The organism is Lonsdalea britannica (genome assembly GCF_002111595.1).
GTDB lineage: Bacteria > Pseudomonadota > Gammaproteobacteria > Enterobacterales > Enterobacteriaceae > Lonsdalea > Lonsdalea britannica.
The window spans coordinates 1-57,671 of sequence record NZ_LUTN01000020.1 but is presented as its reverse complement, the minus strand read 5'-3'; the positions used below and the strand labels follow the sequence as shown (position 1 = coordinate 57,671).

The following is a 57,671-nucleotide window of genomic DNA, read 5'->3' as shown; positions in this document are numbered from 1 at the left end:
AAAAGCTCGGTGTATGTCTGCGCCAGCGTAAATTCTACCTTTTTGCAAGCAATTCAAACGGCAAAAGAAACGGCAAAAGGAGTAAATGCTTGCCTTATCAGCCTTATTTTCGCCCATAACAAGGGTAGCCCGTAACGCACCGTAATGAAATGGAGAAGCGCGATCCCCCGTCAGACCGACAGCTCGCTTTAGGTAAAAAAGATCACCACCGGCGACGCAAAAGCCGCGAATGAACGAAAAGAGTGCGCGGCTGCCTTGGCTTCGCACCATGGGGCGTCTTTCATGACGTTAAGCCAAAACAGAATAATGAAGGACGTGACCGCCGCATCAAGAAATCCTCCAGCCTCGTAAGGCAAATCATTTCTTATTGAGTCAACACGTTACCGGTTGGCTGACGGGTTTTCCTGCCTGGCTGGACAACAGGTGGCATAGATAGTGCTTATCACCCTCTGGGGTCAGCATGAGTCATCATCATCACAAAGAGACCGGCTTCCCGTCGCAGTTTTTTTCGACGCATCCTGACGATGCGCGATGACATTGATACGCAGGGGGAAATGAATAGTGACAACGCTCAGCATGCCGATTCAGGTATCGGCCCGCACCAAGTGGATTCAAATGCTCCTGGGATTGATTTGTATGGCCTCGATATCCAGTCCGCAGTACGTCTGGACCTTAATGACTAAACCCTTCACAGAGAAAATCGGCGTCAGTCTGCCTGAATTGCAAGTCACGTTTTCGCTGCTGATTATCCTGCAAACCTTCTTCTCGCCGTTTCAGGGCAAGCTGATTGACCGCTTCGGGCCACGTCTGCTGATCTCGCTGGGGACCGTCTTATCCGGCCTCAGCTGGGTGCTCTCCGCACAGGTTCAGAATCTGGCGATGCTTTATCTGGTCTATGGCTGTCTTGGCGGTCTGGGAACCGGGATTGTGTATGTCGGCGTTGTGGGACTGATGGTGCGCTGGTTTCCGCGTCATCGCGGATTCGCCGCAGGCATGGTGGCTGCGGGCTATGGTATGGGGGCGATTCTCACCACATTTCCAATATCTATCAGTTTGGGTCAGCAGGGACTGGAGTGGACGTTACTGGTCTTTGGCAGCGTATTCGCGCTGGTGGGGCTGCTGGCGAGTCAGGGGTTAAGAGTGCCGGTCGAAGAGGATACCGCGTCACAACCTGTCAGCCGGTTGGAGCAAAGTCGGCGGCAGTTTGCTTCCAAAGAGATGTTGCGTCAGCCATTGTTCTGGCTGATGTTTCTGATGATGGCGATGATGTCGACGTCCGGTCTGATGGTCACCTCGCAAATGGCGATCTTCGCCCATGACTTCGGCATTACCAGCGCGGTTGTCTTCGGTATGGCGGCACTGCCGCTGGCGCTGACTATCGATCGGTTCACCAACGGATTGACCCGACCGCTGTTCGGCTTCATATCCGACCGCTTCGGACGCGAAAATACCATGTTCATCGCCTTTGCCTTGGAAGGGTGCGCGATGACGCTTTGGCTGATGTCGCGGGATAACGCGTTGCTGTTTGTGCTGCTGTCCGGCGTCGTGTTCTTTGGCTGGGGAGAGATTTTCTCGCTATTTCCTTCGACGCTGACCGATACCTTCGGGACTCAAAACGCAACCGCTAACTACGGCTGGCTGTATATGTCGCAAGGTGTTGGTTCAATTCTGGGCGGACCGCTGGCGGCATTGCTGTATCAACACACGCAGGATGGCACATCGTCTTCGGCTGCGCAATTACGCTGGACTTTGTCACGGCGGCGCTGGCGATTTGGGTACTTAAACCTTGGCGTTCACGGTTTATCCGCAGTCATAGCTAATGAGGCCTGCGGGGCCTACAGCTGCCTGCCCGTATGCTTTCTCAACATGGTGGCTTTTGTGCCGTAACCCGCGGTGCTCGTGTTGATATTCTGTTTATAGGAACTCGATCGCAGTATAGTTAGAATTAACTTTATTTTACTTTTGATTGGGTATCATGAAAAAGACCGTTGTTATGACGTTAATCCTAATAAGCTTGACGGGTTGTGTTCAGTATCAGTGGGTTAAGCCCGGCACCGACAAGCAGCAGGCAGTTATTGCTGAAACGCAATGTAAAGCGCAGGCGCTCAGGGATTTGCCACCTGACAATCAAATCTCAGGCAAGTACACATCTAGAGATGAAAAACATAAAACGGTTAGTACAAGCTACTCAACGAGTGATGAAAATGAGAGTCATCGAGACATTCTGGTGAAAGACTGCATGTATCGCAAAGGCTGGACACAGATTGAGATCCAGCATTGAGAAATAGTTGAAATTTCCTGCTGAAGATAGCCCCACATATATATGTGGGGCTTTATTAAAAATATTCATCTTTTAATCATATCGGTGATCTGACCACGGTTGATTTCATGTTTGAAACCACCCGCATCCTTATGGGTTACCCGTCCCGTAAATCAGTTGGCGCCTGAAGCATTGCAGTGGGTGGACGATATCCAGGGGCAAACAAGCATGATGTGATATTTGTTAAGTCTGAGTGATAACCGCTGTCTCACAGGCGTACGGGCAGTGACCGAAGACGTTGCCCCGGTCACTGCCATCGCTTACCCGAATAACCCCCTCAGATAATGCGGCTCACAGCGCAGATATTGTGGCGAAACCGTGATGGTATCACCCAGTTTGGCGGCGGCATGCCACGGCCAGCGGGGGTCGAACAACACGGCGCGGGCGAGGGCGATAAAATCCGCCTGTCCGGTAGCAATGATGGCTTCCGCCTGTTCTGCTTCGGTAATCAGCCTACGGCAATCGTTGAAATACCGACCGACTCGTGGATCTGTGATGCCAGCGGCACCTGATAGTTAGGGCCAACGGGGATGTTCTGTTCAGGCGACAGGCCGCCACTGGAGACATGGATATAATCGCAACCTAATGCTTCCAGCTGTTTCGACAATACTACCGAGTCGGCTTCGCTCCAGCCGCCGTCGGCCCAATCCGTGGCGGAGATTCTGACGCCCACAGCGATAGAAACCGCCTCACGGACATCCGCGAAGATCTCTAACACCAAACGCATCCGGTTTTCCAGCGTACCGCCATAATCGTCACTGCGTTGGTTGGACAGGGGGGAGAGAAATTGATGCAGCAGATAGCCATGGGCGGCATGCAGCTCGATCAGATCAAATCCCGCCTTTTCTGCCCGTTCCGCGGCGGAAATAAAATCCGCTCTGAGCTGGTGGATCTGCTCTATGGTCAGGGCTTGTGGCTGGCGGCTATCCGCATAGGCCAATGCCGAAGGCGCCACCGTTTGCCATCCTCCATCGGCGATAGCGACATCTTTTCCGCCTTTCCAGGGTTCTGCGGTGGAAGCCTTGCGCCCCGCATGTGCAAGCTGAATACCGAGTTTGATTGGGGAATAGCGGCGAATACTCGCTACTTGTTTCGTCAGTTCGGTCGCCTGTTCATCGCTCCAGATCCCTAAATCTTTAGGCTGATGCGGCCCTCCGGCTGGACAGCGGTCGCTTCCACAATCAACAGACCGGCCCCGGATTGCGCCAGATTGCCGAGGTGCATGGTGTGCCAATCGCTGGGAAACCCTTGTTCGGCGGAGTATTGGCACATCGGGGCGATGACAATGCGATTATCGAGTGTCAGCGCTCCCAGTTTGGATGGGGTGAAAAGTTGGCTCATACGTTTGCCTTACCGGTGAGAGAAAAATGACGGAAATAGCATCGAACGGTGAATACTGAGTGTATGCCAGAAATACCGAGGCGTCAGGCATCAATCGAAGTGGCCAATGAAATCAATAGGGCATTCATCATTAGCGAAACCAGGCAAGATCGGCATGACTTCCTATACTTACTGTTCAGTCTCATCAACAGGAGAGAAAGCATGACCATTCATAAGAAAGGGCAAGCCCACTGGGAAGGCGACATCAAGCAGGGTAAAGGTACGGTATCAACGGAAAGCGGGGCGCTGAGTCAGCAACCCTACGGCTTCAACACCCGTTTCGAAGGCAAACCTGGCACCAACCCCGAAGAGCTGATTGGCGCCGCACATGCTGCCTGTTTTTCCATGGCGCTGTCGCTGATGTTAGGCGACGAAGGCTATAAGCCGGACAGTATTGATACGACGGCCGTGGTATCGCTGGATAAAGCCAACGGCGGGTTCGCCATCACAAAAATTGAGCTGGAAAGCGCGGTGAAAGTGCCCGGTATTGAAGAAGCGGCGTTCGAAAAAATCATCAACAAAGCCAAAGCCGGCTGCCCGGTTTCACAGGTGCTGAACGCCGAGATCACACTGCAGTACAAACTCAACTAATAACTCGCCCGCCGTTGTCTCCGGGACACCTCCCGGGGACAGTGAATCACGGAAATTCTTTCTCCGGCGTTATCGCCACCGCGTCGGAGTAAACCCATCAAATGCTGATAGCCATCAAAACGACGCAATACACACCCTCTCTGCCGTTGAATAACACATCAGGGGAATCGTTATGGGCATTTATATCGTCAGAATGGACCATCCAGACGGGACAGGATGGAATACACACGTTGCAGAGCATGTTCGCTATCTTCAGGGATTAATCAAAGCCGGCCGTTTGATAGCGTCAGGACTGCTCAAAGAGACGCCATTAAGGGCAGGGTTTCTGATTTTCAGCGCGGCGACCCTTGATGAAGTGAAAGCAATGATTCACGGCGATCCGTTCACACGTGAGAATTTGATTGTACGTTTGGACATACAGCTGTGGGATCCACTCTTTGGCCAGTTAGCGGATCTGTCGAGCCAGAATATTCCAGCTGAATTGCAATAACGGTAAAAGTGATTCCATGCGATGGATTTTTACAGGGCAACGGGCACCGCGACTGAGACAGTTAAACCGAAAATCTGGCTCATTTTAAATTCTGTGACGAAGCAACGTTGCGTTGTATGGGAAACGGAACCACGTGAAAGACGTAAGATGTCGAGTGACGGCTGATGCCTGTATCGGATCAACAGCGCCAGTTATCCAGTGACAAAAATTCACCCAGCATGATCAAAAATTGGGTGCTGCGGCGTTGAAGAATGAATGGCTGTCATTATCGAGGATTGGTTTGTAGATGATGGCAGAGTTATCAATGTCGAAAATCTCATCCAACATGGTGAAGTGAAGAGTGGGGTTGCATGGCGAGTGAAGCGCTCAGGAATGGCTGCGGCGTCTCGGCATATAAATCAAATTTAACATAATATACATTATGCGAACCAAGATAAGGGAGCGTGGAAACTGGCGTTCCCGGCGCTGTCATTGGTCATTGGTCATTGGTCGTGTTGATGCACAGGGTCAAAAATAACTCTGCTATGTGAATCAGTCATACAGCCAACGGCCTGCTTTAGCGGATTCAATTAGCATTCCTATCGTGAAATCCGGCACCTGAGGAATATCACGTTTACGAAATGGATTAAGCAAATCCTTTAGTGGTGGTTCTGGCGGATAGTATGTAGTGATCGAAAACTTCCCCCTATCTACATCAAACTTTGTGAAAAAAACATCCATCAAAGCCAGTGCTTCATCATCTTCCAGCCGTAGATCTGAATCTAAATCCGTTGTAGGTGTCAGTTCTTTTTTCTTGAAAAGGTAGATTCCATCATAGCTTTTTACCAGTTCATAAATCCGGTGTTCAATCGTATCACTTACCATATTTTATCACTTCCTCTGACAATACGGTTGTAATCCCTGCCTGTACAATATGCAATCTGCGATATATCAGAGGCCAGAATAACCCATCCAACAACAGGTATAGCACGACCGGTAAATGCGCTAATTTTTGCAACCATTTTTATTTTTAATGTTGATGGCGGATATCCACCTATCACAGATGGCAACTGTATTCCCCAGGGAAATTTAGCAGTACCAAATACTTTACGAGAACTACGGGAAGCTAACGAAGTACCTTCAATGGCACCACGCGGTTTTGTCCGTGTAGGCAAAATATTCAATCCGGCCACAATGGACACTATCGCCCCAAAATCCTGCACACCAAGCTGATTAGCTGTATTTTCGCAAAAAATCATAAACATCAATTGGCTTGCAGTCAGATTTGAGCGGCCAGCTTAAAAGTAGGTGTTATTAAGTTCTTCAACCGTATCCATACCCTAACCTCATGATTAAAAATAACTTTATGCATTGAAAATGCGACCATGCAGCAAGATTGTTATAACACTTTTTTACACATCGTACATTAAATGCACACCAAGGTGAGAATGTGCAGAATTTCGCGTTTATGGGGGTCAGTTTGGATATCAAAAATTATGATCTGCTGACAGATGAAAACGCTTAGCCAATTTCTTTTGCAGAATGATAACGATAATGGGAAATACGGATGCGGATATGGCGCATATCACCAGCAACCTTTTTACATTTTGTGGTGCCATGCCATGATCGGGTAATAAAAAAGCAGACAGGAAAAATGCGACCGTTGTCATCACATACATTATTGATGTCTGTAATGAAGAAAATCCCGCTCGTTGCCTATCATCAGGAAACTGAATCGTAATCGCTGAAGATGAAACCAGACGGCTGTAAGATGCACCGAGAAATAAAGTCATGAATAACGCCGCATGCTGATAACCCAAGATGGGTATTAGCAAACTCAATATAAAGACGGCGGTGGAACCAGTCGCCAGAACCAACGCAGAAAAACGGGAAGTTAACACGCCAGTGATTTTTGTAGACAGGTAACCTATCACTCCACCGCCGAAAAACAGCCAAGGCAATAGATCTTCCGAAGCGCCCAACTGCTGCGTCATTAGTGGTACCAAAATAGGAATGACCAGCATTGGACTAAACTGTACAAGCGCATTACCGGAGGCGAACAGTAAAGTATCGACATCGAGAGCCTGCGTCTCGCGCGTGCTGAGAGAGTCCGAGTTTTGTGGGATGGCGGAGACAATCAGAGGCAAGGCCAACAAGCAAAGTGTAGTGATTAGCCACAACGCAACATGCCAACCATAGTTGGTACACAAAAATAATAGGCTGGGCATTCCTACAATGCTGACCATCGAAAATGACGCAATCACCGTCGCCAACATTTTTCCGCGCAAATTAGCTGGCGCATTGTTTATCAATAAACTTGTCCCTACCCCCATTGTCGTTCCTCCCACCAACCCTGCGCAGAATCGAAGTGTAAGCAAAAGACTAAAACTGGAGATGAATGTAGTTAAAAGTGTCAGCAGGCCTAATAGCGCCATATTGGCGATTAAAAAACGTTTTTTATTGAAACCACCAATCCAGTAAAAGGCGATAACACCCGAAAGGACGGCACCCAATGTGTACATACCTGACACATAGCCCGAGAATGATACGGGCACTGAAAAATCCTCTGCCATAAAAGCAAATACAGGGTTAAACACCATATATTCCAGCGCATTAGTGAACTGGACAAAAGCCATGACAATGGCGATTCGCATAAGGGATTTATGATTAAATATCTGTATGATCAGTGGCATAGCTAACTACCTAAGGATGAAAGATATCCCAGCTTAACTGCTATCAATGATGTTCACTATATGGTAAAAGTGGCACTTATTGTTATCATATATGGGATAGTTAATGCGTTCGGCTCTTGATTTTAATACCCTGAAAGTGTTCATGGCTGTGGTTGAAAGAGAAAGTTTTGTCGGGGCATCTAAAGTCCTCGAAATGCCGAGATCCAATGTCAGTCGTTGTATTTCTCAGTTAGAAGAAAAACTGAATCTTCAGCTGATTGAACGCAGCACCCGCCATATGAAACTCACCCAGGCAGGACACCTACTTTATACCCGCGCAAAACCACTGCTAGAGGCGCTTGAGCAAACAGAGACAGAATTAACGTTGCGGCAAATGCAGCTCAAGGGTCCATTACGTCTCTGTATTCCCAATGAAATAGGTCCTGCATTGCTGGGATCTGTTATTGCTGATTTCGCCTGTCAGTACCCGGATCTAGAGATCAGTTGCATCACCAACTTGTCAGGTTTTGAATCCCTGCGAGATGATCTGGATTTAGCCATCATTGTGACCCGTGGTCAGATGGATGACAGTGATTACATAGCCCGTCATCTGGTGACTATCCCTTGCACCATTGTTGCGGCCCCCTCCGTCATTGAGCGTTATGGCACCCCTTCTCATATCCAGCAATTTAAAGAATTACCCTGCATTACAACGGTGAGTGCACTCAAAGGTGCGCCCTGGCAGTTCGTCAATATGAAAGGGGGATTCGAGACAATTAAGGTTAAAGAGCATTATCGGGTCAACAGTGGAGAAATGGCAGGACGAGCTGCGCTAGCGGGTGTAGGTTTTGCCATTCTATCGAAACAAGCCTGCCAGCCCTTCATCAGCGATGGCCGGTTAATAGAAGTGGAGTTTGAACAATCGGCAGCCCCATTGCAATTGTTCGCCGTTTATTCCAATCGTCGTTACTTGCCCGCTAAAACCAGAGCGCTCATTGATTTCATCCATCAGGAATTGAGTCAGAGACATTCAATGGATCAAGGTTAAAAATGGGCTTGGCATAGAATGGTTCTTGATATTCAAAACCCGCTTAAATATCAAAGCCAAGCCGAGATCTGCCCGTCGACAGTTTAAATTTCAACCGGATGAAACTGTCGAATAGTTCTTGCGTTTTAGTCCCATCGCCTAGTTTTATAATCTTTCAGTCAACTCCGACTGCCGAGATTTCGATCACTGTTCTCGCCATAAATCATTCGTGTCAGCTCCTGGCAACTGACAATCTTGTCTGACGACAAACGATAGTGGGCTAATACTTCAAATAGACTGTCCCTGCCCTCGCCTTTTTCTACCTTGACCTCATGATGCGTAAAAACAGTTTCGCCCTCGGCAACAATAGACAGCACTGAAAGAGTCATACGTCTGGTTTTCGTTTTGAGTAAGCCCATATGTTTGACAAACTCATCATAGCCAAGATGTTTACCATCAACCTGTTGCTGATAATCGGGAGAAAAATAAACGGCGATCCTCTCTTCATTGTGCTCGGGATTATTGATGATTTCTTGCAAAGCATTCATCACGATCTGACTCATGTCTTCATTGAATTCTCCTGACTGTGAACAAACCCAGTCTACATAACATCCCAGATCGCTTATTATCGTTATTTGGACATGATATACGGTTAATCAGCCATTCCGATGCAAGCAAAAACATTCGAATATAAGCAGCCGCATTCAACGCCTTGGCATGAGCATGAGTCAGGCCAACTTTATTGGCTCAGCGATGGCGTTATTGTGATTGAAACATCAAGAGCGCAGTGGACCGTCACCCCCGGTTCCGTCGGATGGTTTCCTGCAGGCCTGAAACATAAAGCCTGGGTTCCAGCCACGGCCAAAGGGAGAAGTCTTTACCTCGCTGCCGCGTCGTCCATCGAATTGCCCTCTCAGCCGGGTATTTACGGCGCAGATAGCTTTGTTTTGGGGCTTTTAGAACGCGTTTTCAGAGAAACTCATGCCACGTCCTCTGACGACTACCGGAATAATCTTCTGACGTTACTGGGCCACGAAATAGCCCGAAGCGACGAACTGCCTCTGCACTTAACGTTTCCCGTCGATCGCCGTGCTCGCAACGTCGCTAATGCGTTATTGAACAATCCCGGGGGCGCCTGGGATCAGACTCAGTTAGCTCAGCAGTGGGGACTCAGCGTACGCAGCTTAAGCCGGCTATTTCGTCAACAGACCGGCCTGAGCTTTAGCCAATGGCGGCAACAGGCGAAAATCATTGTGTCTTTGCGATGGGTTCTTGCGGGATTATCAATCAGCGACGTTGCGCTGATGAGCGGTTATAGCAATGTAAGTGCTTATATCGAGGCATTTCGTCAGCGTTTTGGCCAGACACCGGGTCAGCTTCAAGCCAGCAAAATCGGTCGTTAAAAGCTAACGTGCTTGCTCTGCAAGGGTAAAAAAAAGCCAGCGATGACTTCAATCGCTGGCTTGAAATAAAGACCCATACTCAGTGAAAAATCAGTTCAACGTAAATCGCGCGACGCCTGATTCAAACGTTCAGCCTGCTGTTCCAGCGACATGGCCGACGCAGACGCGTCCAGCACCAACGCGGCGTTTTGCTGAGTAACGTGATCCATCTCGGAAACCGCCAGGGACACCTGGTTGATACCGCTGCTTTGCTCATCGGAGGCCAGTGCAATTTCACTCATGATGCTGGTGACATTGTTGATCTCAGAGACAACCTGCTTCATCGCATTGCCCGCGCTGTTAGCCAGATCCGCCCCTTCTTTCACACCAGTTTCAGAATCTTTGATCAGGCGAGTGATGTCCGTGGCAGCATTGGCGCTGCGCTGAGCCAAACTACGCACTTCGGCAGCCACAACGGCAAAACCTTTACCCTGCTCACCCGCACGCGCGGCTTCCACCGCGGCATTGAGCGCCAGAATGTTGGTTTGGAAAGCAATACTGTTAATCAGCGCGATAATCTCGGAAATCTTGTCTGAGCTGCGAGTGATTTTCACCATCGACTCAACAACTCGATCCACAATTTCACCCCCTTCCGTCGCTTTCTTAGAGGTATTGCTGACGACCGTCCGGGCATGATGGGCATTATCGGTATTCTGTTTCACCGTTGCCGTCAACTGTTCCATGCTTGCCGCCGTTTCCGCCAGAGCCGCGGCCTGCTGCTCGGTACGTGCAGACAAGTCGGTATTCCCCGCGGCAATCTTGCTGGAGCTGCTGTAAATAGACGCGGCGCTGTCACGAACAGAAAAAACAGTGTCATAAAGCGACTGCTGCATCTGCTGAATATTACTGCCCAAGACACCGATTTCATTTTGACCCGTGGGAATGCTGGGCTGTGTTAAATCACCGTGGGCAATAGCCTGAATACGGGAGACCCAATAACGAGTTGGATTGATAATGACGCGATGAATAATGATAAAGGTCATAAAGACCAGCACGAGCGTTAATACAAACGATGCGCCCATCAAAATATAACTCAGCCGAGAATTGCTTTGAGCATTTTCGTTGATTGCCTTCTCTCTTTCAACACGATACAAATAAGAGGCTTTCAGCGGTACATCATATTTAACGTCTAAATCGTCAACAACATCAGACTCAAAATTATTGATTTCCTGAGCCGTTCCTGTTTTAGCCAGATTAAACATCGGGGTAATACCGGTGTTTATGTAATCGTTATATCGGCTTTCCAATTCACGATCGCGAGCGAGCTCGGATTCAGCACGATTGCTGCGTTTGATGTAGCCAGTGAACATTTGCTGCGACATCGCGAGACGCATTTCCGCCGCGCTCATGCTGGCGTTGTAACGATCCATCTGTCCGTTGTTTCTGCTGTTCGCGGCATGCATAAGGTTCATTCGCGCCGCACGCATATGGTTGGCACTGTCAACCAACTCCATACGCACGTTCAGTTCCCGATTGGAGTCATCGAGGGATAGCTTGCCTTGCCACAAGAAGTAAGATGCCGTGCCGATCGCCGCGGCGAACAACACTAAAACGACGGAGAAGACAAGAATAAAGAGCGGAGTCAACCGTAGGTTTTGACCACCACGCTGCGCAACGTTTTCCCTTCCGGTCGAATTTCCTTCGACTGGTACCAATGCATTAAGGTCATGACTCATATTATTTTCTCACAATTTTAAATATTTCGGCTCGGTTCAAGACGTGGAATATTTCCTGAATCAGTATCGGCATTTAGTGGAGGAAATTGATTTTTTTTCGATCAACGCGATGAAAAATCGCATTTTCTATCAGTCGTTGTTGTTCCCTCTCCTAGTCGCGCCAATCCGACATTTCTTTGTCATGGAAAAATGCTTGTCGGTTAAGATTTATGGCGAAATAGCACGCCGATATTTGTGAATACCTCGATTTTTTCCACTATAATGACGGTCCAATCCCCACGCGGAATGAGAGCTATGCCCAGATTAACGCAGAAAGACATGACGGAAAGCGAACAACGTCAACTCAAAACCCTCCTCGACCAGGAACGAAAGAAGCACGGCCGACCGCTAACCAACTCAGAAAATAATCACATCAAGGACGAGTTCATCGATAAGCTGATGCGAGAAAGGGAAACTGTTGCCAAACAAGCCCGCGCAGAGAAAAAGAAAAACAAATTCAAACCCGACACCTCCGCGACTTATCAATGGTCTGCCAATACGCATCTTCGCGGCAACCGATAAATAATTATTGAGTTATTTATCGGTAAATAATACCGAACTTAGTAAATAAAAATAATGTTCTTCCTTATCACAGGAGGAGCGTTATTTTCAGACGCCTCATACTAAGATAAATGCGATTGATTTAGGTATCTTCTCTGTTCTATAAACATAGCAGCCAAAATTAACACACAATAGAAAGGGATGATTCAAATGGAAGCGTGATCATTGAATTATTCGTCTTCTACGTTTCACCTTGTGTTTCTATTATTTTCTCAATGACTTCATATTGGACGTGAACATGAAAAATAAAACATCGTTATTACTTTCCTTATTCATATCTCTTTCGTCTGCGGCATTCAATAATGCGCAGGCATCCAGGGACATTAACGACGTCTGCCGGGGCTCGGCGACAGCGACTGGCTCCGGATATTCCGGTGGCGCATTGCTGCTGGATCCGATATCCAGCGACATGGAAATCACGGCATTAAACAGCAATCAGCTGAACTATAACGGCATCAACGCCGCGATGGCGGGTGCTTATCTGAAGGTCACCGGTCCTAAAGGCAGCACGACGGTGTATGTCACCGATATTTATCCTGAAGGCGGCGACTGTGCGCTGGATCTATCTTATAACGCCTTTAAAAAAATAGGCGACCTGCAAGACGGCATTATCAATATCGAGTGGCAACTGGTGGAAGCGCCGGTGTCAGGTAATGTCATCTATCGAATCAAAGAGGGTTCCAACCCTTATTGGGCTGCTGTCCAGGTACGCAATGCTAAATATCCTATCATCGCGATGCAGTATATGAAGGATAACAATTGGGTTACCGCGCCTAAAATGAGCTACAACCATTTTATTCTTGAGAATTTAGGAAACCAGGTCACGCAAATCAAGTTCACCGATATCAAAGGCCGTCAGTTGAAAGACGTGTTGCCGCAAATACCGGAAAGCACGTCTCAGGCCTATATGGTCGTTGGTAACGTGCAATTGCCGTGATAACCGCAGATGACCAATAAGCGCGGTTATCGCTTAATCGTACGCCAAACTTATCCCTGCAATGGCCCGGTAGACTCCCTACCCGGCCATCCTGAATCGCCTCCACTTAGCGCCTCTCCCTCGCCTGCTCTGTAACAGAACATCTGACATTCATGCCCGCGAGTTTTGCGTCAGACCTGAAGTCTGTGAAAAAATAGGCATCATCTTGTTCTCTCATCCATTTTGAAGCGCGTTATTACGTCGGAGATTCACATTGGCTGAACTCAGCAATGGTTTACTGGAAGCAATACTGGAAGACGTCCGTCCGTTAATTGGGCAAGGCCACGTTGCGGATTACATCCCCGCCCTGGCCGGCGTCGCGCCGGACCATCTGGGGATCGCGGTCTGCGGCGTTGACGGGGCGTATTATCAAGCAGGCGATGCCGACACGCGTTTTTCCATCCAGTCGATATCGAAGGTACTCTCTTTGTCTCTGGCATTAACACGCTATCAGGAAAGCGAGATCTGGCGGCGCGTCGGCAAAGATCCGTCAGGACAACCTTTCAACTCGCTGGTTCAGCTAGAACTGGAGCATGGTAAACCTCGCAACCCGTTTATCAATCCCGGCGCACTTGTCGTGTGCGACATGTTGGAAACCCGCCTTGCCGCCCCGCGATTGCGGATGCTGGAACTGGTGCGTTCGCTGACCAACCAGCCCGATATCGACTACGACCGCACGGTGGCGCAGTCTGAATTCGAGCATTCCGCCCGCAATGCGGCGATAGCCTGGCTGATGAAGTCATTCGGCAATTTTGATAACGACGTCCCCAAAGTGCTGCAAACCTATTTCCACTACTGCTCGCTGTCGATGAGCTGTGCGGAACTCGCTCGTGGCTTCCGGTTCCTCGCCAGTCATGGACGCACGCTCGGCAACGCCCCCGCCTTGCTCTCCTCGCGTCAGACGCGTCAGGTCAATGCGCTGCTCATGACCAGCGGGATGTACGACGGCGCCGGTGAGTTCGCCTGGCGAGTGGGAATGCCAGCCAAGTCCGGCGTCGGCGGCGGCATTGTCGCCATCGTGCCGGGAGAAATGAGTATTGCCGTATGGTCGCCGGAGCTGGATGCGTCCGGGAACTCGCTGGCAGGCATCGCCGCGCTGGAGCGACTGTCCGAACGCCTCGAGTGGTCCATCTTCTAGCATCACACCTACTCAGGCCAATGACGTCGTCTTCTGACGCCCTGGGCCACCATGTTTAACTTAAATTCAGGGAGTCTTAATGAAAAGCCAGTCATACGTCACCTACAGCCGCGAAGAAACCGCAAAATTGCTGAGTTTTTCCGCATTGGTTGATGCCATTGCTCATGCCGCAGAGGAGTACGCCACAAGGGGCATTCTTAGCCCTGAGCGTTTGGTGGTTCCCATGTCGGAAAGCGCGGTGATGTTAAGTATGCCCGCCGTCAGCCATGACGTGGCGATCCATAAACTGGTGAACGTCGTCCCGGAGAACAAAAGCCGCCAGATCCCCACCATTCACGGGTTAGTTACGGTATTCGACGCGCAAACCGGCGTCCCGCTTTTTGTGCTCGACGGGCCGGAAGTCACCGGACGTCGCACCGCCGCCGTCTCCATGCTGGGGATCCGTACCTTTATGCAGGAACCCCCTACGGAAATACTGCTGATCGGCACCGGCACGCAGGCGCTTTACCACCTTCAGGCCATCGCCGAGCTGTATCCCAACAGCAAAGTATGGGTCCGCGGCTCTCGTCCTGGACGCGCCGAAGCCTTCTGCGAACAGCACGCTTCTTTGCATCCCGCACTGACCCCTTGCGAACCAGACGCTGTTCCGGAGAGCGCGAACGTGGTCATCACCCTCACAACCAGCACCGCCGCGTTTTACCATGCGGATGCGCGCCCGGAGGTTTTAGTCATCGGCGTCGGCGCCTTCAAACCGAATATGGCGGAAATCGGCCCCCATACGCTCGCGGGAAGCGATATCTTTGTTGACGATCCCGAAGGGGCGAAACAAGAAGCGGGCGATTTGCTTCAGGCCGGCGTCGACTGGGCATCCGTTCATTCGCTGATTGGCGCATTACGTCAAGCACCGACGACCGGTCGCCCCATCGTGTACAAAACGGTCGGGACCGGCGCGTGGGATTTAGCCGCGGGTCGTGTCGCCCGCGCTGCGTTGGGGATCTAAATCCGCACTTCCCTCATCCTGGCTACCGACAGGAAAACTCGGCCGCGCTCATGAGTTGCACAAATGGAAATACGTGCATACGCTTAGTGAAGCATGAAATGCAGCGGCCGGGTTCATCATTCTGATTTTACGGTAATTTTCTACGATTACCGCTGCGTCCTCATACCTGCCTACGCTAACCTGTTAAGTCCCCCTAGCGATCGTCAACGGAGGTCAAATGTCAGAATGTGCAGCCGAATGGGTGATATTTACCGATCTGGATGGCTCGCTGCTGGACCATGACACCTACGACTGGCAACCGGCCAAACCGTGGCTGGCGCGGCTACAGGCCGCACAGGTGCCGGTGATTATCACCACCAGTAAAACGGCCGCCGAAGTGGCGCCTCTGCAGCGCGCCCTGGGTCTGATCAACGTCCCGTTCATCGCCGAAAACGGCGCGTTGGTCACGCTTCCCGCGACCTGGGAAAATCATCCTGATTATCCCCACAAAATCTTTGGCGCGGACTACCCTCAGCTTTGCCAACGCCTGAACCGTTTACGGGCGGAACAGGCATTTCATTTCAGGGGGTTTTCGGATATGACCGACGCCGAAGTGGCCGATATCACCGGGCTTGCTCTGGGTGACGCGACGCTCGCGCGACGTCGGGAAGGTTCAGAGCCGTTAATCTGGTTGGGCACTAACACTGAACTGGAACGCTTTGCCGCTTGTCTTAAAGAGTATCAGCTCGCATTAACGCAGGGCGGCCGTTTCTATCATGTGATGGATGAATCCGTCAGCAAAGGTCATGCGGTGGGATGGCTGGTAGATCAATATCAACAGCGGACCGGTTCTGCGATGGCCACACTAGGGCTCGGCGACGGGCCAAATGATCGTTCCCTGCTGGAAGCGACACAGCATGCCGTCATCATCAAGGGGGCCGTCAGCGACAAAGTGACGTTGTCACCACAATATCGTGGTGAAGTTTACCGTACGGAATTTACCGGGCCTCGAGGCTGGAGCGAAGGTCTTAGCCATTACCTCAGTCAAATCATAACTTATTAATTTAATGATGTATTATTAAGGGAGAGTGAAGGCATGAGCGATTTTTATCAGGATGGCATCATCACCAACTTTCATAACCTGACCCAGCGCAGCGTGGAAGAGTTGGAATACGACCTTCAGGTTTTTTCGGGCCAAAACAGCATGGGCCTGATTCTGCCCTCTCTGTTTTCCGAGCTGGAAGGCCCGGCTCTCGGCAACATTGTGGATATGTTGGCGCAGGTCCCCTATCTGGGTGAAATCGTCATTGGACTGGACAGGGCCGATCGCGATCAGTTTCAGTTTGCTCATTCGTTCTTCTCGCGTCTGCCTCAACGTCACCGAATTTTATGGAATGATGGCCCGCGTCTGACCAAACTGAGTCAGGAGCTGGCTGAAAAAGGTCTGGCGCCGATGGAGCCGGGCAAAGGCCGTAACGTGTGGTTTTGCGTAGGTTACATTCTGGCGTCTCGCCGTTCATCCTGCATCGCCCTGCATGATTGTGACATTGTCACGTATGATCGCAGTATGCTGGCACGTCTGCTCTATCCTATCGCCAACCCTCATTTCCACTACGACTTCTGTAAGGGCTACTACGCTCGTGTGGCGGAAGGAAAGCTCAATGGTCGCGTCGGCCGGCTGTTGGTCTTCCCTCTGCTCAAATCACTGCAAAACGTCTACGGCAACTCGGATTTTCTGGAGTACATGCGCAGCTTCCGTTATCCGCTGTCCGGCGAATTCGCCATGCGCAGCCACGTCTTGCGTAATCTGAGGATCCCGAGCGACTGGGGGCTGGAAATCGGCGTTCTGTCAGAGATCCATCGCGGAACGGCGACCAGCCGTATCTGTCAGGTGGATATCGCGGACAATTACGACCATAAGCATCAGCCCATGTCGGAAAACGATCCTAACGCCGGACTCCAGCGGATGGCGATGGACATCACCAAAGCGCTCTACCGTAAACTGGCGATTCAGGGTGTGAATATCACCACCGATTCCTTCCGCGTGCTACGCGCGACGTACTACCGTACCGCGCTGGACATGATCGACTCGTTCGAGCACGACGCGCGTATGAATGGTTTGCATTTTGACCGTCATACGGAAGAGTCCGCGGTTGAACTGTTTGCCGATGTCATCACGCAGTCGGGACAGGTGTTTAGCGAAAGCCCGGGAGACAAGCCGTTCGTCCCTAGCTGGAACCGCGTGCAGTCCGCGTTTCCGGATGTCTTGGAACGCCTTTACGAAGCGGTGGAAGCCGACCGACAGGAAATTGCATCTCAGGGGTGAAATAAGTCTGTTTAGGTCTGCGGCGGCAGGTCAGACAGTTTGGCCGCCGCTTGCTTCGTCGCATCCTGTCTTCGAACGATAAACGCCGCCTGATCTCGACGAACACCCGCCAATAGCTCAGGCGGCGCAGCCTCAGGAGAACCGCAGGCAAACGGCGGCATCGGATCGTATTCCAGTTGAAGCTGAATACGTTGAGCTACGGCAACCCCATAAAGCTCCGCCACGACCGTCAACGCGAAATCAATGCCCGACGTCACCCCCGCGCCACTAATACGATTGCGATCGCGGACAACGCGCTCTGGGACCGGAATTGCCCCCAACAGCGCCAGTTGATCTAGCGATCCCCAGTGTGTCGTCGCCCGATAGCCTTGCAGCAACCCCGCCGCCCCCAAAATTAATGCGCCGGTGCAGACCGACGTCACCCACGTCACTTCCTGCGCCTTCTGGCGTAAAAACGCCAGCGTTTCGCAATCGTCCATCAAATCAATCTGACCCGGTCCGCCGGGAACGCAGAGGATATCCAGTTCGGGGCATTCCGCAAAAGTGGTTGAGGGAAGCAGCTGTAGGCCGCGGTCCGCCGTCACCGGTGCGCGATCTTTCCAGATAAGGTGCACGCTGGCCCCCGGCGCGCGCGCGAACACTTCATGCGGCCCCGTCAGGTCAAGCTGGGTCAATCCGGGGAAAAGCAGGAGTCCTATAGACAGCGAAGCAGGCGTCGACACGATGAAGTCCTCCACCGGCATGAATAGCACCGGGCGTTAAGTGTGAGTTCGTCCCGCAGAAAAGCGCTTAAGCGGGACGGATAACCGACAGGACGGTAACAAGCAACTTAACACCTCACGATCAGCGTTGCCATATCGCTGGAGAAAGAGCCGTCGTCTTCAATGGCGAAATGGCGCTTCACTTCCGCCGAAGCGTCGCGTTGCAACTCGCGGATAGCGGTCACGAAATATTCCGGCGTCCGCATCCGCGTGATCCAGCTTGAAAACTCGAGATGCAGACGAGAACAGCTCACCGACACAACTTTGAACCCAGCTTCAGTGAAAAAAGTCAGCCATTCGCCCGGCGTGTAGTCGCGAACGTGCGAGGTATCCCGCAATATTTCCACCGTTTGCAAATACACATCCAGAACGGGATGTCCGGGTGAGACCACATCGATAAAAATCGCCTCGCCGCCCGGTTTCAGTACGCGCTTCACTTCACGCAACGCCTGACCGACGTCCTGCCAATGATGTGCGGAATAGCGGCTGATGACCACATCCATACTGGCGTCGTCGAACGGTAAGGATTCCGCCACGCCCTGTCGGGTCGAGATATTATCCAGTCCTTTATCTTTGGCGGCCGATGACACGGTCTCCAACATTCGCGGGGAGAGATCGTAGGCGACGACATGGGCTACATTGGGCGCGACGGTGAAACTGACGTGTCCGGCGCCACACCCCAGATCAAGCACATTTGCCGTGGATTTGCCCTGAAGTCTCTGCGCCAAGGCCTGCAGGTCTGCGCCCTGTGCATGCACAGCGCTGTTTAAGTAGGTCTGAGCCTGCTCCCCAAACTGCTTATCGACCGACTGCAAATGATTGTCGCTGTTTTTCATATATCTCCCGCTGTTACGGACCACAAAAGCATAACGTCTTGTGACTGTTACATATTTACGCGAACAGAAAATACCGTTGCTCAAGAAGACACAGGATTTAATAGTCCTTGATAGGATCGTAAAGGAGTGTAAAGCTATCGCTGACACGAAATACGCAGCCCCTGTTTTCGGAGCGTCTGACGTGATTAACACCGATAAATCCGAATTCGCCCGTCTTTGCCCTCAGTTTTTAGCCCTGAGTTGAAATATCGCCCCTATCGACCATGATTGGAATGACCATCGCGCAGTAAAGAGGAACTGACATGATTATTTTTGTTACTGGAGCCACCGCTGGATTTGGTGAAGCAATAACCCGTCGTTTCATCAAGGAAGGCCATCGGGTTATCGCCTGCGGCCGCCGTCAAGAACGTCTGGATGTGTTGAAAGAAGAGTTTGGCGATTCGCTGCATACGCTGCGTCTGGACGTACGCCACCAGAAGTCGATCGATCAGGCTATTACCTCCCTGCCCGCTGCGTGGCGCAAGATTGACGTGCTGGTGAACAACGCCGGGCTGGCGCTTGGGTTGGAACCTGCGCATCAAGCCTACGTCAACGACTGGGAAACCATGATCGATACCAATAACAAAGGCTTGGTCTTCGTAACCCGCGCCCTGTTGCCGGAAATGGTGAATAAGAACGCCGGTCACATTATCAATATCGGTTCCACCGCCGGGAATTGGCCCTATGCTGGCGGCAACGTCTACGGCGCGACGAAAGCATTCGTCCGTCAGTTCAGTCTGGGACTGCGCGCAGACCTGTACGGCAGCCGAGTGCGCGTGACCAATCTGGAGCCCGGGCTGGTGGGCGGCACGGAATTCTCCGGCATTCGCTTTAAAGGCAACGAAGACAAGGTGCAGCAGACCTACGACAAAACCAATCCGCTGCTGCCGGAAGATATCGCTGAGGCGGTCTTCTGGGTGGCGACGCTGCCGGAACACGTCAATATCAATACGATGGAAATGATGCCGGTGAGCCAGACCTACGCGGGGCTGAAGGTCTATCGCGACGAGTAACCGACGTTGTCGTGAACCTCGGGTTCGCATAAAAAGGGAAGGCGATCGTCACGATCCCTTCCCTTTTTCACATGACCGACGCGCGGCGCCCCCAAAGAACTCAAGAAAATCAGCCTGACGACAGGCTGACGCCTCCGGCCGGACATCGTTCATCTGAGGGGTTGTCAAGCGCCGACGTCACCTGAACCACCATGACCTTGGCCGGTTCTTTACCCACCGCTCCCGAAATATGCCCCACTCTTTTGCCAAACGTCCCGGCATTTTTGTCATAGCCAAAAGACATTTCCCCCGGCCCCATTTCTATCCGATTGCCATCCATCGTCTCGACAAACCAACGCCCTGATAGCGGAATAATCCACTGCGGCGACGGGTTTTTATGCCAAGGGCCCACCCAACCGACCGGCATGATGTTGAAGACGTAGCGCGACGTGGGCAGATCATGCTGAGACACCCATTCGGGATCGCCCTTCGCGCTGAATTGCTCTAGTTTGAGCGTATCCAACTCGCACTTCGCCTGATGGGAAATCCCCGCCTTATCAACCCATACACTCCAATAACGAATCGTACTGTTTTTATCCGCGCTCTGCGCCTGACACAAGCCGGAACCAAGTAACAGGGGCAACAGAACCCCACGACGATACGACCAACGTTTTAACATATTTCCCCCTTCATGACGTAGAAGCTGCCATCCATCATCGTGTAAAACGCGCGCGAGGTTTTTTTCACAAAATTATCGCAATGAACGACCGTCGACTTGTCTTCCTCCTGCCAGGCGATCAGAAAATAATCGTCCGGCAATGACTCCCATTGGAACGGGATCGTCATGATTGTTCCCGCCATATCTCCCGTCATGAATTCGGCGGTCACCTTATCGCCCTCTGTTGAATAGGTGTTTTTAATGACGAGCTGCGGATTGAACGTGATCACGAAAGACGAACCTGCGTAGGGAAATATTTCTTTAGTACTCATCAACCCTCCTGAAACCAAGAAATGGCAGCGCAAGTCGCTGTCGACAATATCAGTATAGTTTGCATGGGTATTAACGCAGTCTAACCATGTGCGATTGACGTGAATGGCGGGTCGGTTATAGTTTCGTTGTCATTTACAACGTTAATGTTTTGGCATCACGGCGAGAATCGCGTTGGCACATACCGAATTCAGGGTGAAAAATGAATACGACGTCATATCAATCAGCACTGCGTTTTGTTATTCCACTGTCACTGTTGCTGGCCGCGGCGAGTTGGCAGACGGCTCAGGCGCAGACGGATCACATCATTGTGGATAACGGCAACAGCGCATTATCCAAGGAAGCGGCTCGCCAGAGCCAGGAACAGTGGAATGAAACCCAGCGACTCCGCAAGAAAGTAAATCAGCGGGTTGAAAAAGAGTTCGATAAAACGGCAAACGCGATTGACGGCAGAGAGCGATGCACGACCAGCGCCAACGTCAACGCCTATTGGGAGCCGAATACGTCCCGCTGCCTTGACCGTCGTACCGGGCGCACTGTCATGCCGTAACTTTTCGTCTACGCTTGTAGAGAGTCCCGACCCTTGTCCCGGCATCCAGCCGGGCAGTCGTTAGGTTTCTTTGAACAAAGGTGATGAAATGAAAAAAACGATAATGTTAACTGCCGCGCTTTTCGTGATTGCCCCCCTGGCCGCACAGGCATCTTGTGAAAGCGTTCGTGATGCTATCTCACACAAAATCGTCCAAAACGGCGTACCGGAATCCGGCTTCAAGCTGGATATCGTTCCTAACGATCAGGTAGGTCAGGCGGGTGGACAAGTGGTGGGTCATTGCGAAAACGATTCGCAAAAGATCGTCTATACCCGCTTTGCCGAAGGTGAAGCCCCTGCGGAAAGCGCGCCTGCGGCGCACGCCCCGCAATAACACAGGTTGTGCTTCCACCGCGTCCCGCGAGTTTGACTCTCGCGGGACGCGCTTTTAACGCCACGCTTATTGTCCGACTGACGCCTCCCCGCCAACCCAAACCTCGACCTGATGTAATCCACCGTCATCCCGTAACGGAATCAGACCACCCGGGATACCCTGTCCATCCACCGTCACACGCTCTTCGCGCTCACCGCGTTTTACGGTAATCACGTATTGGCTACGGCCTTCCTGATAGCGAATCTCCAACTGCGGCCAGTCGGCCGGGAGATGCGGCGCCACGGACAAACTGTCGCCATGACGGGTGATCCCCAGCAGTGATTCGGTGATCAGTCGATATGACCAGCCCGCAGAACCGGTATACCAGCTCCAGCCACCGCGTCCGTTATGGGGGCTGACCGCATAGATGTCTGCGCAAATGACATAAGGCTCCACCTTGTAGCGCTGCATCGATGCGGGTTCCAGACTGTGATTAATCGGGTTAATCATCGACATGAGTTCCCAGGCCCGTTCGGTATTGCCCATTTCTGCAAAGGCCATCACCGCCCAAATCGCACCGTGCGTATACTGTCCTCCGTTTTCGCGCACGCCCGGTAGATAGCCGCGAATGTAGCCGGGGTTAGGTCCATGACCATCGAACGGAGGCATCAGCAGTTTGATGATACCGTTCGTATCATCGATTAGCTGTTCGTCCAGCGCCTTCATGGCTTTCTGTCGATACGCCTCATCGCCCGCGCCGGACAAGACCGACCAGCTTTGCGCAATCGCATCGATTTTGCACTCTTCGGCGGTATGGGAACCCAGCATTTCGCCGGTATCAAAATAGCCGCGACGATACCAATCGCCATCCCAGGCGTGGGTATTCAGATTCTCTTTCAGCGTCGCGGCGTTATCCCGATAGATATCGGCTTTATCCGCCAGGCCGCGGGTATCGGCCAGCGTTGCGTAGCGCTGCAATACGGTATATAGGAAGAAGCCAAGCCAGACGCTTTCACCCCGGCCTTGCAGGCCCACCAGATTCATACCGTCGTTCCAGTCGCCGCAGCCTATTAGCGGCAGACCATGCTGTCCCATGCGCAGACCGTTCGCGACCGCCCGTTCGCCGTGCTGCCACAGCGTTTCGACCGTAGCGCTGATCCCCGGCTGTTCATAGCTCGACTCTTCGCCGGGGTTAAGCAAGCGACCTTCAAGGTACGGCACCGGCTGATCCAGGACACCAACATCGCCGGTCACTTCCACATAATGACAAATCGCCAGCGGCAGCCAGAGGTAATCATCCGAGCAGCGCGTGCGCACGCCGTTACCCTGCGGCGGATGCCACCAGTGCTGAACATCCCCTTCAATAAACTGACGAGAGGCGCACAGGAGGATCTGCTCGCGCATCCGTTCCGGCGCGATATGGGTCAGCGCCAGCGAATCCTGTAGCTGGTCGCGGAAACCGAATGCCCCGCCGGACTGGTAATACCCGCTGCGGGCGTTGATACGGCAGGCGAGCGTCTGATAAAGCAGCCAGCCATTCGCCAGCAGGTTGGTGGCCGGGTCCGGCGTGGCAATCTGCATTTTCCCCACGATACCGCGCCAGTATTGCTGCACCCGTTCCAGCTCGCTCCGTGCACTGGTTTCGCCAAGGTATTGCCGCATCAGCGCTTCCGCCTGCCCTGTATCCTGTCCGACGCCCAATGCAAAAATCAGCGTACGCTGGTCGCCGTCGATCAACGCGAGGGCCGATTGCACCGCGCCGCACGGATCAAGACCCGCGCCGCTTCTGTCGGAGAGACGGCGTAGTTTGAGCGCCGCAGGCGCCGCGCGTGAACCGTTGCGTCCTAAAAACTCGCGTCGGTCGCCGCAGATAGAGCAATGCGCGCCGGTCACGGCGAAGAAGGCGGTTCGCTCTGAACCATTGCCGCTGTAGTAGTTCTTGGCGAGAATTGAGCACCCACGCTCAACCGGCGTTCCCTGCGTCACGATGTGCATCGCCGATTTAGACCGCAAATCGCCCAGCACCCACTCGGCATACCCGGTGGCGGACAGCTTACGGGTTCGCCCGGATTTATTGGTCAGCGTCAGAATAAACAGTTTGACCGGCGCTTCTTCTGCGACAAACACGGTCAATTCGCTGTCGATGCCCGATTCCCGATGCTCAAACACGCTGTAGCCAAACCCATGCCGTGTCCGATACGCGCCACGTCCCCTGACCGGCAGCGCCATCGGCGACCACACCTGTCCGCTCTCTTCATCGCGCAGATAGAAGGCTTCGCCGGACGCGTCGCTGACAGGATCGTTCTCCCACGGAGTCAGACGATATTCGTGGGCGTTTTCGTACCAGGTGTAGGCCTGACCGCTTTCTGAAATCACCGTGCCGAATTCCCGGTTGGCGATCACGTTGGACCACGGCGCAGGCGTATTTTCGCCCTCACTCAGCACGATGTGATACTCGCGTCCATCTGGAGAAAAGCCGCCGAGGCCGTTAAAGAACTGCAACTGGCTGACTTCCGGGGCGAACGGCGTATGACGATCCGGCAGTGCGGGGCTAAGCGGAACCAGCGGTTTTTGCAGGGACAGCGTATTTTGCATCCGCTGATTAAGCTGCTCAATCACGCTGTCGCCACGGTCGTCCAGCACGATGGCGGCCGCGCTCATCAGCAGCGTGCGATCTTCAGTGGACATGTGGATATCGCCGCGCACGAAGATGCCGCCGGGTTTATCCAGCTGGCTGGATGCATCGCCCGCCGAAATCAGGCCCAAGATCTGGTTTTGCAGATCCTGCTGATAGCCGCCGAGGTCGGCGTTGATGATAACCAGATCGACCGACAGCCCTTTCAGACGCCAGTAGCTGTGTGCCCGAACCAACGTGGCGACCATCCCGATATTGACGTTGCTACTGACGGACAGTAGGACGATGGGTAAATCGCCGGAAATGGCATTCCCCCACAGGCCCGACTGCCCGCGACGGTTCGCCATAATGGTATGCGCATCGGCCCGCAGCTCCTGCGTCGGGAACAGCACGCCGCCCGCCAGACGGTTGAACAGGCTGGCATCGTCCTCGTTGGCATTAAGCTGACGCAGAACAATTTGACTGTGGGAACGCGCCAGCTCAAAGACACGGTCCGCGATATTGCGGTCACGGTATTTTTCGAGCAGCGCGATGGTCGGGTCACGTGCTTCGGTGATGCCATAGACCAGATCGACCACGACGGGAATGCCCGGCTCCAGCTGGATGCGCTGGCGGATCGCCATCACAGGGTCCAGCACCCCGCCCGCGCTATTGGCGAGCGAGCCGCCCCGTTCCAACGCCAACGGCGTCGCACCGTTACGACCCCGGCCGATAAAGGCGGCGCGGTCGGTTTCGAAAGACGTTTCCCCGCTGTTATGACCGTGTACGACCATCGTATGGAATAACCACGGACAGGCTTCTTCCGGCTCGCGCGGACGGCGATGACAAAGAATCGCATCCTGTTCCGGCAACAGTTCCGTCTGTACGAACAGATTACTGAACGCCGGGTGCGCGAGATCGTTCGCCGCCGGCGCCAGAACGACTTCGGCGTAAGAGGTGATTTCAATGCTGCGGGGCTGACGACCGCGATGAACCAGCGTCATACGACGCAGTTCAATATCATCTTCCGGCGACACCACCACATGGGTATGTACGGTCAGCGAGCCATTGAGGCGGACGAACTCGGCGCCTGCGTCCGTAAACACAATCCGATGTTGTCCTTCCTGCCCGGCCACAGGCTGCCAGGTGTTGCTCCACACTTCGCCAGTCGCCGTATCCTTCAGATAGCAGAACGAACCCCGGTTATCGCAGGTACTGTCCTGACGCCAACGAGTCAGCGCCAAATCGCGCCAGCGGCTGTAACCGCCGCCGCCCTGCGTCAGCATCAAATGGTAATCGGCGTTCGACAGCAGTTGGACTTCCGGTATCGGACTGTCGACATCTTTGAACTCCCGAATGTCGTATTTCGCCGGTTTCAACACTCCTTCATGGGACTCGAAGTGGCGGCGCGGGCGGTACAGCTCTACCACCTCAGACATCCGCTCCTGCAACAGCAGACGCGCAGACTGGAACATCGGGGTACTGGCGAAACGCTCCACCATCGGCGCATCCAGCAGCACGTGAGACAGCGCCAGCAGCCCCATCCCCTGATGGTGCGCCATATAAGAGCGAATGATGGCGTAAAACTGGCCTTGCGCCAGACGTGACGTGGTGTAGTCCAGCGCCTCATAAAAACCGTATTCACCGCGTGCGCCGTTATTCTCCAGCGTCACCAGGTTCTCGCAGGCTTTGGCAGGGTTAATCATCAAGGCCAGTAACGTGGCATAGGGCGCGACGACCGTATCGTCGCCCAGACCACGCCGCAGCCCCAGACCGGGTACGCCGAACGCGTGATATTGGTAATTGCGGTTGACGTCGAAGGCGTAATAACTCGACTCGGAAATACCCCACGGCACGCCGCGAATTTTTCCCCACGCGATCTGGCGATTCACGGCAGACTGACTCATCAGCTCCAGCAACGTGCCGGGATAATCCGGCATAACCAGCTGCGGCATCAGGTATTCGAACATCGAACCGCTCCACGACATCAGTGCCGGTTCGTTATCAATCACCGTAAACAGTCGACCCAACGCATACCAGCTTTTGGTCGGCAGTTGGTTGGCGGAGACAGCGACGAAGTTGGTCAGTCGCACCTCTGACGGCAGCAGATCATAACTGCTGCTGTCCATGACGTTGGCGTCGCAGTTGTAGCCCACGCTGAGCAGATGCGTTACCGGGTTGTAGAGGAAGCGGAAATCCATGTTGGCATGGTCGCTCAGACGCTGTTCCAGCTCGGCCAGAATCGACAGTCGCTGACGTGCCAATTCGATGGCGGGAGACATGGAGATAGCGTGTGCCGTCGTCACCGACGATGAGTATTGCGCCAGCCAGACCAGCGACGGCAGCGTCGAGACACCGCGATCCTCTTCCGTCATCCAACCCAATAGCTGTGACCACTCCTGACTTATCCCGCTAATCTGCGCATCCAGGCTCTCGGCCCAGCGTCGAATCACATGGCTTTCTGCCGCGGCCAGGTCTGCCAAGGTATGACTTATCCCCTGCATCGCCTGTAGCTCGGCATCGAAACGGAATGGCGGCGCGTCGTGCGCGGATGCCCATTTTTTACGGAGCTGATTCAAAGCGCCCGGCGCGCGCGTCCAAACGCGTTCCAGCAGCGACAGCGTGTCGTCCAGCCCGGCCAGAATCTGAGTCATGTCCATGACCGGCTGCGTACGCATGGCAACCAATCCTGAACGAAGCGTCAGCAGATGCCCCGCCAGATTGCCGCTGTCGACGCTGGAGATATAGCGTGGCGCCAACGGCGTCAGGGTGTCAGTGCTGTACCAGTTGAAGAGGTGGCCCCGGAAGTGCGTCATCTTGTCGAGCGTATCCAGCGTCAGCGATGTCCGGTTGAGCACGCTGGCCTGACTGATATAGCCGAAGTCCCATGCCGTTAGGTTCGCCAACAGCGACAGGCCGATATTGGTCGGCGAAGTACGACGCGCCACAATCGGTCCCGGCTCCTCCTGAAAGTTATCCGGCGGCAGCCAGTTTTCTTCAGCCGTGACGAAGGTTTCAAAGAACAGCCAAATTTCACGGCTATGCTCACGCAGCCGCCGACGCTGATCTTCCGTTAGCCCCTGTTTCTTTCGCTGCGGCTCCCGACTTAGCCAGCACAGCAGACGCGGCGCTGACAGCCACAACACGCCCAACGGGACGGAAACCACTTGCAGCAGCGGATTGAAGTAGGCCGTCAGCAGCATCAGTAGCACCGCCGCGACCGGATTAGCCCACATCACCAGATAGTATTGTTGCGGCGCGTTGACGCGGCGCAGAAGATGCTGGCCAAGACCGGCATCCAGACTCACCCAATCTTGCAGGTGGCGCTTGCTGATCACCAGACGCCACAACGTGACGCCGATTGCCCGCAGCGTATTGACGCTTTCATACGGCAATAGCGATAGGTTCATTCCCACGCGCAGTAAACGCTGTAACGCGGCGTTGAGCACAGTGCGCAAATGCTGCGAAAACGTGCGCCGCCGGTTTTTTCTGATGATCTGATAAATCAACGTCAGCGCGGTCGGCAACAGTAGAACCATCGCGACGGCGGTCAGCCAGTTCACCGGATTGGGCGCCCACGTCAGCGCACAAAACAGGACGACCAGCAGGCTCGGTGAATACAGACTCCGTCGGAGATTATCCAGCAGTTTCCAGCGGGACAAGCCGCTCAGCAGGTTAGCGACACGCCGACGGTCTTCCCGCCGCACATAAATGCCCAGCCAGTTTAACAACTGCCAGTCACCGCGCACCCAGCGAGTACGCCGCGCCATATCGGCCAGATAACAGGTGGGGTACTGTTCGTACAGCAGCACATCGCTCAGCAGTCCGGATCGGGCATAGCATCCTTCCAGCAGATCGTGACTCAGTACCAGATTTTCCGGACAAGTCCCCTCGTTAGCGCGGGTAAATGTGTCAACGTCATAAATCCCCTTACCGACGAAGGAACCTTCGCTAAACAGATCCTGATAAATATCAGACGCCATATAGGAATAGGGATCGTTGCCCGGAATGGCGCTGGACAACGCCGCGTACCGACTCTGTCCGTAACGGGGGATCTCCTCTGCCAGACGCGGCTGCAGGATGCCGTATCCATCCACTACGCGCCCTTTATCCACATCGAAAACAGGCTGGTTAAGCGGATGGGCCATCGCGCCCACCATCTTGTGTGCGGCATCGCGCGGCAGCACGGTGTCGCTATCCAGCGTGATGACATATTTGATGTCGTCCAGCGTTTGGCTCTGATTGCCGACGATGGTATCGAATTCGTTGCTCTGCTGGCGCAGCCAGCGGTTCACGGCCTGAAGCTTGCCGCGCTTGCGCTCGTAGCCCATCCAAACGCCCTGCTTTTCATTCCACTGCGGATTGCGATGCAGCAGGAAGAACAACGCGTCCACCGGATTGGAATAGCGCTGATTCAATCGCTTGATATGCTGGGTCGCGTAGGACAGCAATTCATCATGCCACGGCTGAGTTTGGGTGGCTGAATCGGGAAAATCGGTCAGGAGCGCGAAATAGAGATGGGGAGAAACGTTGCTGAGATAACACACTTCCAGGCTATTGATCAGCTTATCGACGCTTGCCCGACTACTCAGCAGACACGGCACCACGACCAGCGTCCGTGAATCCGACGGGATGCCCGTGGAAAAGTCGAGTCTCGGCAACGGACTTGGCGTACGCGTTTGCATGGTGGCGTCACCCAGCAGATCCAGCACCAGTTGGCTGAAAACAATGATGGCGGGGATCGCCATCAGCCACAGCGTCCATCCCATGCCGGCTTCGTGGGTGCGTAATAACAGGTCGGCGCTCAGCGCCGTGGTCAACAGGCTCAGGCTGCCCAGCCACGAAAGAAGCGGCTCCTGATTGAACCAATGGCGCAACCGCGTGAGCGGCGGATAATGCACCTGAAGTTGCTGTTCCAGCGCGGCGCGGCCTTTATCGACAAGATAGTAACCGACGTGGCGTTTCCGTCCGCCTTCTGGCGCCGCTTTCGCCATCGCCAGGACAGCGTCCGCCACCTCGATTTCGCTGTACGGACACTGACGGGACAGAATTTCGATGGTATGACGATAGTGATCTCGGGTATCAAAATGCATCGCGGCGTAAATGCCCGCGGGGTCCTGCAACAGTCTTTGTTCAACCAGACTCATCGCCTCCGCAAAGTCAGGCCAATTCGTTTCGCTCAGCTGCCGCAGGCTGGCGATACTGTTGCTCACCGATAGCTGATTAATCGCCTGCTGCTGATTGAAGCGATGGATCATGGCGTCTGTCGTTAATCCTTCCTCTGCCAGCCGTTGCTCAACCCAGGTCAGCGGCAGCGCCAGCATGTTGCCGTGGCCGCGCAGACGGCGCACCATTTCAGCCACAAACGAGTTCGAACGCGGCGGGTTGGATCGCGCCATATCCGCAATCACGATAATCAGATTGGAAGGATCGATTTCGGCGCCTTCCAGAAACTTGTCGACCCAGGCATCGGCGAGATTACGTTCTTGCTGGGCGGTCGCTACTTTTACGCTCACGCGTCTTAGGTTATCGATAATAGCCAGCCGCAGCATCGCGGGCAGCGCCCACAATTCACTGAGCGTCAGCGGCGTAATTTCCTGATAAGCGGCGATGTAACGCATCAGCGTTTTAGCATCGAAACCGCCATCGCCGTGGGCGATCGCTTCGGTCGCGATGTCATAGATGCGCGGGCCATTAAACGGTTCGCCCAGCTGCGGCAGCCCCTTGCCGAAGTTTTTCGGCAGATGCTGAAAAACGCGCGGATGTGTTCTTCGATCAGGTAAAAATTATCAAGCAGCCATTCGCCTGCCGGAGTAATCGCCGATTTGTCGCTGGCGTTGAGCACGTCACAACTGTGGGTCAATACCGCCTCATGATCCGCCAGATTTTTTAGCAAATAATACGGCGCATTTTCCTGTGTCAGCTTGTGGGACCGCGCGAGCTTTCGACCATAGCGCTCCATTTGGTCGGCCGAGAACAATTCGGCTTTGATCGTGGTATAAGGGTGTTCGCCAGGCTTAGGCGTCGCCCCTTTTGCGGGAAAAGCGGGAAGTTGTTCGGACTTAAACCAAGCAAGGAAATTTTTATTCACACAGACACTCCTGAGCACGGACGCCAAAGGGCAGCCAATGACGCTGCAGGAAAGAGTTCGCACTTGATAATGGGAATCACTGAATGGCGAAAACCGTCACTTTATGAAGTCACGGCAGGCTACGTGTTAAAAATAGCAAAGTCTGATACAAACGCTTAACTTTCGACCGATAGGACAAAAAACCCGGCAACGTGCGCCGGGTCTGTGAGAGAGGGATGAGCGAACCGGCGCTGGCACGCCGGTCGAAACGTTACTGTTCGAGTGCGGACAGATCGATGTAGGAAGACAGTTCGCGTTGTTCCGGACGCGGCAGATACGGCAGCTCGCCCAGCTGCGGCGCCGGGATTTTCCTGCGCAGCGCGTTGATGACTTCGGCATAGTTCGCCAGACCGGGATTGATACGGTTGGCGACCCATCCAACCAGCGGTAGTCCGTCGTTGAGAATCGCCTGCGACGTCAGCAGCGCATGGTTGATACATCCCAGCTGAATACCAACCACCATGACGACCGGCAACTGCTCTTGTATGACCCAGTCTGAGTAAGTGCGCATATCATTCATCAGCGTGCGCCACCCGCCGCTGCCTTCGACCACCACGGCGTCCGCCATCGCGGAGATCTGCTGAAGTCCTTCCGTCATGGCGCAATAATTGATGGTCAGCTCGCTGGCGCTAATCTCGTCTTCCGGCAACGCGACCGGATTGATTTGATCATACGGAAGAGAAAGGCTCGAAGCCTCCTGCAGGATCATCGCATCTTTGTTACGCAGCCCTTCCGGCGTTTCGATACACCCTTTGCCGATAGCTTATAGCCCACCACTGTTTTGCCAGACTTCGCCAGCGCCTGCAATAACGCTTTTGATACCACCGTTTTACCAATGGCCGTATCCGTGCCTGTAATGAAAATACGTTTTAACATGAAGATACCACTCCGGAAGGAACCACCAGGGAAATAAATAAAAATGTAAAATCTAATGTCGAAGTCAAAAGTCTAGGCGATAGCCAGCGCAGCCAGCTTGCGTTAGCTCAATATTTTGCTTTTCAGGAGGGCGAACAAACGAATAGATGCGGATTTTACGATCAGCCTTGCAACAATTTTACCAACAGAGATCCGTTGTATAGCGCATCCTTGACCAGGGCGGCGCCGGGCATGGTGCCCTGATTGTAAAACTCGGTGGCGACCACTTGTAGATTATGACTGTATGCGGGAAGCGACTGTTGGTGGATACACGCCATAATCGCCGGATAGAGAATATCCGCGGCGTGATTCAACGGCGACCCCACCAGAATTTTATCCGGATTGAACAGATTGACCATAATCGCCACGATTCGACCCACGTTATGCCCGACATCCACAATAATATCATTCGCAAGCGGATCACCCCGCAGCGCAGCGTCGCACAAGGCTTCCGCTGTGAGCGGTACGCCGTGCAGCATCGAACTCATGGATTGGGATAGCCGCTGCTGAGCCAACTCCAAAATACTCTCGATACTGGCGACCGTCTCCAGACAGCATGATTGCCGCAGTAGCAGCGTTTACCATAAGGATCGACCTGAGTGTGGCCGATTTCTATCAGATTACGGCTTCCCGCATGTAGGATCTTTCCGCCGGTAATCACCCCCGCGCCCACGTTGTGATCGATAACAATTTGAATCACATTCTGGTAACCCCGCGATGCGCCAAACAACGCTTCCGCCATCGTCCAGGCGCAAATGTCATGCTGCAAATAGACGGGCACGCCAATGCGCTCAGACAAGGCGGGGCCGATCGCCATTTCATGGATATCAAAGAACGGCATACGGTGAATTACGCCGGTGATCGCATCGACGATCCCCGGAGAGGTAATGGCAATAGCCGTTAACCTTTCTAACTGCCGTTGATGACGAATAAAGAATGCATCCACTTCGTGCAGAATGCGGGACAGTAACGGCGTGGGATCCTGGTTGGGCAACGGCAGGATTTCCTCCGTCACCAGCGCGCTGCTGAGGTCACGCAAAGCCAGCGTCATCGTGTGACGACTGATTCGAACCGCCAGATAGTGCCACCCCTCCGTTTCCAGCATCAGACCAACGGCGGGACGCCCCCGGCTGCCGACATCGGGAAATTCGGTTTCATGAACCAGATGCGCTTCCATCAGTTCGCGGACAATTTTGGTGATACTGGCAGGGGCGAGTTGGGCTTTTTTAGAGAGTTCGATGCGGGAAATGGGGCCGAGTTTGTCGATTAGGCGATAGACGGCCCCTGCATTCATCTGCTTAATTTGGTCGATGTGTCCGGGCTGACCGCTGGCAATCACGCTGAAGCGACTCCTGATTTATCATGCGATGTTGTTATTTTTTACACTGCAAAATAAAAAACTGCGGCCATGGTGTCGCTTTTCATAAAAGCCGTCAACTATTTGATTCGTTATGTGATTTGCCGCACATATTTGAGCCGGAGTGGTTCAACATCAGCGAAATCAGCGTCTGTGCAGCCGTGGTGATCGGCCGACGCTGATGCGTCACCAGCCACATCTCGCTGATGGCGTCTTCCTCCTGTAGCGAGAGATATTTGACGCCATCGACCTTGATACGTCTGAATGAGGCGGGCAACAGAGACACCCCAAGTCCGGAGGACACCAAACCCACAATGGTCATCGCCTCTCCCACTTCCTGCGTGATATAGGGTTTTACGCCATAGTTTTTCAGCAGGGTCAGCACTTCGTCATACATCGCCGTTCCCACTTCACGGGCAAAAAATACGAAAGGCTCCTGCGCGAGCTGACGAACGCTGATGCAGCCGTCCGGCGCCATCGCCAGCGGATGTTCCTGATGAACGACGGCCACCAGGGGTTCATGCAGCAATACCTGATGACGCAGCGCGTCGGGCAACGGGTTGTTACGCATCACGCCGATATCCAGCTTGCCGCTCAGCAGCGGTTCGATTTGCTGCTTGGTATTGATCTCCACCATCTGGATGTGAACTTCCGGGAACGACTGGCGAAACTGCAACAGGCTGCGGGAAACGGACTTCACAAACGGCGCCGACGAGGTGAAGCCGATATTTAACTCGCCGATTTCTCCGCGCTGAATGCGTGCGGCGCGATCGGCAGCCTGATTCAGCTGGTTGATAATAGCCCAGGCTTCTTTAAGAAACTGCGCCCCGGCGGGCGTGAGCCGAACCGTACGATTGTTTCGGTCCAGCAGCCGAGCTCCGACCTGCTCTTCCAGTATCTGAATTTGCTGACTTAGCGGCGGTTGAGAGATACGCAGTTTTTCGGCGGCGCGTCCAAAATGCAGCTCTTCCGCAACGGCGATGAAATAACGCAGGTGACGCAGCTCTATATTCATATTTTAAAAGTATCATTCATGATGATTAATATATTATACAAAAGAATCTCGCAGTTCTATGATCCCGGCTCCGTTTACCCTATTGCCCTCTTATCCAGATAAGGATCGATTGTGAGTACCCCGCTGTCTTCACAAGGAATGTCTTCGACCATCACTGATGATGCAGACCCTCTTCCTAAAAGCACCCCTTCGATTTACAAAACACCTTATATTAAACGCGGCACCCCGGCCTTTATGCGGGTCACCTTGGCGCTCTTCTCCGCCGGTCTCGCCACCTTCGCCCTGTTGTACTGCGTTCAGCCTATCCTCCCCATACTTTCTCAAGATTTCGGCATCTCGCCCGCGACCAGTAGCCTTTCGCTGTCCGTATCAACCGTCACTTTGGCCGTCGGACTGCTCTTTACCGGTCCCATCTCCGACAGCGTCGGACGCAAGAACGTCATGGTGGTGTCTTTACTGCTAGCCGCTGTCTGTACGCTGGTTTGCAGCTTTATGTCCACTTGGCAAAGCGTGCTGATCATGCGTGCGCTGCTGGGGCTGTCGCTGAGCGGGGTCGCTGCCGTGGCCATGAGCTACCTGAGCGAGGAGATTCATCCCAGCGTCATCGCCTTTTCCATGGGGCTGTATATCAGCGGGAACTCCATCGGCGGCATGAGCGGACGTCTGATTACCGGGGTGCTGACGGATTTCTTTCCCTGGCGCGTCGCTATTTTCGTGTTGGGGATCGTGGCCTTGTTCGCCGCGCTGGCTTTCTGGCGTATGCTGCCTGAATCGCGCCATTTTCGCGCCGGTTCGCTGAAGCCGAAAACGCTATGGATTAATGCGCGCCTGCACTGGCGTGACGCGGGTTTGCCCCTGTTGTTCGTTGAAGGGTTTCTGCTGATGGGGTCCTTCGTTACCCTGTTCAACTACATCGGATACCGTCTGCTGGGCGCGCCCTATTACATGAATCAGGCTGTCGTCGCTCTGCTGTCTGTCGTCTATTTGACCGGCAGCTACAGCTCGCCGCGCGCGGGCGCCATGACGGCAAAATATGGCCGTGGCCGGGTCCTGGCTGGTTCGGTCTTACTGATGTTGTCCGGCCTGATATTAACGCTGTTCTCACCGCTAGTGCTGGTGTTTGCAGGCATGATGCTGTTCGCGGCGGGCTTCTTCGCCTCGCATTCGGTGGCGAGCAGTTGGATCGGCCAACGCGCGCATCGCGCCAAAGGTCAGGCGTCGTCGATGTACCTGTTCTTCTACTATCTCGGCTCCAGCCTGGCAGGCACCACCGGCGGTTTCTTCTGGTACCAGTTCGGTTGGCCGGGCGTCGTGGGATTCCTGGGGGCACTCCTGCTGCTGGCGTTCTATATCAGCTTCCGTTTAAAAGCCCTGCAACGATAACCCCATCACCGCCCTCCCCTGATGAGCCGACAAGTCAACACCGTTGTCTCATCAGGGGAGTTAGTTTATAACTTATTGCATGTTGTAACTAATAAGGGTTTTTATGGCGGCTTACGATTTGATCGAGCGGATGAATCAGACCTTCATCGAACTGGAGAAGGCATTGGGGAACATGGAGCAGCGATTTGCACAGCTTCCACTCATTGGCGCTCGCGTCTTTACTCTCCCCGAGATAGAGAAAGGCCGAGAGCACGATCCCATCACCCAGATCGAGGTTACGCCTTCAGAAGGCGAAGCCGCACGCCACCTGGCTTTGCAACACTTTCAGCGGCTGTTCATTCATCACTATGCGGAGAACATCAGCAGCAAAGCTGCGATTCGTCTGCCTGGCGCCCTCTGCTTTTCCGTTGATGAGGCACAATTTCTCGAGGCGGAGCAGCATATTAAACATATCAATATGCTGAAAAAAACGCTGGAATACATCGTCACCGTCGAGTCTGGACTCGAACCCGAACAGCGCTTCGACTTCGTGCATACGCATCTGCGCGGCTGATCACGCTAAGTGCCTACCGCACGATCCCGATGATCGTCAATCCGGCCTCAGTCCGTTTCGGCTGGGCCAATAAAAACATCATTAAGAAAGTCACGCGCGACGACATGCTGAAAAAGCTGGAGAAAAGTCTACAGGCGGGCAGATCGCTGGCGCCTTACAGCAAGGAACAATGGGCATCGCTGTTGGAACAAGAAATATCAGATGTAAAACGCCTGCCGGAGCAGGCGTTGCTGAAGATTAAACGACCGGTGAAAGTTCAGCCGATTGCGCGGGTCTGGTACCAGGAGCAGCAGAAACAGGTGCAATACCCCTGCCCTTCGCCGCTGATTGTCCTCTGTCGTCAGACTGACGGCGCACCGTCACCGGTGCTGGGAGAGCTCAATGATTACGATGCCGACAGCATCAAACATAAGCACAAACCTAAAGCGCATCCACTGCGGCTGCTCATCCCCCGCCTTCACCTATATACCGACGACGGCGCTTAGCGTTTCAGGCTGCCGACCATCTCTTCCGGGCGAACCCATTCATCAAACTGCTCGGACGTTAGGTAGCCCAGTTTCAAGGCAGAGGCTTTCAACGTCAGCCCTTCTTTGTGCGCTTTCTTGGCGATTTCAGCGGATTTATCGTAGCCAATATGCGGATTCAACGCGGTCACCAGCATCAGAGAATCGTTTAGCAGCTGTTCGATACGCGGGCGATTCGGTTCAATACCGACGGCGCAGTGTTCATTGAAGCTCTTGATGCCGTCCGCCAGCAACCGTACCGACTGTAGGAAGTTATGAATAATCATCGGGCGATAGACGTTCAGCTCGAAATTGCCGGAAGCGCCGCCAATATTCACCGCGACATCATTGCCCAGGACCTGACAGCACAGCATTGTCATCGCTTCGCACTGCGTCGGATTCACCTTGCCCGGCATGATGGAGCTTCCCGGTTCATTCTCAGGAATACTCAATTCGCCGATGCCACAACGCGGTCCAGATGCCAGCCAGCGCACGTCGTTGGCGATTTTCATTAAGGATGCCGCCAACCCTTTAAGCGCGCCGTGTCCCTGCACCAGCGCATCGCAGGTGCCCAACGCTTCAAACTTGCTGGGCGCGGTGACGAAAGGCAGACCGGTCAAAGACGCCAACTCCGCCGCGACCCGTACCGCATATTCCGGATGTGTGTTCAGGCCCGTACCCACCGCAGTTCCCCCCAGCGCTAGCTCGGATAAGTGAGGAATGGTGTGTTCGATATGTCGCTGACTGTGCTCCAACATCGCTGACCAACCGGAGATCTCCTGCCCCAGCGTCAGCGGCGTCGCATCCTGCAAATGGGTACGACCAATCTTCACCACGTCGTGATACTGCACCGCTTTGGTCGACAGCGTCTGCTGCAGCGTTTTCAGTTCGGGGAGAAGGTGCTCCAGCACCGCGGTCACAGCGGCCACGTGCATCGCCGTCGGGAAAACGTCATTGGAGCTTTGACTCTTATTCACATCGTCATTGGGATGAACCAAACGTTCGTTGCCGCGGCCTCCCCCCAACAGTTCGCTGGCGCGGTTCGCCAGTACTTCGTTCATATTCATATTGCTCTGGGTACCGGAACCGGTCTGCCAGATAGCCAGCGGGAACTCATTGGGGTGTTGTCCCGCGAGTACCTCATTCGCCGCCTTGATGATCGCGTCGCCGCGATCCTTCGGCAATAATCCCAGATCGAGATTCACTTTCGCCGCTGCACGCTTAGTCTGAGCAAGCGCATGGATCAGCGCCTGGGGCATTTTCTCTTCTGAAATGCGAAAATGTTCCAGAGAGCGCTGGGTCTGCGCTCCCCACAGCCTGTTAGCGGGCACATCAACCGGTCCCATAGAGTCTTTCTCAACACGTATATCGGACATGACCTATCTCCTTAGAAGATGCGTTTATTTTCGGATAATTGAGGTACTTGACGTTATGGTATCGTCGCGGATAAAGCATTACCATGATGGGTATCGAGGTTCTGGATCATCACCCGTCCCCTCTGTCTTTAACCCTTAATTCACTACGTGAAATCATCAATAACACTAGGATCCCGTTATGCAGAAATTGCTTAACCGTGTTCAGCATTATGCCTGGGGCAGCCCGAGCGCATTGACCGAGCTGTACGGCATGGAAAATCCCGATAATCGTCCGATGGCGGAGCTGTGGATGGGGGCGCACCCCAGCAGCAGCTCTCAGTTGGTGGACAATCAGGGGCAGCAGGTCAGCCTGCGGGATATCATTACTGCCGACCCGGCGCGGTATCTGGGCCAACGCATCGCCCAGCGTTTCGGCGAGCTGCCGTTCCTGTTTAAAGTGTTATGCGCCGATCAGCCGTTGTCCATTCAGGTGCATCCCAGCAAAAGCGCCGCCGAAGAAGGGTTCGCCAAAGAAAACGCCGCGGGGATTCCCGTCAGCGCGGCGGAGCGCAACTATAAAGATGCCAATCACAAACCCGAGCTGGTCTTCGCGCTCACACCGTTCAGCGCCATTAACGGCTTCCGCAGACTGGAAGAGATCGCCGAGCTGTTACAACCGCTGGCAAGCGCGCATCCGTCTATCGCCGCGTTTTTACAGCAGCCGGATCGCAAAAGCCTGTCGAGACTGTTCGCCAACCTTCTCGAGATGAGCGGAGAGCAGAAAGACACCGCGATCGCGACCCTAAAAGCCGCGCTTAACAGCCGTGACGGCGAACCCTGGGCGACGATTCGCAACATCACCCGATTCTACCCGGACGACAATGGGCTGTTCTCTCCGCTCCTCATGAACGTCGTGACGTTACAGCCGGGAGAAGCGATGTTCCTGACGGCGGAAACCCCGCACGCCTACCTGAATGGCGTCGCGCTGGAAGTGATGGCGAATTCAGACAACGTGCTGCGCGCGGGTCTGACGCCGAAATACATCGATATTCCTGAACTGCTGGCTAACGTGCAGTTCGAGCCCAAACCGGCTGAAACGCTGTTGACTAAGCCCGTCGTCGGCGAGCAGACGCTGACCTTCTCCGTACCGGTTGACGATTTTGCCTTCTCCCTGCACGATCTCTCCGCACAGCCTCAGGTGCTGACTCAGGAGAGCGCTGCTATTCTTTTCTGCGTCAGCGGAGAAGCCACCGTGGAAAAAGCGCAACAGCGGATTACTCTGCAACCGGGAGAGTCCTGCTTTATCGGCGCTGATGAATCTCCCGTGCAAATTCACGGTACGGGTCGCATTGCCCGCGTTTATAACTAGACTTTAAACAGCATGATGCTGACGCCCCGATGAGGGGCGGTACTACACAAGATAAAAAAGGATACAAGCGTGACGAAAAAAACAGTCGTGGCCGCAGGGGTCATCGTTGCTCTAGGCGTAGTTTGGACAGGAGCTTCCTGGTTTACTGGCAAACAGGTCGAAAAGCATATTGGTGAATTCACAGATAACATCAACAGCCAGTTAAAAACCAACTATCCTAACGCCGGACTGAAGGTCAGCTATCGAGATTATCAGCGTGGTCTGTTCAGCAGTCACCTGACGTATGTGCTTCAGTCCGACGGCACCGCCAGCGACCATCAGGTGCTGGACAAGAATCAGGAAGTCGTCTTTAAAGAAACGCTGTATCACGGACCGTTCCCGCTGTCTCAGCTCAAACATCTGAATCTGATCCCGTCGATGGCGTCCGTGCACAGCGAACTGGTGAAAACCGACGCCGTCGCACCGCTGTTCGAACTGACGAAAGACGTGCCGTTTATCAATGCGGAAACACGCGTCACCTACAGTGGCGATACTCACTCCGATATTCGCCTGGCGGCGATTGATTTCCAAAACCCGGAACAGAAACTGAATTTCAGCGGCTCAGACCTGAAGCTGTTCGTCGCACGCGACCTGAGCCAGGCCCACATTTCGGGTAACATCGCCAATCTGGCGACCGAGAAGAAAAACCAGCTGGGTCAGAATGAAGTGCTGACGTTACAGGATCTGGCGCTGGACTCCACCTCTCGTAAAAGCAAGTTCGACATCAATGTCGGTGATGCCAACATCACCCTGAAAAAACTGACGCTGAACGTCGAAAATGAAAATGGGCTAACCATCAATGATGTGAACGTCTCCAGCGAGAACAACGCGGACGACGTCAATTTGTCCGGCAAATTGGGTATTGACGTTGCCTCTGTAGTCTTGCGTGACCAGAACCTGGGTGCGGTGAATCTGAAGGCCAGCTTCGCCGGTGTCGATGGCCACGGATTGAAGCAATTCTCCGACGCCTACCGCGCCAAATTCCAGGCGCTGATGTCCAGTCCGGAACCGATCACCACCGACGAGTACCAACAGCAGATGGCGATGGTCGTGCTGCATAACCTGCCTCAGCTGTTGAAAGGCAATCCGCAGATCCACATCGCGCCGATAACCTGGAAAAACGCCAAAGGACAGAGCGACTTCAATCTGGCCCTGGACTTGACCGATCCGTTGCAGAAAGATCACAACGCCATCACCGGCGTATCCGATGAAGAGGCGCTGATCCGTCAGTCCATCAAAAATGTAGACCTGAAACTCAACCTGCCGCTGAACATGTTGACGGAGCTGTTCGTCCAGACCGGTCCGAAAGTCGAAAATGACAACGACAACGACAAAAAGCAGATTGAAGCCATGGCCCGCCAGCAGGCGCAGCTGATTGCCGGTGTCGGCCAGATGAGCCAACTGACGGTCACCAAAGACAATGCGATCACCAGTTCGCTGCAGTATGCCGACGGCACGGTGACCTTCAACGGTCGCAAATTAACGCTGGCGGAATTTATCGCTCCCTACATTTCCGTTCCTGCACAGGACGCGCCACAAGCCGTCCCTGCGCCTGCGCCTCAGGCTCAGTAATCGATGCACTTTGCAGGCACCTTTCGGGTGCCTGCCCTTTAGCAACGCGCCTCCTGCTTCCTGCTGATTAACGCCCCAACACCCCTCTTTATGGTTTCCCGCGCTTCCGATTCAGTAACCGTTGGACATGAAGTTTTCTGTGAATGAATGGCAATTTGACCGGATTTATTCTTATACTAACGGCTATTTACTGACTTACTGATTTCGTTAATAAAGAGTAAAACATGATTGATCCGCACATCCCCCTAACAGATATCCACCGCCACCTGGATGGTAATATCCGCCCTCAGACCATTCTTGAGTTGGGGCGCCAGTTCAATATCGCTCTGCCGGGGCAGGATCTGGAGTCGCTGCGTCCTCATGTGCAGATCGTCGATAACGAACCAGACCTGCTCAGCTTCCTGAAGAAGCTGGATTGGGGTGTCAACGTTTTGGGTTCTTTGGACGCATGTCGGCGCGTCGCCTACGAAAACGTCGAGGATGCGATTCGCGCCGGACTGGACTACGCCGAGCTGCGTTTCTCCCCCTACTACATGGCTCAGGCTTATCAGCTTCCGCTGGAAGGCGTGGTGGAAGCGGTCATCGACGGCATTCACGCCGGTTGCCGCGACAATGATGACAAGGTCATGATCCGCCTCATGGGGATTATGAGCCGGACGTTCGGGACTCAGGCCTGCCAGCAGGAACTGAGTTCTCTCCTCGCGCACAAAGACAGTATCACCGCGTTGGATTTGGCAGGCGATGAACTGGGGTATCCCGGCGAACTGTTTACCGACCACTTCCGCCAGGCGCGTGATGCCGGCTGGCATATCAGCGTACACGCTGGTGAAGCCGCAGGTGCGGAAAGCATCTGGCAGGCGATCAATCAACTGGGCGCGGAGCGCATCGGCCACGGCGTTGCGGCCATTGTCGATCGTAAGCTGATGGAGTACATGGCTGAACACCAGATTGGCGTGGAGTCCTGCCTGACGTCCAATATTCAGACCAGCACCGTCCACTCTCTGCTCGCCCACCCGCTGGTACATTTCCTGCGCCACGGTATGCTGGCGACGATCAACACCGACGACCCGGCCGTACAGGGGATCGAAATCGAGCACGAGTACACTGTCGCCGCGCCGCAGGCGGGATTGACGCAGGAAGATATTCATCAGGCTCAGGAAAACGGCCTGACCGTCGCCTTCATCGGCGAAGAGGAAAAAGCGCTGTTACGTCAGAAAGCGAAAAATCGCGCGGCGTAATGTTATCTCCCCGCCGCTCATTACAGGCCGGATAGGTCGTGATGGGGGGCGGAGGCGATCTTTCAGCTGTGCCCTATCCTCTGTTTCCTGTCCCCACGCTCCCGTTTTCACCACGCGTTATCCCCTTCTTACAGCGCAGACTAAAACCTGCAAAAAATAGTGCTGTTGGCAGATGAACTGAAAGAATTGCTTCGCGCTGGCGACCATCGATAGAGAAAGATAATGGCTATTTTTTTCTATTTTGATGAACGTATAGCGACGAGACAAATGACATTGAACCCGATGTTTCACGCTTTCCGCGGGAGCCCTTAAATCTTTTAGGCAGTAACTGACGTCCTCCCATCACGTGATCTCAGGCTTTATTCACGGTGCTGGAGCACGATACCGCGCAGTGCGAAAACAGCCTATCGCAAACGCTCTGAATGAAATAACGCCATGAGTTCTCACTCATGGCGTCGTCTCTTCATGATGAGAGCGCGTGATTACTCTTCGGAGCTATCAGCCTCTAACGGGCGTTTGGCATAACGCTGAGCCAGAGTGGCGCACACCATCAGCTGTATCTGGTGGAAGATCATCAGAGGAAGCACCATGGCCCCCACCGCCGCCGCGGGAAACAGGACATTCGCCATCGGAATGCCGTTAGCGAGACTTTTCTTAGAACCGCAGAACACGATAGTGACCTCGTCTGCCTTCGAGAAGCCCAGCTTGCGCGCAGCCATAGTGGTGCACATCAGCACAATCCCCAACAGGACGAACGAACACACCACGATAGATAGCAGAGACCAGCCGTTGATCTGGTGCCAAATACCCTGAACGACCGCCTCGCTGAATGCGACGTAAACCACCAGCAGAATCGATGACCGGTCAGTAATATTAACCAGCTTACGGTGGCGCTGCACCCAGTTTGCGATGAGTGGTCGCGACAAATGACCCAGAACGAATGGCACCATTAGTTGGAGAACGATCGACCCAATCGCATGCAGCGTATCCGTCTGTCCGCCTTGCGTGTGCATCAGCAGTCCAACCAGAATCGGCGACAGAAAGACCCCCAAAATACTGGATGCCGATGCGCTACAAATCGCCGCGGCCACATTCCCTCGCGCCATTGACGTGAAAGCGATGGCGGACTGAACCGTTGCAGGTAAGGCGCAAAGATAGAGAAATCCAAGATAGACGGTCGGCGTGAGTATCTCTGGAACCAAAACGGACATGGCCAACCCTAGCAAAGGGAACAGCACAAACGTGCTGGCGAAGACCACCAAATGCAGACGCCAGTGGCTGATGCCAGCCGCGATAGCTTCTCGAGACAATTTTGCGCCATGCATGAAGAACAGCAGTGCGATGGCCGCGGTCGTCAGGTATTCAAAGAACACCTTCACTTCACCTTCACAGGGAAAAAACGAAGCGGTAATGACCACCAGAACCAGAACTAACAGAAATTTATCAATTTTTAACCGTTGCAACCATCCCATAACGAAACGACACCCTCTCTATAAACAATACAGGCGATCATGAGATCGCCTGTGAGATAGAGAGTTAATATGTGGAATAAATACCCACAACGCTAGCTATTTTTTAACGTCACCGCGGATTTTTTCTGATTAGAAATGAGTCCGAGTTCAATCAACTCCATCACTTTAATCGCCTGAGTGACCGGAACCGGATTCTCACCCTGACCATTCAACGCATCACGCACGGCGGCATAGTAGGCCGTGTAATTACCGGGGATCGTCGTCACCGCTTCCTCCACGGTCGCGCCTTCCCGATTCATCGTCAGCACGCCATCGCGTTCATCGTGCCCCCACAGAGTATCGTCATCCGGCAAGTGTCCCGCCTTGAGTTTCGTCTCCTGAGGGTCGATGCCATATTTCACGTAACTGCCGTGGCAGCCGTGAACGATATAACGCGCGGTCTCAGCAACGGCCAGCAACGTCCCGTGCAACACAACGCGGCGCTGCGGATAAATCAACGTGGCATGGAAGTAGTCGGCGGATTTCCCTCCCGGACGCAGCTGCGCAAGGTCCGCATGGATGGCGACCGGCGCGCCGAACAGCTGTAACGCCTGATCGATAAGGTGAGGCCCCAGGTCATACCAAATACCGCTGCCCTCACTGCCGTCTTCACGCCAACGTTCACGAATTTCGGGACGATAGCGATCCATATGGGATTCCATATACACCACGTCGCCCAGTACGCCGGTTTGCACCAAATGTTTGAGGGTCAGGAAATCGCTGTCCCAACGGCGGTTGTGAAAGACGGAAAGCACTTTGCCCATATGGACGGCAACCTGATGCAGCTCGAAAGCCTGAGACAACGTGACCGTGAACGGTTTATCCACTACGACATGCTTTCCAGCTTCCAGCGCGCGTTTAGCCAGCGGGAAATGCGTATCGTTAGGCGTGGGGATCACGATGAGATCGATTTCGGGGTCGTCAAACAACACTTCAGGTTTCTCGGCTACCCGCACAGACGGCCAATCTGCATGCACGTTTTCTGGATGTCGACTCGACACCGCCACCAGCGTCATTCCAGGCGTCGCAGCAATCAGCGGCGCGTGAAACGTCTTGCTCGCATAGCCATACCCCAACAATCCGACACGAATGGTATCTGCCATAAATCATTCCCCTAGCCTGTGCGACAGGCTTTCCCGTTGTGATGGAGCGCCCAGTATATCACCGCGAGCTTTCCAGATTTATCGGATAACGTCATCAAAATGCCGTGCTCACCCTGACGCTTCTCCGACCACAATCGGCGGAAAGCCTGTATCTAAAAATTACGTAGCTTCATCGACGACGGGCTATGCAGACCTATGACGAATCAATGTGAGTGTGATCACAAATCCATCCGCAAAAAGAAACCGGTTTCAGAAACCGGTTGCAACTAATAATTTAACCCGCCTACACTCACTTATCGTTGGTTACTGCCACCCAAGAGCGAGGTTTTATGTCTAGATTTCCGAAAGATTTCCTGTGGGGCGCTGCGACCGCAGCCTATCAGGTTGAAGGCGCGCACGACGCCGAGGGCAAAGGCCCGTCGATTTGGGATACGTTTTCTCACCTGCCGGGCACCACCTATAAAGGCACCAACGGCGACGTCGCGTCGATCACTACCACCGTTTCCGTGAAGATGTTGCGTTGATGGCGGAGCTGGGCTTAAAAAGCTACCGTTTCTCTATCTCCTGGCCACGCCTGCTCCCCGAAGGTCGCGGCGAGATTAATGAAGCCGGCGTCCAGTTTTACAGTGCGTTGATCGACTCGCTGCTGGAGCACAACATCGAGCCTATGATCACCTTGTACCACTGGGATCTGCCGCAGGCGCTGCAAGATCAGGGCGGCTGGGAATCCCGTCAGACCATTGATGCTTTTGAAGAGTACGCCCGCCTTTGCTACCAGCGCTATGGCGACCGCGTCAAGCTATGGTCAACCTTTAACGAAACCCTCTGCTTTATCGGCTTTGGCTACATCACGGGCGCGCATCCCCCGGGTATTCGCAATCCCACCCGCGCCCTGCAAGCATGTCACCATGTTTTCATCGCGCATGCGCGCGCCGTGGCCGCTTTCCGTCAGTCCAGCATTGTCGGTAAGATCGGCTTCGTCAACGTGCTGCAAACGAATACCCCGCTCGATGACACACCGGAAAACGTAGCGGCCTGCCAGTTGGCGGACGGGATTTTTACCCACTGGTTATACGATCCAGTGTTGCGAGGAGAGTATCCGATAGAGTTGCTGCATCTGGCCCAATCGAGCCTCGGCGCGCCGGTATTTGAACCCGGCGATGAAGCGCTGCTGCACGACAATGTCTGCGACTTTATTGGCCTGAACTATTACAAACGGGAAACAGTGGCGGCGAATCACGGCGAGTCACGTCTGCAAATCAATACAACGGGCGAGAAAGGCAGCGCGCACCAGACCGGAAACGAGTTTGGTTTTAAAAATCTGTTCAAATTCGTGCGTAATCCGAACGGGGTGTATACCGACTGGGACTGGGAGATCTACCCGCAGGGCCTGACGGAAGGCATTCTGCAGATTAAAGAGCGCTACGGTGATATTCCGATTTACATCACTGAGAACGGTTTGGGCGCTAAAGACCCCATCATTAACGGTGAAGTGGTGGATGACGATCGCATCGACTACCTGCGTCAACATATTGACGCCGTCGCAGACGCTATCGTCCAAGGCGCCGATGTACGTGGTTATTACCCTTGGTCATTTATCGATTTACTGAGCTGGCTGAACGGCTTCCAAAAACAGTATGGCTTTGTGTATGTCGACCACCAGCGTCAGTTAGCACGCCAGCGTAAAAAGAGCTTCTTCTGGTATCAACAGCTGATCCGTAACAACGGAGAGTAAATAGCGCTCAAACCTAAATGCCCCGTGAAGTCGCGGGGCGTTTCACTTTCGCTCTTTGTATTGGGCTGGGTTAAGAAACAAAGTGCATCGCACGGTATGTTCGCCGTTAACCCTGCCCCGCATCCGGCAGGGGGATTCACCGAAATCGGGCGTATCAAATCAAAAGTCGTGTTCTGGCAGACCAAAAATAACCGCCGTTCGAATACAGCGCCAGTCTTTGTCATGGTGCCGCTTGCCGCACCCTTTTCATCAATCTCCCCCTCCGTTAAGCCCGTCGTGTCTGCTGTTTCACGGAAACGGCGCTTTTCACTCGCCGATAGGTGACCACAACTTAATCGTTCAGTCTCCGGCAGGTCAGGATGGTAGGCGTTCAGGTTGTCGAAGCAAGGACAATGCCGGATAATACGTCGGTTTTATTTTGTAAGTACTGTAATGAGCGAATACCCGCGGCTACCGGTTGGCGCCTTTTTGGCGAACGTGTCGGCTCTTACGGGCTTTACCCGACTGGTGAAATGGTGATGATGAATTTTTGGATGACGATAGCCGTACTCGTCGCGCTGACGCTGACGGCCAGTCTGATGCTCGGCTACGCCTCACGCCGACGTTCTCTGCGACAGACTCCCCCCTCCGTTGAACAGCTGGAAGATCTGCTCCCGCAAACACAGTGCCGCCAATGCGGTTATGCTGGCTGCCGCCCTTATGCAGAAGCCATGATCCAAAACGGCGAACAGATTAATAAATGCGTACCGGGAGGCGAGCCACTGATGCACAAACTGGCTCAGCAGATGAACGTTGAGCCACAGCCTTTACCGGATGACGCGATGCCGGGCAAACCGGAAAGACAGGTCGCGCGGATTGATGAGAGCCGCTGCATCGGCTGCACCAAATGTATTCAAGCCTGTCCGGTTGACGCCATCGTCGGCGCCGCACGCGCTATGCACACCGTCGTCAGCGATCTATGTACCGGCTGCAATTTATGTGTTTCACCCTGCCCAACCGACTGCATTACGCTGGACCCGATTCCCCCCGGCCCCGACAGCTGGAACTGGGATCTGAACGCGATCCCAGTACGCGTTTTACAGGGGGGACATCATGTTTAATGTGCTGACTGCCTTCGGGAAAAATCGGATTTGGCCCATGAAGGGCGGCGTTCGCCCGCCGCAAATGAAATCGTCGTCGAATCAAATCCCCTTACGTCGTCTGCCGCTGCCTGACCGCCTGATCGTGCCGCTCACCTCCCATCTGGGATCGGACAGCGATCTGTGCGTGCAGGTTGGCGAACAGGTTTTGCGAGGCCAGCCGCTGACACGCAGTCTCGGCCCAACGGTGCCGGTCCATGCTCCCACCTCCGGGACAATACAGGCGGTTCGCTACCACGCCGCCACACATCCTTCCGGGCTTCCCGAACTGAGCCTGATCCTGAAACCGGATGGCGACGATCGCTGGGCGGAGCGTCGTCCTTTACCAGACTATCGGCAGCTCACGCCGCAAACACTGCGCGATCATCTGCATCAGGCGGGGATCGCAGGGCTCGGCAGCATCGGATTTGCCACGGCGTCACCCTGGCCGGATGCGCCGGGTAACATCGATACGCTCATCATCAACGCCGCAGAATCGGAACCTTACCTCACCGCCGATGACCGCTTGATGCAAGAGTGTGCGGCGGAGCTGGCCGTGGGTATCGACATCTTGGATCATCTCTACGCGCCTCAGCGAATTTTGGTGGGTATCGAAGACAATAAGCCACAGGCGATTGCCGCACTGAAACAGGCGCTGCACGCCTCGCCGCACATACATATCCGGGTGATCCCGACCCGTTATCCGTCCAGCGAGGTCGCCATGCTGACACGGATACTCACCGGGAAAACCATTCCCCAGGGTCAACCCATCACCCGCCTCGGCGTTGCTGTGCAGAATATCAGTACCCTCTATGCGGTGAAACGCGCGGTGATTGACGGCGAACCGTTGACAGAACGTGTGGTGACGGTCGCGGGTCAGGCCCTTCAACAGCCCGGCAACGTATGGGCTCTGCTTGGTACGCCGGTACGCTACCTTCTGCGTCAGGCAGGCTACCGCGTCACCAGCGGACAGCCGATGGTCATCGTGGGCGGTCCCATGACAGGGTTCACGCTGCCGGAGCTGGATGTCCCGATCATCCCAGCCAGCAGTGCGATATTGGCACCCTCACGGGATGAAATTCAGCCTGAGGCGGAGGAGCAGGCCTGCATCCGCTGCGGCGAATGCGCCGATGCCTGCCCGACGAGCCTTCTGCCGCAACAGCTGTTTAAATTCATTCGTGACGACAACCATGAACAGGCGAGCCAGCACGCGTTGTCCGCCTGTATCGAATGCGGCGCCTGCGCTTACGTCTGCCCCAGCCAGATTCCACTGGTGCAATACTTTCGCCAGTCAAAAGCCGAAATTCGGTCGTGGGAACAGCAAGCCCAACGTGCCGCCGACGCCAAAGCGCGTTTTGTGGCGAAAAAAGCCCGGTTGGAACGTGAGAAATTAGCGCGGGAACAACGCCATCAGCACGCGACAACGAGCGTCGTGTCTGCACCTAAAACGACCGCTGTACCTGCCGCGAATGCTACGCCTGCGATAGACACAACCTCTGTCACCTCCGGCAAACCCGGCGCTGCCGTCACGGCGGCCATTGAACGGGCTAAGGCGCTTCAGGCGGAAGCCATGATGACGCAACAACCCGCAGCAGTTGCTGCCCCTCCGTCCGCAGTACCTGACGATGCCACGCAGCCTCGTCAGTCAGAACACGATCCGCGTAAAGCCGCCGTAGCCGCCGCTATCGCTCGCGTCAAAGCGCGTAAAGCAGCGCAGCAGCAGACGTTTTTACCTGACGCCTCTCCGATCGACGTCGCGAATGCCGATACGCCAGCGACGCATAATGCCGAGTCAGAACATGACCCGCGCAAAGCCGCCGTGGCCGCCGCTATCGCCCGCGTCAAAGCGCGTAAAGCGGCGCAGGCGTTACAGGGATCTCAGACAGAACCACAGCCTCACGAGGAATAAATGGCTTTTAGAATTGCGAGCGCGCCGTTGGTGCATCAACGGCAGACGACGTCCGGCATCATGCGATGGGTGATCCTGGCCTGCGTTCCGGGTATTGCCCTACAGAGTTATTTTTTTGGCTACGGCAATCTCCTGCAGATACTCCTGGCGATGATAACTGCGCGTGTGGTTGAAACCGTGACATTGTCACTTAAAAGACATCCCATCGCGGCAACGTCCAAAGACAATTCGGGACTTTTAACCGCGGTACTGATCGGCATCATCCTACCACCGCTGGCACCCTGGTGGTGGGCCGTCCTTGCCACGGCGGTAGCGTCAGCGTCAAACAGCTCTCCGGCGGTTTGGGGCATAATCGCTTTAACCCCGCCATGGCGGGCTATGCCCTACTGATGCTGGCATTTCCTAACTCGCTCATTCACGGTCATGCGCCGAATGAACCGCAAGATATCCTCAGCGCGCTCCAGACCCTCTATACTCATCATCACGCGTTGATCCCGTCAGTATTCACCCTGCCGCATCCTGTCGGGTACAATCCCCAGGCCGACGCACTCTCGGCGAGAGAAACCCTCGCCGCCCAGTTCGGCCCCACCGCCTTCAACTTTTTCTCCGCACCCATGCAGGGCGTATGGATTAATCTGGCCTTCATGGCTGGCGGCCTGTTATTGCTAGCACGGGGTATTATTCGCTGGCAGATTCCCGTCAGTTTTTTGCTGGCGCTATCGCTTTGCGCCCTGGTTGGCCGACAGCTTCAGCCGGACGTCTGCGCCCAGCTGTCGCTGCATCTTTTCTCTGAATTTACGCTGCTGGCCGCTTTTTTCATCGTCACCGACCCCGTGACTTCGGCGACGACCAGGAAGGGACGCATCCTGTTTGGCGCGCTGACCGGCGTGTTGGTGTGGGCTATCCGAACCTATGGGGGATATCCGGAAGGGATAGCCCTTGCTGTACTAGTGGCGAATCTGGCCGTTCCACTGATAGATCGCCTAACGCAACCACGAATATCGGCGCATTTCCGTTGAACGTGATAATGCTGGGGCTAAACGACAAGCTTGCCGTCAGGCATATCGTCGTGGAGACGGCGTTCTCTCGGCGGTTCAATAAGGTTTTCCTGGGCAATCCCCAGTACACATGCCATTTCGGTCTCTAAATAAGGCTCGACTGCATCATCATGAATAAAGAAAAACGACTGGCCATACTGACGCGATTACGGGACAACAATCCGGAACCAAGAACGGAGCTTCACTACACCTCCCCCTTTGAGCTGTTGATCGCCGTGCTGCTCTCAGCGCAGGCGACCGATGTCAGCGTCAATAAAGCGACCGCCAAGCTGTATCCGGTCGCCAATACGCCGGAAGCCATGCTGGCGCTGGGTGTGGATGGCGTGAAAAGTTATATCAAGACGATTGGATTGTTTAACAGCAAGGCGGAGAACGTGATCAAAACCTGCCGGATGCTGATTGAACATCATCAGGGACAGGTGCCTGAAGATCGGGCCGCGTTGGAAGCGCTCCCCGGCGTCGGCAGAAAGACGGCGAATGTCGTGCTGAATACGGCATTTGGCTGGCCGACTATCGCCGTCGACACGCATATTTTCCGCGTCAGCAACCGTACCGGTTTTGCGCCCGGAAAAACGGTGGAGCAAGTAGAGGAGAAACTGCTGAAAGTGGTGCCAGCGGAATTTAAAGTAGACTGCCACCACTGGCTGATCCTGCACGGACGTTATACCTGTATCGCCCGCAAGCCGCGCTGTGGTTCGTGCTTAATCGAAGATCTCTGCGAGTTTAAAGACAAGGTCGACGTCTAAGGGATTATCGTGACGGCCAAAGCTTAAAATGCTTTGGCCGTCACGAATAACGCGCGATTATTTGACGGGCAGCACCACGTCTTTAAACATCGCTTCGATCTCTTCATTCGACCGCAGCGCGATAGCGGTATCCACGACATCACGCGTCAAATGAGGGGCAAAGCGCTGAATGAAGTCGTACATGTAGCTGCGCAGGAATGTACTGCGTCGAAAGCCGATTTTCGTGGTGCTGTAGCTGAAGATGTCGTCGGCATTGAGCTTGACCAGATCAGGATCCGCCTGCGGATCGATCGCCATATTCGCGATAACCCCCACCCCTAAACCCAACCGGACATAGGTTTGATGACGTCGGCATCGGTGGCGGTGAATACGATCCTCGGCGACAGACCTGCGCGGTTAAACGCCGTATCCAACTCGGAACGTCCCGTAAATCCGAAGGTGTACGTCACAATCGGATAGGCCGCCAGCTCTTCAATGGTGATATTGGTCTTCGACGCCAGCGGATGATCGGGCTTGACCACCACGGCGCGGTTCCAGTGATAGCAAGGCAACATGATCAGATCTTCATACAAATGCAGCGCTTCAGTGGCGATGGCGAAGTCAGCCGAACCCTTCGCCACCGCTTCCGCGATTTGCGTGGGCGAGCTTGATGCATATGTAAAGACACGCGCGGATAGCGATCGATGAAGCCTTTGATCACCTCTGGCAACGCGTAACGGGCCTGCGTATGCGTTGTGGCGATATACAGCGATCCCTTATCCGGATAGGTATGCTCACCGGCGACCGCTTTGATGGCTTCGACCTTGGACAGCACCTCGCGGGCAATACGAATAATCTCCTGCCCGGCAGGTGTCACCTGTGTTAAATGCTTACCGCTGCGTGCAAAAATCTGAATCCCAAGCTCATCTTCCAGCATCCGGACCTGTTTACTGATACCCGGCTGGGAGGTGTAAAGGCCTTCCGCTGTAGAGGAGACGTTCAGGTTGTGATTAACAACTTCAACAATATAACGAAGCTGTTGCAATTTCATAATTTATCCCATTCTAAATTGAATAGTGCGCACGACATCTTATGTTTGGACGCTTATTGCAATGACAGACTAGTACATCAACTACAACGGCATAAATCCCTGCCATATAAATGCAATTTAATCATAAGCACATTTTTTATATAACTTATTTTTTACTTTGTTCGGAAAAAGTCGACTTAATCAACGCAATTTTACCTTATGCCATGTTTCCCGGCTTCACGTAGATTACGCACCGCCCTCTCAAATCCCAAAAAAACCGACGTTTTCTTGACCTCGCACAGTTTTTGGCGTGCTTGAAAAGAGGTCCGGACCGTGTTTTACCTCCGGTTTGGTGAGGAAAAGCCGTCTGGGAAAGAAGAAACGACGTCAAGCGAGGAGACATTACCGTGAGGCTTTTGTAAAATGTTAACGCCACGTAAACAAATTAACGAATAACCGATGAAAAAATATAAACGATTCCGTCGAATCGCCCTCATTCTATTGCTGTTGCTGATCTATTTTAATCGCGACACTCTCAATCCATTTAAACCCGACTGTTCAGCAAAAAATCCGCAGGCTTCTCAGTTAGAGGCCTGTAAAAAACCAATCAAGGAAGTCGCGCCGGGGTTTGAAATATAGCGCTCATCGTGGTCAGGGCGAGATACGCTGAATAGAGATAGGCGATCCTTAGCCGCGGCTCCTCAGGAACAAATACCTGTTTTCAGCCTAAATCGCGCGGGATATCGATGGCGCGTCAAAGAATTAGACGCTGGGCGAATGCCGAATGAAACACCCCGGCAGCGCCGGGGTGAAGAACTGCCTTGCCTGAGGAACTCTCTCGCCGCGACATGCCATTGCCCTCAATTCCCGTATCGCCGAGCATTTATCTTTGTCTCGATCACTACACAGCGACGTGATATTGGAACAACCACATGTCCGGTGCTGACGCGTACCCGAGAGCGGTTAGGCGGCCAGCTTCGCCAGTGAGAGATTCGTGATCTTCTCTCCGGCGACCGCCGCATCGATACCCAACAGAGAACCGCCCGCGCCGCGCAGGTTCAGATTGCTGTTGCCGCTATCACCTCCCAGCGCGCTTTTCACCATGCCAACGGCCTGTTTAAATTTATCCATACTTTCACTGGTCATCCCGTCGTCGTCCGGCTTGCTCAACGCCTGCGCCCAGCTTTTGTCGTCTTGTACCGGCGACGACGCGTTATCTTTCTGGTACTCCGGCTTGCCAAAAATTTCAGGATATTGATCCATCAATTGCCCGATGACCTTGGCCGTGCCGCGATCCTCTTTGTTAACAAAGTTGCGATCTACGCCATCCCGATGGGTATCGATATTATTCAGCGCCTGCAAACCTGCGCTTTTACCCACGCCGGAACCGACGGCGTTGCCGAGCTGGTTGAAATCCGAGGTACTGCTCAGCCCCTGAAGACCATTCCCCCCCAGAGAGAGCGATGACGACGTATTTGCGCTGCCGCCTGAGTTATTCCCCAGCAACAACGTCAGCGCATCTTTAACGCCTTGGCTATAGGCGTCTCTGTTGCCTTCGGTTGCCTGACTGTCGCTCAGCAGCGATCCGCTATTGCTGCCGGACTGGCTCAGGGAGTTAACCGTATCGCTACCGAGCAGGTTCTCCAGCGCCTTGGAAAACAGCTTATCGATGGCATCAGAATCCTGAGTATCGACGGTTGACTGCGCGCCTTTCGTCCCTGTGCCGCTGTTCTGTGAACCGCTCTGCGTCGTGGCTGACTGCCCTTGGTTGGCAAACATCAGAGATGTCAGCAGGTCGGTCAGTTTATCAATAATGCTACTCAGCTGGTCGGCGCTGGCACTGCTACTGCCCTGCGTTCCCGTTCCGCCGGACAGAGACTGATAGCCTTCAACACCCGAGGCTTGAGATCCGAAATCCGCGCCGGGAGTGCTCTTGATTGAGATTTGAATCATGCTGTTTCCTTATCCATTTGATGAGTCGTGGCGATGTCCTGCTATGACGTACGCAACGTCGCGTCATAACGCCAGTACCTGCGGCGAACGCCTGTCCGGTACTGCTAAGTGAGTGACTTCAGCCGTGGAACAGTTCCTTGCCGTGATGATTTCATCGCGATCAATCCGCTCGTTCCATTTCTCTCCACTCCACGCCCGCCAGTTGAAACAGCGCACGCACCACCTGCGGATACTCCACCGCCGGTTGCCAAAGCTGCCATCCAATCGTCAGCACGTTGGTTTCCCGCAGGAAGATGTGCGCACCTTCGGTTTCGGCATCCCGGTCATAGCGACGCCCCAAAATCTGCCGTAACTGCCCGGGGTATTGCCTGCCCGGCTGGATCGAAAGCTCCAGCGCCCAGCCCCCACTCTCGCCATATTGAAAACGCAGTTCTATACCGGACTGCGGCTGCCAGCGAGTAGGCTGCTGGCGGTTCATCGCGGCGATAAACGCCGCACCGCTCTCAACGTCGGTTATCGTGCTGTCGGTCATGGCAGAGTGACCTGGGTAGAATCGGCCACGCCGGTTCGCAGGTCTGGCTGCCACCAAATCACCAACTGATGGTCATCGGGCTGCGGACGGCAGGACACGTCCGCACACCGCGCCGGCGGCGTTTTGGTCGCACAGGCACTCAGCAACAGCGCAAAGCACAACAAGAACAGCTTGTAATACATGCTTTTCTCCTTAAAGCATCAAGGTTGAATCAGAGAAGGACGCGTCGGCGCGGCTAGACGGGCAGGCAGCAGCGCCAGATAGACTTCCGTCGACTGTCCCGGCGCCAGCGTGGTTCTTGGCCAGGCGGCAACGGCCAGCGTGCGACGACCGCCGCAGATCGCCTCGTCAAAACGCAGTGGCTGACGTCCGCGATTTTTCACCACGCCCACCGTCAGCGCGACCACCTCATTGCTGTACCACTGGTGCCGTCCACTCTCGTAGACCAGCCCGCGCGCACTTTGGCAGACCTCATTGAGCCGACTACCGGCGCTATCGACATGGAATCCGGCGGGCGTCTGGCCGCTGGCCAGATCGCGCAGCGCGTTCTCCACCATGCCGTAGAGATCGGTTTTGCTGTTGCGTTTCGTGACGCGGCCCATCGCTTCCTGTAGCTGGCGGCGGTTATCCTGAGACACGTAGCGTGTCGGATCGTTTTGATCGCCGATGAGATGCGGCGTGAGGATAAACAGCCGCTCGCGTCGGGACACCTCATGTCGCCGGGAGGTGAACAGCTTGCCGATCCACGGGATGTCGCCCAACAGCGGGATGCGCCGGTCCCGGTCGCCGCTCTCCTCAACGTGAAAGCCGCCCAGCACCAGCGCGCGATTTTCGCCAATCAGCGCCTGTGTACTGACCGTTCCGCGCTTCACCCCCGCGGCATTGCCTTCCGCGTTGGTCTCCAACTGACCGTCCTCGATATCGATTACCAGTTGGATACTGCTCTGATCGCCTTTACCGATGACCCGCGGCGTCACCTGCAGGCTGGTGCCCGCCGTGACCGGTTGAATATCGGCCACCCGTTCGCCGGTCGCGGTAATGAATGCGGTACGGCTGAAGTCCACGACCGCGGGCTGATTTTCGAGCGTCAGCACTGATGGGTTCCCCACGATAGACGCCGTGCCTTCCCCCTCAAGCGCCTGAATGTCGGCAAAGAACCGTTTAAAATCGCTGACGAACAGCGTACTGGAGCCGGACATTAAGCTCGCGCCGCCGGTTACAGACCCCAGTTTTCCCTGCCAATTGGCTTCCAGCCGCGATAGCGCCGTGCGGTCGACGTCGAGAATCACCGCATCGATATTGACCAGATTTTGTGGCACATCGATGCTGTCGATGAGCTGCTGATACTCGGCGCGCCGTTTCTCGTCATCCCTGACCAGCAACGCGTTATTACGCACGTCGGCAGACACCTTGCCTTCCAGCGTCGATTTACCGTCACGACTGCGGGGAGGCGTGCGCGTGGCCCAGCGCGTCAGCATGTTGCGGGCCTCGCCCTCCAGCGCTTTGTTGGCATCACCGGCCTCCGATCCGCCGCCCGCGGCGGCATTGGTGCCGCTGGTGGCAGCCGTGGCGCCGACGGGCGGATAACGATGACCATCCATCAACTCGTTCAGGATGGTGGCGACGCCCGGGATCACCAGCGTCTGGTCACGATAGTGGATAGTGCGGTCAGACACAGCGGCGAAGCGTAGGGGAAAATTCATCACCTTGTGGCGCTCCTCCCGACTTTCGCGCTTACGGGCGAAGCTGCTGACCAGATTGACGTACTCCTGTGGCCCCGTGACCAGCACCACACCCTCCTCCGGCAGCTCCCCCCAGCCGAAGTGCGGATCGAGCAGGCCGATACCGGTCAGCGCCTGTTTGAGATCCGGCGCGGCCTCCGGCGAGATCTCCAGACTCACCGACGTCTGTTCATCCTGTGGGCTGACATACAGCGTGTTGCTGTACACAAACCACTGAAAATGATGTTCCAGCGCCAGCCGGTCGATAAAAGCCACCGGACTGTCCGCCCGAATTTTACCGTTGACCGCGTTATCCGGGATCTGACCGAGCCGCAGTTCAACGCCGTGACTGTCGGCAAAATCCTGTAAAACCTGCGGTAACGGCGTGTTGTCCGCCGAATAGGCGTAAGCGCCCTTGTTCCAGGCTGACGGCGTCGCGGCATGCGTTATCGGCATCATCCCAATCAACACCAGCGACCAGCAAAACAGGCGATAAAAGGTGAATAACAATGAGTAGATCAGGTTACGCATGCCAATCTCCTTGCGACCAGGCCAGCGTGTGGAGGTTAGTGACCGGGAGGGCGCTACTGCGTCGTGACGGCAGCAACAGGCCCTGCCATGCATCCCGCTGATTCACCAGCATTTCCAGCGTGCGGCAGAGCGCCTGCGCTTCATCCGGCGCGTGCCGCATCAGCAGCCAAAGCTGTTTATCCTCTTTGGCGTAGGCCAGCGCGGCCGCCTGCAAACCAAAGCGCAGCACCGAGGCGGATGAGCACACCAGCGCCTGCTGCAGTAAGGCATCATTCACCTCGATCGCCGTCGTCAACCGCGCAGAACAACCGATGCCGCGCGGGTAGCGGGTCAGCACTACCGGGCCGCCGTCAATAGCCAGCGTTAACGGGCCGCCCAAGCGGTTTAACCAGTGTTCGAGGAGGTAAATGAGCTCAGTTGAAGTCATTGATGATGGCCTTGGCCAGACCGTGCTTAACGCTCAGCAGCTGTCCGGTCGCCCAGTTGGCGTTTGCGTAGTCCATACTGGCTTCGAAAAAGGCATGGCTGTCCGCCATGTTGGCCCCTCCTTCCGCGACATCCAACGCCATCGCATCCAACTGAGACTGC

Annotated in this window: 42 protein-coding genes and 8 pseudogenes; 26 read left to right on the top strand and 24 right to left on the bottom strand. The window is 54.3% G+C overall.

The features are described 5' to 3' along the window. Window positions 1-561 precede the first annotated feature (561 nt). Window positions 562-1,887, top strand: coding sequence for an oxalate/formate MFS antiporter (gene oxlT / locus AU509_RS15260; protein WP_254901600.1), 1,326 nt, complete (start codon window positions 562-564; stop codon window positions 1,885-1,887). A gap of 88 nt (window positions 1,888-1,975) precedes the next feature. Beyond that, window positions 1,976-2,281 carry a hypothetical protein gene (locus AU509_RS15255; protein WP_085652014.1) on the top strand — a complete coding sequence of 102 codons (306 nt, stop codon included), beginning with the start codon at window positions 1,976-1,978 and terminating at the stop codon, window positions 2,279-2,281. A gap of 299 nt (window positions 2,282-2,580) precedes the next feature. Here AU509_RS15255 and AU509_RS15250 read toward each other — a convergent pair. Beyond that, window positions 2,581-3,661, bottom strand: a pseudogene (locus tag AU509_RS15250) (NADH:flavin oxidoreductase/NADH oxidase). A 201-nt stretch (window positions 3,662-3,862) separates the two neighbouring features. On the opposite strand from AU509_RS15250, the gene AU509_RS15245 reads away from it, so the two are divergent. Together AU509_RS15245 and AU509_RS15240 are read left to right on the top strand one after the other, a co-directional pair. Further along, window positions 3,863-4,291 carry an OsmC family protein gene (locus tag AU509_RS15245; protein WP_094118742.1) on the top strand — a complete coding sequence of 143 codons (429 nt, stop codon included), beginning with the start codon at window positions 3,863-3,865 and terminating at the stop codon, window positions 4,289-4,291. Between the two features lie 172 nt (window positions 4,292-4,463). Next, window positions 4,464-4,781, top strand: coding sequence for a YciI family protein (locus tag AU509_RS15240; RefSeq protein WP_094118741.1), 318 nt, complete (start codon window positions 4,464-4,466; stop codon window positions 4,779-4,781). Window positions 4,782-5,312: 531 nt separating this feature from the next. On the opposite strand, the gene AU509_RS15235 is transcribed toward AU509_RS15240, so the two are convergent. The 3 genes from AU509_RS15235 to AU509_RS15225 all read right to left on the bottom strand — a co-directional run bounded on the left by AU509_RS15235 (window position 5,313) and on the right by AU509_RS15225 (window position 7,453). Beyond that, window positions 5,313-5,645 (bottom strand): DUF1493 family protein, encoded by a 333-nt coding sequence (locus AU509_RS15235; RefSeq protein ID WP_094118740.1) that lies wholly within the window; start codon window positions 5,643-5,645, stop codon window positions 5,313-5,315. Then, window positions 5,639-6,043, bottom strand: coding sequence for an STM2901 family protein (locus AU509_RS15230; RefSeq protein WP_244201054.1), 405 nt, complete (start codon window positions 6,041-6,043; stop codon window positions 5,639-5,641). The genes AU509_RS15235 and AU509_RS15230 overlap by 7 nt, the downstream gene beginning before the upstream one ends. A gap of 204 nt (window positions 6,044-6,247) precedes the next feature. After that, complete coding sequence (locus AU509_RS15225) at window positions 6,248-7,453, bottom strand: MFS transporter (RefSeq protein ID WP_094118739.1); 1,206 nt, start codon at window positions 7,451-7,453, stop codon at window positions 6,248-6,250. A 103-nt stretch (window positions 7,454-7,556) separates the two neighbouring features. Between AU509_RS15225 and AU509_RS15220 the strand changes: the two genes are divergently transcribed. Beyond that, complete coding sequence (locus AU509_RS15220; RefSeq protein WP_094118738.1) at window positions 7,557-8,480, top strand: LysR family transcriptional regulator; 924 nt, start codon at window positions 7,557-7,559, stop codon at window positions 8,478-8,480. Between the two features lie 158 nt (window positions 8,481-8,638). Here AU509_RS15220 and AU509_RS15215 read toward each other — a convergent pair whose 3' ends face one another. Further along, window positions 8,639-9,022, bottom strand: coding sequence for a nuclear transport factor 2 family protein (locus AU509_RS15215; RefSeq protein WP_094118737.1), 384 nt, complete (start codon window positions 9,020-9,022; stop codon window positions 8,639-8,641). 105 nt (window positions 9,023-9,127) lie between these two features. On the opposite strand from AU509_RS15215, the gene AU509_RS15210 reads away from it, so the two are divergent. After that, complete coding sequence (locus AU509_RS15210; protein WP_094118736.1) at window positions 9,128-9,862, top strand: helix-turn-helix transcriptional regulator; 735 nt, start codon at window positions 9,128-9,130, stop codon at window positions 9,860-9,862. A 95-nt stretch (window positions 9,863-9,957) separates the two neighbouring features. Here AU509_RS15210 and AU509_RS18890 read toward each other — a convergent pair whose 3' ends face one another. After that, complete coding sequence (locus AU509_RS18890; RefSeq protein WP_303393920.1) at window positions 9,958-11,577, bottom strand: methyl-accepting chemotaxis protein; 1,620 nt, start codon at window positions 11,575-11,577, stop codon at window positions 9,958-9,960. 294 nt (window positions 11,578-11,871) lie between these two features. Here AU509_RS18890 and AU509_RS15200 point away from each other — a divergent pair, with 294 nt between their 5' ends. The 6 genes from AU509_RS15200 to AU509_RS15175 all read left to right on the top strand — a co-directional run bounded on the left by AU509_RS15200 (window position 11,872) and on the right by AU509_RS15175 (window position 17,596). Further along, window positions 11,872-12,138: a YjbD family protein gene (locus AU509_RS15200; protein WP_085653633.1), complete on the top strand. Its 267-nt coding sequence runs from the start codon at window positions 11,872-11,874 to the stop codon at window positions 12,136-12,138. 277 nt (window positions 12,139-12,415) lie between these two features. Then, window positions 12,416-13,114, top strand: coding sequence for an expansin EXLX1 family cellulose-binding protein (locus AU509_RS15195; RefSeq protein WP_094118757.1), 699 nt, complete (start codon window positions 12,416-12,418; stop codon window positions 13,112-13,114). A gap of 253 nt (window positions 13,115-13,367) precedes the next feature. Further along, the gene (gene glsB, locus AU509_RS15190) at window positions 13,368-14,291 is read left to right on the top strand and encodes a glutaminase B (protein WP_094118735.1); all 924 of its coding nucleotides are present in this window, start codon (window positions 13,368-13,370) and stop codon (window positions 14,289-14,291) included. A 79-nt stretch (window positions 14,292-14,370) separates the two neighbouring features. Continuing rightward, window positions 14,371-15,291: a bifunctional Delta(1)-pyrroline-2-carboxylate/Delta(1)-piperideine-2-carboxylate reductase gene (gene lhpI / locus AU509_RS15185; protein WP_094118734.1), complete on the top strand. Its 921-nt coding sequence runs from the start codon at window positions 14,371-14,373 to the stop codon at window positions 15,289-15,291. A 217-nt stretch (window positions 15,292-15,508) separates the two neighbouring features. Continuing rightward, entirely contained in the window at window positions 15,509-16,333 is an 825-nt protein-coding gene (locus tag AU509_RS15180) for a mannosyl-3-phosphoglycerate phosphatase-related protein (RefSeq protein ID WP_094118733.1), read from the top strand. A gap of 33 nt (window positions 16,334-16,366) precedes the next feature. Then, window positions 16,367-17,596 (top strand): glycosyltransferase family protein, encoded by a 1,230-nt coding sequence (locus AU509_RS15175; RefSeq protein WP_085653637.1) that lies wholly within the window; start codon window positions 16,367-16,369, stop codon window positions 17,594-17,596. A gap of 11 nt (window positions 17,597-17,607) precedes the next feature. Here AU509_RS15175 and AU509_RS15170 read toward each other — a convergent pair whose 3' ends face one another. Beyond that, complete coding sequence (locus AU509_RS15170) at window positions 17,608-18,339, bottom strand: DJ-1/PfpI family protein (RefSeq protein WP_176223487.1); 732 nt, start codon at window positions 18,337-18,339, stop codon at window positions 17,608-17,610. 86 nt (window positions 18,340-18,425) lie between these two features. Then, entirely contained in the window at window positions 18,426-19,193 is a 768-nt protein-coding gene (locus AU509_RS15165) for a class I SAM-dependent methyltransferase (RefSeq protein ID WP_094118732.1), read from the bottom strand. Between the two features lie 302 nt (window positions 19,194-19,495). On the opposite strand from AU509_RS15165, the gene ydfG reads away from it, so the two are divergent. Then, entirely contained in the window at window positions 19,496-20,245 is a 750-nt protein-coding gene (gene ydfG, locus AU509_RS15155; protein WP_085653639.1) for a bifunctional NADP-dependent 3-hydroxy acid dehydrogenase/3-hydroxypropionate dehydrogenase YdfG, read from the top strand. A gap of 109 nt (window positions 20,246-20,354) precedes the next feature. Here the strand turns inward: ydfG and AU509_RS15150 are convergent, their stop codons facing one another. Continuing rightward, window positions 20,355-20,903, bottom strand: a complete 549-nt coding sequence (locus AU509_RS15150) for a cupin domain-containing protein (RefSeq protein WP_208640013.1) — start codon at window positions 20,901-20,903, stop codon at window positions 20,355-20,357. After that, a complete protein-coding gene (locus AU509_RS15145; RefSeq protein WP_085653640.1) occupies window positions 20,897-21,214 on the bottom strand; it encodes a MoaF-related domain-containing protein in 318 nt (105 codons plus the stop codon). The genes AU509_RS15150 and AU509_RS15145 overlap by 7 nt, the downstream gene beginning before the upstream one ends. A gap of 200 nt (window positions 21,215-21,414) precedes the next feature. Here AU509_RS15145 and AU509_RS15140 point away from each other — a divergent pair, with 200 nt between their 5' ends. Both AU509_RS15140 and AU509_RS15135 read left to right on the top strand, forming a co-directional pair. Continuing rightward, the gene (locus tag AU509_RS15140; protein WP_085653641.1) at window positions 21,415-21,762 is read left to right on the top strand and encodes a DUF1283 family protein; all 348 of its coding nucleotides are present in this window, start codon (window positions 21,415-21,417) and stop codon (window positions 21,760-21,762) included. A gap of 88 nt (window positions 21,763-21,850) precedes the next feature. Then, complete coding sequence (locus tag AU509_RS15135; protein ID WP_094118730.1) at window positions 21,851-22,135, top strand: DUF1161 domain-containing protein; 285 nt, start codon at window positions 21,851-21,853, stop codon at window positions 22,133-22,135. Window positions 22,136-22,201: 66 nt separating this feature from the next. On the opposite strand, the pseudogene AU509_RS15130 reads toward AU509_RS15135, so the two are convergent. The 4 genes and pseudogenes from AU509_RS15130 to AU509_RS15115 form a co-directional block, all read right to left on the bottom strand. Beyond that, a pseudogene (locus AU509_RS15130) lies at window positions 22,202-30,819 on the bottom strand (GH36-type glycosyl hydrolase domain-containing protein). A gap of 250 nt (window positions 30,820-31,069) precedes the next feature. Then, window positions 31,070-31,734, bottom strand: a pseudogene (bioD, locus tag AU509_RS15125) (dethiobiotin synthase). 161 nt (window positions 31,735-31,895) lie between these two features. Further along, window positions 31,896-33,112 (bottom strand): annotated as a pseudogene (gene mlc / locus AU509_RS15120) (sugar metabolism global transcriptional regulator Mlc). A gap of 94 nt (window positions 33,113-33,206) precedes the next feature. Beyond that, window positions 33,207-34,145 (bottom strand): LysR family transcriptional regulator, encoded by a 939-nt coding sequence (locus AU509_RS15115; RefSeq protein ID WP_085652888.1) that lies wholly within the window; start codon window positions 34,143-34,145, stop codon window positions 33,207-33,209. A 138-nt stretch (window positions 34,146-34,283) separates the two neighbouring features. Here AU509_RS15115 and AU509_RS15110 point away from each other — a divergent pair, with 138 nt between their 5' ends. Continuing rightward, a complete protein-coding gene (locus AU509_RS15110; protein WP_085652887.1) occupies window positions 34,284-35,528 on the top strand; it encodes an MFS transporter in 1,245 nt (414 codons plus the stop codon). A gap of 103 nt (window positions 35,529-35,631) precedes the next feature. Next, window positions 35,632-36,566, top strand: a pseudogene (gene tus, locus AU509_RS15105) (DNA replication terminus site-binding protein). Here tus and fumC read toward each other — a convergent pair. After that, complete coding sequence (fumC, locus tag AU509_RS15100) at window positions 36,563-37,960, bottom strand: class II fumarate hydratase (protein WP_094118729.1); 1,398 nt, start codon at window positions 37,958-37,960, stop codon at window positions 36,563-36,565. The pseudogene tus and the gene fumC sit on opposite strands and share 4 nt — an antisense overlap. Before the next feature lie 178 nt (window positions 37,961-38,138). Here fumC and manA point away from each other — a divergent pair, with 178 nt between their 5' ends. From manA to add, 3 genes are all read left to right on the top strand, one after another. Then, window positions 38,139-39,308, top strand: coding sequence for a mannose-6-phosphate isomerase (gene manA / locus AU509_RS15095; protein WP_094118728.1), 1,170 nt, complete (start codon window positions 38,139-38,141; stop codon window positions 39,306-39,308). A 69-nt stretch (window positions 39,309-39,377) separates the two neighbouring features. Beyond that, the gene (locus AU509_RS15090) at window positions 39,378-40,919 is read left to right on the top strand and encodes a YdgA family protein (protein WP_085652883.1); all 1,542 of its coding nucleotides are present in this window, start codon (window positions 39,378-39,380) and stop codon (window positions 40,917-40,919) included. A gap of 224 nt (window positions 40,920-41,143) precedes the next feature. Beyond that, the gene (gene add, locus AU509_RS15085; protein WP_085652882.1) at window positions 41,144-42,157 is read left to right on the top strand and encodes an adenosine deaminase; all 1,014 of its coding nucleotides are present in this window, start codon (window positions 41,144-41,146) and stop codon (window positions 42,155-42,157) included. Between the two features lie 482 nt (window positions 42,158-42,639). Here add and AU509_RS15080 read toward each other — a convergent pair whose 3' ends face one another. Next, window positions 42,640-43,629 (bottom strand): bile acid:sodium symporter family protein, encoded by a 990-nt coding sequence (locus tag AU509_RS15080; protein WP_094118727.1) that lies wholly within the window; start codon window positions 43,627-43,629, stop codon window positions 42,640-42,642. Window positions 43,630-43,721: 92 nt separating this feature from the next. After that, a complete protein-coding gene (locus tag AU509_RS15075; protein WP_085652880.1) occupies window positions 43,722-44,771 on the bottom strand; it encodes an oxidoreductase in 1,050 nt (349 codons plus the stop codon). Between the two features lie 329 nt (window positions 44,772-45,100). On the opposite strand from AU509_RS15075, the pseudogene AU509_RS15070 reads away from it, so the two are divergent. From AU509_RS15070 to nth, 5 genes and pseudogenes are all read left to right on the top strand, one after another. Further along, window positions 45,101-46,506: pseudogene (locus AU509_RS15070) on the top strand (GH1 family beta-glucosidase). 518 nt (window positions 46,507-47,024) lie between these two features. Next, complete coding sequence (gene rsxB / locus AU509_RS15065) at window positions 47,025-47,606, top strand: electron transport complex subunit RsxB (RefSeq protein WP_094118726.1); 582 nt, start codon at window positions 47,025-47,027, stop codon at window positions 47,604-47,606. Then, entirely contained in the window at window positions 47,599-49,533 is a 1,935-nt protein-coding gene (gene rsxC / locus AU509_RS15060) for an electron transport complex subunit RsxC (protein ID WP_139824062.1), read from the top strand. Before rsxB ends, rsxC begins: the two co-directional genes overlap by 8 nt. Further along, window positions 49,534-50,552: pseudogene (locus AU509_RS15055) on the top strand (RnfABCDGE type electron transport complex subunit D). Between the two features lie 149 nt (window positions 50,553-50,701). After that, entirely contained in the window at window positions 50,702-51,337 is a 636-nt protein-coding gene (gene nth, locus AU509_RS15050) for an endonuclease III (protein WP_085652875.1), read from the top strand. Window positions 51,338-51,394: 57 nt separating this feature from the next. Here nth and cysB read toward each other — a convergent pair. Then, window positions 51,395-52,367, bottom strand: a pseudogene (gene cysB, locus AU509_RS17855) (HTH-type transcriptional regulator CysB). Window positions 52,368-52,805: 438 nt separating this feature from the next. Here cysB and AU509_RS15035 point away from each other — a divergent pair. Continuing rightward, window positions 52,806-52,985, top strand: a complete 180-nt coding sequence (locus AU509_RS15035; protein WP_085652873.1) for a hypothetical protein — start codon at window positions 52,806-52,808, stop codon at window positions 52,983-52,985. A 324-nt stretch (window positions 52,986-53,309) separates the two neighbouring features. Here the strand turns inward: AU509_RS15035 and AU509_RS15030 are convergent, their stop codons facing one another. The 6 genes from AU509_RS15030 to AU509_RS15005 all read right to left on the bottom strand — a co-directional run. Beyond that, window positions 53,310-54,299, bottom strand: coding sequence for a type III secretion protein HrpN (locus tag AU509_RS15030; protein ID WP_085652872.1), 990 nt, complete (start codon window positions 54,297-54,299; stop codon window positions 53,310-53,312). 160 nt (window positions 54,300-54,459) lie between these two features. Beyond that, window positions 54,460-54,831 carry a hypothetical protein gene (locus AU509_RS15025; protein ID WP_085652871.1) on the bottom strand — a complete coding sequence of 124 codons (372 nt, stop codon included), beginning with the start codon at window positions 54,829-54,831 and terminating at the stop codon, window positions 54,460-54,462. Then, a complete protein-coding gene (gene hrpT / locus AU509_RS15020; RefSeq protein WP_094118724.1) occupies window positions 54,828-55,013 on the bottom strand; it encodes an HrpT family type III secretion system protein in 186 nt (61 codons plus the stop codon). The genes AU509_RS15025 and hrpT overlap by 4 nt, the downstream gene beginning before the upstream one ends. 18 nt (window positions 55,014-55,031) lie before the next feature. After that, on the bottom strand, window positions 55,032-57,083 hold the full coding sequence (gene sctC / locus AU509_RS15015) for a type III secretion system outer membrane ring subunit SctC (RefSeq protein ID WP_094118723.1): 2,052 nt from the start codon (window positions 57,081-57,083) through the stop codon (window positions 55,032-55,034). Beyond that, window positions 57,076-57,510, bottom strand: coding sequence for a type III secretion system chaperone (locus tag AU509_RS15010; protein ID WP_094118722.1), 435 nt, complete (start codon window positions 57,508-57,510; stop codon window positions 57,076-57,078). The genes sctC and AU509_RS15010 overlap by 8 nt, the downstream gene beginning before the upstream one ends. Beyond that, on the bottom strand, window positions 57,497-57,671 hold a 175-nt coding region (locus AU509_RS15005), incomplete at its 5' end, for a serine kinase (RefSeq protein WP_139824061.1). The genes AU509_RS15005 and AU509_RS15010, both read right to left, overlap by 14 nt.

What these genes read in the sequence shown, in the direction of transcription:
- AU509_RS15255 (WP_085652014.1), top strand. Translation starts at nt 1,976, where the DNA reads ATGAAAAAGACCGTTGTTATGACGTTAATCCTAATAAGCTTGACGGGT.
- AU509_RS15245 (WP_094118742.1), top strand. Translation starts at nt 3,863, where the DNA reads ATGACCATTCATAAGAAAGGGCAAGCCCACTGGGAAGGCGACATCAAG.
- AU509_RS15240 (WP_094118741.1), top strand. Translation starts at nt 4,464, where the DNA reads ATGGGCATTTATATCGTCAGAATGGACCATCCAGACGGGACAGGATGG.
- AU509_RS15235 (WP_094118740.1), bottom strand. Translation starts at nt 5,645, where the DNA reads ATGGTAAGTGATACGATTGAACACCGGATTTATGAACTGGTAAAAAGC.
- AU509_RS15225 (WP_094118739.1), bottom strand. Translation starts at nt 7,453, where the DNA reads ATGCCACTGATCATACAGATATTTAATCATAAATCCCTTATGCGAATC.
- AU509_RS15220 (WP_094118738.1), top strand. Translation starts at nt 7,557, where the DNA reads ATGCGTTCGGCTCTTGATTTTAATACCCTGAAAGTGTTCATGGCTGTG.
- AU509_RS15215 (WP_094118737.1), bottom strand. Translation starts at nt 9,022, where the DNA reads ATGAGTCAGATCGTGATGAATGCTTTGCAAGAAATCATCAATAATCCC.
- AU509_RS15210 (WP_094118736.1), top strand. Translation starts at nt 9,128, where the DNA reads ATGCAAGCAAAAACATTCGAATATAAGCAGCCGCATTCAACGCCTTGG.
- AU509_RS18890 (WP_303393920.1), bottom strand. Translation starts at nt 11,577, where the DNA reads ATGAGTCATGACCTTAATGCATTGGTACCAGTCGAAGGAAATTCGACC.
- AU509_RS15200 (WP_085653633.1), top strand. Translation starts at nt 11,872, where the DNA reads ATGCCCAGATTAACGCAGAAAGACATGACGGAAAGCGAACAACGTCAA.
- AU509_RS15195 (WP_094118757.1), top strand. Translation starts at nt 12,416, where the DNA reads ATGAAAAATAAAACATCGTTATTACTTTCCTTATTCATATCTCTTTCG.
- lhpI (WP_094118734.1), top strand. Translation starts at nt 14,371, where the DNA reads ATGAAAAGCCAGTCATACGTCACCTACAGCCGCGAAGAAACCGCAAAA.
- AU509_RS15180 (WP_094118733.1), top strand. Translation starts at nt 15,509, where the DNA reads ATGTCAGAATGTGCAGCCGAATGGGTGATATTTACCGATCTGGATGGC.
- AU509_RS15175 (WP_085653637.1), top strand. Translation starts at nt 16,367, where the DNA reads ATGAGCGATTTTTATCAGGATGGCATCATCACCAACTTTCATAACCTG.
- AU509_RS15170 (WP_176223487.1), bottom strand. Translation starts at nt 18,339, where the DNA reads ATGCCGGTGGAGGACTTCATCGTGTCGACGCCTGCTTCGCTGTCTATA.
- AU509_RS15165 (WP_094118732.1), bottom strand. Translation starts at nt 19,193, where the DNA reads ATGAAAAACAGCGACAATCATTTGCAGTCGGTCGATAAGCAGTTTGGG.
- ydfG (WP_085653639.1), top strand. Translation starts at nt 19,496, where the DNA reads ATGATTATTTTTGTTACTGGAGCCACCGCTGGATTTGGTGAAGCAATA.
- AU509_RS15150 (WP_208640013.1), bottom strand. Translation starts at nt 20,903, where the DNA reads ATGTTAAAACGTTGGTCGTATCGTCGTGGGGTTCTGTTGCCCCTGTTA.
- AU509_RS15145 (WP_085653640.1), bottom strand. Translation starts at nt 21,214, where the DNA reads ATGAGTACTAAAGAAATATTTCCCTACGCAGGTTCGTCTTTCGTGATC.
- AU509_RS15140 (WP_085653641.1), top strand. Translation starts at nt 21,415, where the DNA reads ATGAATACGACGTCATATCAATCAGCACTGCGTTTTGTTATTCCACTG.
- AU509_RS15135 (WP_094118730.1), top strand. Translation starts at nt 21,851, where the DNA reads ATGAAAAAAACGATAATGTTAACTGCCGCGCTTTTCGTGATTGCCCCC.
- AU509_RS15115 (WP_085652888.1), bottom strand. Translation starts at nt 34,145, where the DNA reads ATGAATATAGAGCTGCGTCACCTGCGTTATTTCATCGCCGTTGCGGAA.
- AU509_RS15110 (WP_085652887.1), top strand. Translation starts at nt 34,284, where the DNA reads ATGTCTTCGACCATCACTGATGATGCAGACCCTCTTCCTAAAAGCACC.
- fumC (WP_094118729.1), bottom strand. Translation starts at nt 37,960, where the DNA reads ATGTCCGATATACGTGTTGAGAAAGACTCTATGGGACCGGTTGATGTG.
- manA (WP_094118728.1), top strand. Translation starts at nt 38,139, where the DNA reads ATGCAGAAATTGCTTAACCGTGTTCAGCATTATGCCTGGGGCAGCCCG.
- add (WP_085652882.1), top strand. Translation starts at nt 41,144, where the DNA reads ATGATTGATCCGCACATCCCCCTAACAGATATCCACCGCCACCTGGAT.
- AU509_RS15080 (WP_094118727.1), bottom strand. Translation starts at nt 43,629, where the DNA reads ATGGGATGGTTGCAACGGTTAAAAATTGATAAATTTCTGTTAGTTCTG.
- AU509_RS15075 (WP_085652880.1), bottom strand. Translation starts at nt 44,771, where the DNA reads ATGGCAGATACCATTCGTGTCGGATTGTTGGGGTATGGCTATGCGAGC.
- rsxB (WP_094118726.1), top strand. Translation starts at nt 47,025, where the DNA reads ATGATGAATTTTTGGATGACGATAGCCGTACTCGTCGCGCTGACGCTG.
- rsxC (WP_139824062.1), top strand. Translation starts at nt 47,599, where the DNA reads ATGTTTAATGTGCTGACTGCCTTCGGGAAAAATCGGATTTGGCCCATG.
- nth (WP_085652875.1), top strand. Translation starts at nt 50,702, where the DNA reads ATGAATAAAGAAAAACGACTGGCCATACTGACGCGATTACGGGACAAC.
- AU509_RS15035 (WP_085652873.1), top strand. Translation starts at nt 52,806, where the DNA reads ATGAAAAAATATAAACGATTCCGTCGAATCGCCCTCATTCTATTGCTG.
- AU509_RS15030 (WP_085652872.1), bottom strand. Translation starts at nt 54,299, where the DNA reads ATGATTCAAATCTCAATCAAGAGCACTCCCGGCGCGGATTTCGGATCT.
- AU509_RS15025 (WP_085652871.1), bottom strand. Translation starts at nt 54,831, where the DNA reads ATGACCGACAGCACGATAACCGACGTTGAGAGCGGTGCGGCGTTTATC.
- hrpT (WP_094118724.1), bottom strand. Translation starts at nt 55,013, where the DNA reads ATGTATTACAAGCTGTTCTTGTTGTGCTTTGCGCTGTTGCTGAGTGCC.
- sctC (WP_094118723.1), bottom strand. Translation starts at nt 57,083, where the DNA reads ATGCGTAACCTGATCTACTCATTGTTATTCACCTTTTATCGCCTGTTT.
- AU509_RS15010 (WP_094118722.1), bottom strand. Translation starts at nt 57,510, where the DNA reads ATGACTTCAACTGAGCTCATTTACCTCCTCGAACACTGGTTAAACCGC.